This window comes from Carnobacterium gallinarum DSM 4847, from assembly GCF_000744375.1.
GTDB classification, from domain to species: Bacteria; Bacillota; Bacilli; order Lactobacillales; family Carnobacteriaceae; genus Carnobacterium; species Carnobacterium gallinarum.
Window position 1 is genome coordinate 1,038,085 of sequence record NZ_JQLU01000005.1, and the last position, 57,671, is coordinate 1,095,755.

The window sequence follows — 57,671 nt, forward strand, 5'->3', positions numbered from 1 at the left end:
CTTCATTTGATACAATCGTTTCTATGCTAGCGGTCTGAGTCGTTAAACCTAGCTTATTAGCAAAATTAATCCCACTTCGATATCCAATTATCTCGTTATTTTTATACAAATATTTTTCACTAATAATGTTAGAAATACTGACTACCGAACTCTTTAGAATACTTTTAGGATTGGGAAAATAAAACACACCCGGTGTTGCTCTTTTTAATACTCCATCATCGCATAATCGCTTTAATATTTGTCGCATCGTTCCCTTACGAATCTCAGGGAATTGTTCTAATAAATCATCAGTTAGAATCGGATCATCATACAGGTAAGAATGTTTTATATAATCATAAACTTTATTTTTCATAATACCCCTCTTTTTGTAGTGAACTCAGTTATAAAAAAACGTGTAACGCTTTTTCTGAATTGAAAAGAAATTCCGTTACATTTATTGTAACACTCTTTATAATTTAGTTACACTTTTACTTATATCAACCGGTTCCCAACTACCGTATCAACGCTATAAATAGCCCATTTGGATACTAATTCAATAAATTCCGTTAACTCCACAGGATTAAAATGACTCACAATAAAATAACATGATGGTCCAGAAACTTTGTAAAATTCATCGATTTGCTCCACTTCTTTAATTGCCCGTTCAATCTCACTAAAGGACAGGCTTGTCATCGAAAGACGAATAAACTGCTTATATCCGTAATCTATATTTACTGTATAATTTTGAATCGTCCCATTAGCAACTAAATGAGTGATTCGTTGCCCAACTGCTTGTCCTGTTAAATGGACTTTCTCACCAATTTCTCTATGAGTGAGTTTAGAATCGCTCTTTAATAATGCACTAATTTGTTGATCTACTTGATCCATCCTCAACTTCCTTTCATCGTGAAATCATTACAGCAATTTCTTTTTCAACAGATTATATACGCAATTAACTGTGTCAATTATAATGAATATATTAAATGAAAACAAGGAGTGAGTATCTATGAAACAAGCATTACTAGTAATTGACGTTCAAAATGATTATTTTACAGGCGGACGAATGGCATTGATTCAACCAGAAAAAGCATTAAAAAATATCAACAGGTTGGAACACAAATTCCAACAAGAAAACTGCCCGATTGTCTATATTCAGCATGTTAATCGTTCAGAGAGTGCGGCTTTTTTCCAAGCGAACACTGAAGGTGTAGAACTTCATTCAGATTTACTCATTAGAGAAGATTCACTCATTATTGAAAAGCAGTTTCCAAATAGTTTTTTCAAAACAAACTTAAAGTCTACTCTAGATAAATTGAACGTTGACCAGCTTGTTATTACTGGAATGATGACGCATATGTGTGTAGATTCTACAACTCGAGCTGCTAAAGAGTTAGGATTTCAACCAATCGTACTCACCGATGCCACAGCAACTTTAGATTTAGAATATAACGGACAATTTGTCAAAGCTGACGATGTTAAAACAGCATTTAGCGCCTCATTTAAATTTTTCGCTGAAGTGACTACTACTTTAGATTACGCCGATAGCAACATTAAGCTGGACAACTAAATAAATCATTTGTGCTACACTCTTTATAGTTCTGACCAAAGAATTATAAAGAGTGATGATCAATGACTTATACTCATCTACACTAAATGAACTCGTGACGATAGAAACTTATTCCAAAATGAAACAGCCTGTTCCAGTAGCATTTAAGTATCTGAAACATTCTAGGCAGACTATCTACAATTAATTTTTACAACTTTTTAAATCAGGAGAACCTACCAGTAAATTACCAACAATACAAATAAAACACGTTATAGTAAATGACGTATTGTTTTACCTACGAATCAGCATAACTACGTTCAAATCATGGGTTCCCAAATCTGGGTACCTGATGTCATTATTAGTTGAACTGCTTCCTCTATTCCACGCTCTGTTAGAACACTCTATCGCAAGTTTAAAGTCACGCAATTTGATGTCACAAAACTACCCATGAAAGGGAAAGAGGAACGAAAATCCAATGGATATAAAAAGTGTCATGGAAAACCAGCATTTAAATGCACTACTTCAGAACGAGTCACTGACTATCCTGAATTCTAGCAGGAATTTAGGCATTTAGAATACTACATAATTGTTGGCATTCATCATAAAAGTACCATCATTACGCTAGTTGAGCGCCTTTCAGAAGTTCTTATCCCGTTAAAACCAGCAGATTGGGAAACCACTGATATCGGAAAAAGTAACGACTGAATGGCTTCAAAATCGTTCTAAAAACTTGTTTAAATCAATTATCTTTGACTGTAGAAAGGCAACCCTTAAACGACCAAACGCCATTAGAAATATTTTTGAGTTACATAAATGGGAAATAATTGTCTAGCTTAATTTGACAAATTGCACTACATAAAAAATGAATTCCTCTCATAGTTTTACATACTTAATCCCCTCGTTTAATTATACAAGTAATTTTAATATAATAATAATTCCCTTTTTACGTTTCAGTTAATGAAAATAGATTTTTATTAGTCTTCCCATACATAATTCTCCATGTAAAAAATAAATTCCACTCAAAACACAAATAAAAAAACGTTGACAATTTTATTTATTTGTTATAAAAATATAAATATAGGAGATATTACATGAAAAAGAGCAGAATGCTATTGATAATTTTATTAATTTCTCCATTTTTTCTATTTATAGCACACAACAAACTTTTGCTGCTGAACGTCCATGGGTAACTTTTTTCGATGCTAAGAATAGGCTATCTAACGGTGTGGGAAATTATGGAAAAAACACTCAGTATTACTATGTTGACCCAAATGTAGCAAATGCTACCGGAACTATTGATAGAGCTATGAGCAAATGGGTCAATAGTAACGGAACAGGAATTTATACTCCAATATCTTATAGACGCACAGGTAATAAACCTAGTAGTTTAATGGATTTTGAGAAAGCTTTGACTAGTAGACCAAATACTTATGCTTGGGTAACTCATTGGAATAGCCGTACACAAGTAATACCCATAGGCTCTAGACATTGGGCTTGGGCAAAAGTAGAAATCACCCCTTTATATTTTGCAAGTAACGAAACCGTAAGAATGAGATCTATGGCTCATGAAATCGGACATGCATTTGGATTAGACCATAATCCCGACTCTGTTAGAAAATTAATGTTTGGAAAAAATCATCCATCAATGCCTACAGGGCCTGTAGCAAGTGAACTTCAAGGAATTAATTTCTTATACAAATAAAATAAAGAGGTGACCGAATGAAAAAAGCAATTGCTTTATTTTTACAGGTTGTAGCAATGCTAAATCGACAAAATCATCAAGCAGTATCTTGTCGAGTACAAATAGCCCAATTGCAGAAACTAACGTAGATAATAAAAGGACTAAAATGGACAAAGATGAGTATACATCTGCTTTAAATCAGGCAAAGAAAGAAAGAGAACTACAATCTAATGATTTATCCAACGTTGAAAAAGTTGAAATTTCTGCATTTACAGATAGTTTGGATGATATAAAAACGTTAGAACTAAACTCAACAATTGGTATCCAAGGTGTTGTTATTGAAAGTAATTCACGCATTGATATAGATGAAAAATTAGAACGAGCTGATGGTAACACAAGATTAGTAGTTTTAGTTAATGACGTTCTATATGGTGATCCTAGTTTAGTTGGACAACAAGTCGTTATTTATCAAGCTGGAGGTTACGTAACTAAAAGGCAACAAGGATTAAATGAAAAATTTCCAGATATGAGCGAGGTAGAATTAGATGAAGAGGTTTTCACAGAATTTAATCATACCCATCCTTCAGAAGTTGGAACAGAATTAGTCGGATATCTAGCTTTAATCTCAGATGAATATAGAAAATTGGACTATCCTTATTATGATTTTTTAGCAATAAGCTTATCTCGTTTTGAAAAAAATGAAGATACCGAATTTTATGAACAAGTCAATGAAACTCCGCTTGAAGAGCTACCCGTTGACTCCGATTTAGCTAAACAAGTTATAAGTATAAACGAAGAAATTAATGAAATCGTTGCAGAAGAGTAAATACTTATCATAAAAATATAAATATTCAGGCTATGTATTTAAAAAAATACATAGCCTGAATTTATTCTTTAAAACGTAAATTCCGGTTTAAATTCACCTTTATAAGGTTCATGTTCTACAAAAATTGTAATTTCTTTACCATCCTTATCTTTACCCATACGTTTATACGTAAATTTATCTTTGTTCAATTCAGTTAATTCCAAAGCTGCACCATATTTATTCGCGCCAATTGATACATGTGTTCTGATTTTATTGTTATTAATCACGTCAAAGTAACCAAAATCACCTCTAGTTTGACCTGTTGTTAAATCAAAGAATTCATAGCGATTATCGTCTTTATTGAATTTTGCTAGACTAATAAAACCTTTATTAAATTCCGTCACATCATTGCCTGCTTCATCAATAACTTTCGTTCCATTCCATAATGTTTTCCCTAGAATTACAGAACCTTCAATCGCCGTTTCAATTGGACCAGTTGTTGTATCTAAAACCGGAGCAGCATTTGTAAAGGCTAGTTCTTTTTCACTATAAGGAACGTGTTCCACAAAAACTTCAACTTCATTGCCTGCTTTATCTTTGCCCATACGTTTATAGGTGAATTTATCCTTAGTTAGTTCTGTGATGCCAACAACCGCTTGATAGTTATTTGATTGAGAGATTAAAATACGTTTCGTGCCATCATTTGTAACAAAGAAAATCCCTTCATCCCCTCTAGTTTCACCTGTTGCTTTATCAAAAAATTCATAACGTCCAGTTTCGCCATCATATTTAGCTAAACCAATGAATCCAGTATTTTCAGCAGTTAAGTCATTGCCGTCTTTATCTTGAACGACTGTCCCCTGCCAATTTGTCATTCCTAAAGTAGCGGTGAACTCTTCACCTTTAGTTTTAACTTCTTTCGTTGCTTCACTCGTTGAATCTGTATTTTTACCTTTGCTTTCACTTACTACACTTGCAGATTCTAGTTCTGCTGTCTCTGCTTTTGGTCCACACCCAACTAAAAGCGCACCCATACCTATCGTCATTGTCATTTTAACCATCAAGTTCTTATTCATACTATCTCTCCTTTTTATTAATTTTATTTATAATATAATTATAACAACCAAATATAAACATTCTATAAACTGGCTATTAAAACTTACTAAACAAATTCCTCGAAAAACAAAAAAAACCTTGAATATGGCAAATTATCCATCTTCAAGGTAAATTTTTCTATTCTTCTATCTTCATTTGTTTAGCTATTTTTTCATAAGTTGCATACGCAGGATGTCCCTTTAATTCCGGATCCTCAATTACCAATGATTGTTGTCCCACAATCTCACTCGTTAATTTATCTGCAAAAGTTACAAACTCATTATTTGTTGCTTGGTTGTAAGACAATGAATAATATTTTGATTGACGATAGTAAGGTTTCAAAGCTTCATCCGTCATTTTTTCAGGAGTATCAGCAAAATACTCATCATATGAAGCATCCGTTATTTTACCATCAGTCGTCACCACTTGCAAACGACCAATCAACCCGTTTTCTAACTCCTCTGCATATCCCATATATTCTGATTCATACGGTTTTCTAATCCAATCATCCATTGCCGCAGCAAGTGGCATGAACCCACGTCTTGCAGATGTAGATGAACCGTTAACAGTATCAAAATTACCTGTCACTCGATTTTCGTCTCTCATTTGTTTTTCTAAAAATGTTATTCCATTTACAACTGTTGCTAGCGTGTCATCTGTTCTTGGATTATCTGCTTGGAAAAACGGATAGTCTGACAGACGTTTATTAACTCCTGAATAACGAGATTCATAATAATGATCACTCGCAAATTCAGTAAACTCAACATTCAAAATTTTTGCATCATCTTTCGCTGTTACAATCTCTACAACCCCATTATTGCCTCCATCAAATAGCCCTTCATTTCGATAGTAGTAACCTTCTAATAAACCTAAAGGTGGCTGATTTGACCAAAACATTTTACTTAGTTTTTCCTCTTTAGAATATTTAGGTGCTGGGTTAGAGCCAAAGGTTGTTTGAGTTGCCCCAGTTACCACATCATAAGTATATTCATGCTGATCATAGGTCAATTCATTAGGCGTTACAACCGATTCAGATTCCCCACTACCTACTGATTCTGAAACTTCAGACGATTGAACCACTGGATCATTTTTAACCACGACTTTTTTCACTTCCACACTAGAACTCGAAGATGCCGTATCACCAGCATTTCCACATCCAACTAATACCAAACTCATTAATACAACTAAATAAGTACTCTTTTTCATAATTTCCTCCCTGATCTAAACATTAAAGCGATACCCACTACCCCAAATTGTTTCAATCGGTGAGTCCGATAAATGTCCGTTTTTAATTTTCTCTCTAATTTTTTTAATATGCACAACTACCGTAGAGACATCTGTATCATAAGCCTCAACTTCCCACACTTGTTGAAATAGTTGCTCTTTATTCCACACTCGATTAGGATGTTCCGCCAGAAAAAGCAGCAAATCAAATTCCTTTGTAGTAAAGAAAAATTCTTCATTCAAAATAAAAACTTTTCGCGCATCCTTATCAATCACAAGTCCTTTTCGCTCAATAAGAGTGTTCGCTTCATTCTGCGGCTTCGTTAACAATTGATACCGTTTAATATGGGATTGAACTCGAGCTACCATCTCATTGGGACTAAAAGGTTTCGTCATATAATCATCCGCCCCAATACCTAAACCACGAATCTTATCAATATCTTCATTTTTTGCAGAGATAATTAAGATGGGAATTTGTTTCTCTTTGCGAATCTCCTTACAAATGTCAAAACCATTCATACTCGGCAACATCACATCTACAACAATCAAATCAAACTCTTCACTCAAGGCTTTCGTCAAACCTTCCTTACCATCCACCACAATCTCTGCTTCAATACCACTAATCTCCAAATAGTCTTTTTGCAGACTAGCAATGCTGTGGTCGTCTTCAATAATCAAAACCTTAGTCATTTTTCTGCCACATCCTTTTTCACTGGCAACATTATTTTCACCGTTGTGCCACTGTATTTTTTACTATTAATAGATATATGTCCCTCATGTTGATCAATAATCTGCTTCACAATACTCAGACCCAAACCTGATCCTTTCACCATCGGCGTTCTAGATTTATCTTCCCGGTAAAAGCGATCAAACACATGCATCAACTGACTTTCTTCAATCCCAACACCATTGTCTTTAATAGATAACGTTAAATAATCTTGACTCTTTTCAATATCAATTGCGATTTCTAATCCCGTTTTATTGGTATCTTCAAATTTAATTCCATTCTCTATTAAATTAGAAATAACCCGGCTCATCTGAATTCGATCCATTAAAATAACTGATTCATCTTTCGGAAAATTCGTTGTTAACTGGATTTTTTCAGCCCATTGGTACTCCTCTAAGACATGCGTAATAAAGGGAATAAAAGAAACTTCTTCAAATTGAAATGAAATCCCATCCAAATCTAACGTTGAATATAAGAACAGCTCTTCAATCAATTCATTTAAATTAATCGCTTTTTTATGAATCATTTCTAAATAACGCTCACGTTTTTCCTCTGTATTGGCAACACCATCTTTTAATCCTTCAACATAACCAATAATAGAAGTAATCGGCGTTTTCAGATCATGAGAAATATTGCCAATCAACTCTTTGCGATTCTCTTCATATTTCTGTTGTTTTAAATAGGATGCCCTCAATTCCTCACCCATTTGCGTAAATCGTTCTTGCAATAGCTTAACTTCATGAATTGTATGGTCGTCCTTAAAACTTTCCAAATCCGATAATTCAAACTCACTTCGGCGAATCTTATCCGTAGCTTGCTCCAATTCTTCAAGTGGTCGGATAGTCGTTTTTGTTAACTGATAGCTGAAATACCATGTACTTAGCAAAGAGATCACAATAATTAATAAAATCACCCAAATACCCCAATTTGTTAAGAATTCAGTTAAATTATCTTCTCTTTTTAAAACGAAAAATGAACCTAAATCTCCATCTTCATAACGAAAATCAAACTTTATATATCTAAAAAGCTGACCTGCATTATCTAAAGTCCCAAATGTTTCTAGATTATTCAATTCAAATTCTGGCGCATGTGCAACCAATGATTTTTCTACTAAGTTTGAAGAATAATATGGAAATCCTGTATCTTTTCTGATGACGACTTCTAAATCCTTGCTTTCGATATAATCAATGGAATCTTTTAAATCTCCAGTTAAAGGAGCTGTTATTGATTCAGGTGAAGTCTTAATAATATCCTTTAATAACACAAAACTCTCTTCTTCCTCACTAGATAAAGAACGCTCTTTGGTCATTAATTTATAAATACTTGTAACATTCGGAACGCTTCCAGTAGTCACATAAAAAGCCAATGAGATAATCAATAGCATTGAAATAATCGCTACTAAAATACCTCCTATGTATGAAATGAAAAACCGTTTCTTAATCGTCATTCTGCAACCTCCATATGAACATGCTTTTTATCTGATATAGATACTATTATACCAAAGGAATATAAACATGCGATAAACTAATTCTTAAAAAAAAATGAACAAATTAAACTAAACAACTCAATCGACACAAACTTACTATATTTTTCATCAAAAAATTTCGAAGTAAAGCAAAAAAGAATTGTTTCAATTTCTTTTTAAGGAATCGAAATAATTCTTTTAACTAGAAAAATACTTAATTAAATACTCTTCTCTTTTTCTTCTAAAAGTTTGATTTTTTTTTCTAAAATATCTAACTCTTTTTTTTGACTACTTTGCATCATACCTGTAGACACCACCGCTACGCTTAACAGAAAAATAGCAATCATATCCCAATTATTAAGCATCAAAGAAAAGAAAGCTTTAAAAACATTCATTTAAGCATTCCTCCTTCTAATAATAAAAATATTCTATCTAAATTATAACAATAAATGAATAAAATTACTATTTTATCTGTTATACATGTAATCATCGAAACCGTTAGCTCCAGGAAAACCATATGCTGGAACTATTGACCAATAAATTTGTTTAGAATTTTTTTGTATTGAGCACGAGATAACCAACCTCTACTAACACACTGTTTTGCAGCATATCTTCCTGCGTCATACAGACCCCGACCGATAGCAATAGCAGATGCAAGTGCACCTATATTCATATTATTACTTAATGACACTATTATTCATAAACATCTTAGCCATTATTCTATTTTTCGTGCTTTTCATTTTAATGTAAAACCTTCTTTACCTTAATTTAGTAGTTACATTTTAAGCGTTTTAACCTGAATTATTCATAAAATAAGTTAAAGCTCTGTTTAACCCAATATATGATTAATTTTGTTAATTTTTTCAATTCACATCCAAAAGATGCAACTTAAAACTACTTGAAAAGACCTGTCTGCATTGAGGTCATAAGACTTTCAGAATTTCATCACGAACAATTAAGGTTAAATGAACTTTTATTAAGAACATAAATAATACATAATTTTATTTCTTTGAATCACTCTATATAAAAAATAATAGAAAAAATCAAAAAAAAATCCTATCCTTTCATGATAGCAATACACTAACACCTACGGATACGATTTTCTAACTATTCATAATCAAGATTTCTTTTTGCCTATCGCCATAAACCCACGTTTAATCACATCAAAGAAACTTAAAGACTGTACCATATGTGCTGGATCAACGTATTCTCGAACTGCTCGCAATACTTTTTTAGGTTCTTTCGAAGAGAACGTAAATGTCCCATTTTTCTTTGTTTTAATCGCATAACGTGGAATCCATTTACCTTTAAACATCACTGAAGCAATGACTTGATCGACTTCATCCCAAGGAATTTGAATGAATTTTTTTGAATCTCGAGAATTATAAAATTCAAAGCCTTTATCGCCAATCATAATTGTTCCATAATCTGTCAGCCCCGTAAATGCAGTAGCATCAATTGTTAAATCTACTTTTGTATTCAGTGATTGAACCATACTATCCACTCCATTTCCTTTATCTTATTGTCTTCATTATACGTTGAATTACCAATTAAGCCAATAAAAAAGGTGGCTGAGACAATCATCTCCAACCACCTTTATCACATTCTTATCTTTGCTTATAGAAGTCCGATTACGTGACCAAGCACGCCGACTACGAATAAACCAAGAATAATAACGATTGGGCTAACTTTTTTCTTAAGCAACCACATACAGAAGAATGTAAGCAGAAGCGCAGCCAAACCAGGAATTAATTGATCCAAGTTATTTTGCAAAGTTGTTACTTTAGTATCTGAAAGAGCCATCCCAGAATTTACTTGTTCAAAGGCTTTTTGGATACCTACTCCGCCGTTTGGAAGTTTATCCCATTCGATGAAGGCACCTTTGTCTAATTTAACTTCCGATACAACTGGTAGGAATTTAATCGATACCCACCGCTGTACTAACGCTGCCAGTACAAACATTCCGAGAATTGACGCACCTTTTGTGATATCTTGTAATAATCCACCTGAAAGATCTTCTGTGATTTTAGAACCGGCTTTGTAACCAAATTCTTGCGTATACCACATGAATCCCCAACGAATTAAGTTCCACGCTACGAAGAAAATAATTGGTCCAAGAATGTTACCACCCATTGCTAATGATGCTCCTAAAGCTCCTAACATTGGACGTACAGTAAACCAGAATACTGGATCACCAACACCAGCTAAAGGACCCATCATACCAACCTTAACCCCTTGAATAGCTACATCATCAACTGGTGCTCCATTAGCGCGTTCTTCCTCAAGCGCTAAAGTAACTCCAAGGATTGGTGAAGCGATATATGGGTGAGTATTAAAGAACTCTAAGTGACGTTTTAATGCTGCCGATTGATCTTCTTTACTTGTATATAATTTCTTAATTGCTGGAATCATTGAGAATGCCCAACCGCCATTTTGCATACGTTCATAGTTCCAAGAACCTTGGATAAACGTAGAGCGCCATGCTACAGCTAAACGATCTTTTTTAGTTAATTCAATTCTATCTTTTGTTAATCTAACTTCTTCTGCCATTTCTCTTTCTCCTCCTTCTGGATTAATAATCGTTTAAGATATCACCGAGTGGATCGCCAGAGCTTCCTCCACCGCCACTATTTGAAGAACCACCCATTTTAGAAAGGTTCAAGTAAATAAGAGCTAATGCGATACCTAACGCACCAAGTGCAATCAGTGTTAATTGAGAAATTGCAGCTACTACGAAACCGATAATGAAGAATGGCCATACTTCTTTTGTTGCCATCATATTGATAACTAACGCATAACCAACGGCAACAACCATACCACCACCGATTGCCATACCTTCAGTTAACCATGCAGGCATTGACTCTAAGAATGAACGTACTGTTTCTGCTGGAATAAATAAAAGTGCTCCTGCAGGAATTGCGATACGAATCCCTTGCATACATACTGCAAGAATGTGTAACATTTCGATTTTTCTGATATTGCCTTCTTCTGCTGCTTTATCCATCATGTGAACAATTGGAACAGCAAGAGTACGAACGATCATTGTTAAGAATAAACCTGCAACTGCAAGTGGTACTGCAATTGCGATTGCTGATGGAACACCTTTAACACCTTGTCCACCTAATACTAAAATAATTGCTGATGCAACCGATGCTAATGCAGCATCTGGTGCTACGGCTGCTCCAATATTTGCCCAACCAAGTGCAATCATTTGAAGTGTTCCGCCAAGAACGATACCCGCCGTTAAATTACCAGTTACTAAACCGATAAGCGTACACGCTACTAGTGGTTGATGGAATTGAAATTCATCTAAAATCCCTTCCATACCGGCTAGAAAAGCAATAAGAATTACTAAAATTATTGATATAATAGACATAATAGCCTCCTGTTTGATTTAATGTGTCTTTATTTTGCGTTAGCTAGTTCAGCCTTCGCTTTTTTAAGAATTTCGTCCATATTTGCGCTTGAATCATTCGGTACTTTACGAACATCAAACTTAACGCCTTTTTCTTCCATTTTTTCAAATGCAGCAACGTCATCTGCTCCCATAGAAAGAACCTTACTTACAACAACTTTTCCAACTGAGTGAGCCATTGAGCCAACATTAACTTCTTTAATTTCTACGCCACCTTCAATTACTTTAAGAACATCTTGTGGGTTTTCAAATAATAGCAATGCTTTTGTATTACCAAAACGAGGATCTTTTGCAATCTCAATCATTTTGCTAATTGGAATAACATTTGCCTTAACTCCTGGTGGTGAAGCTTGCTCGATTAATTTCTTACGCAATTCATCTTTAGCAACTGCATCTGAAACAACGATAATACGGTTTGGTAAAGTTGATTTTGTCCATGCTGTTGCAACTTGTCCATGTAATAGACGAGAATCCACACGCGTTAAGACTAATTTCAATTTGCCATCACCAACAACTGTTCCTGGAGCAAGTGATCCTTTTGGTTGACCATCTTCAACTGGTTTAGCTGCTGCTTCTTGAGGTTCTAACTCCTCAGGTTTAATACGAACGCCCTCTTTTGCTGTTTCAAGAATGTGTGCAGCAATTTCATGCGCAGACGTCATTGAAAAACGAGAAGCATAGGCTTCAATTACCATTGGTAAATTCATACCAGCAACAATTGCCCACTTATCTTTGTGCTCTTCAAACAATGTATTTGCTTGATTGAAAGGTGTTCCACCCCATAGATCGACTAAGAATAATACTTCGTCTTGATTATCAAAAGATGCAATTGCTTCTTGCATTTTTGCTTTTACATCATCTGGACCTTCACTCGGCATTAATGTAATTGCCTTAACATTTTCTTGTTCGCCAAAGATCATTGCGCCAGATTGCAAGATGCCTTCAGCAAATTCTCCGTGACTTGCTAGGATAATTCCTACCATCTCTCTACCTCCTAAATAAATTCTCTTTTCTTTTAAATAAATACACTCTATCAAAAGACTGTATCTATTTTTTAACAGTTTGCTCCATCTCTAGAACAACCGCCTCCTCTCAATTCTCCTTTTTATTTTTAAGCTATTGAAGTTTAGCTTTTTTCAACATTTCCATCAAACTTTGCTTACTATCCGTAATGACTTTACGAATCTCTAGCTCAATTCCTTGCCCATCTAAATAGTTAAAAGCCTCTAAATCAGTAGCATCCACAGCAATTGTATTGGATATCATTTTCTTACCGGTCGTGTATCCCATTGCACCAATATTAATTGATGGAAAATGAATTCCTGCCTTGACTATTTCTGAAACTTCTACTGGATTTGTAAATAGCAAGATCACTCGAACATCGTTGAATAAGTGGTTTGAATGGACTTCAATCATTTTAGCAACCGTAATGACATTGACCATAATTCCTGGTGGCGCTGCTTGTTGCAACAAAGTTTTGCGTAAATTATCTTTAGTTACAGCATCACTAACGACTATAATTCGTTGAATGTCTAATCGTTTTGCCCAAACAGTAGCGACTTGACCATGAATCAATCGATCATCAACTCTTACTAAACGAATATCAATTCCCAACAGAACCCCTTCTTTCTAATATATTCTGTTGTCCACATTATATATAAGCAATTTCCGTGCCAACTTTAGTGTATCGTTAATAAACACTGATAAAATAGCGATTTAAAAACAAAAAAATAGTGTATCCTTTGTAAAGGATACACTATTCTAACTACGCATCTAGTGTATTGTTTATAATCTGCACTAAATAATACACTTCTTCTTGAGGAATCTTAATTAATAACGCATCTTCCACTATTTCAACGATTTTTTCGACTTGTTTAAACTCTTTTGTTTGGTATATCTCGATCTGATCTTCAGGAACTGTTAAATAGTCTTGCCTTAAAACCCGCTCAACCATACCTCCCAAATGCATCATCATATTAATCGTAAATGCTTGATTCACTTCTTCAAGAAACACTGAAGTTACTTCCATTGTAAACTCCCAAAAAGGTTCCATCACTTTTTCTGAATTAATAAAAACAAAGTTATTTCGTAAATAATCTTCACAAATTTGCCAAGACTGTTTTTCGTCTAAAACAACGGGTTCAAATTGATTATCTGCATCCAATATCAATTCTTGTAAAATGTATTTTGCTTCACCTGAAAATAACAACTCCATTGGTATATATCGAACGCCAATCTGAGGATCGACAATGCCAGTTACTGCAATTAATTGATAATTCGTTTGTAATTCTTTTAGGACTGTATCCATCTCAACAATTGAAATAGGTAACACCTCTAACTCTTTTTCACCGGCCTCATCTAGATACTTCTCAATCACCTTTTTCATTCGCTGAGCTGTACCTTTTCCAGAGGCACAGATAGCAACAATCGCCTTCTTTAAGTGTTGTGTTGAAACAACTTTTTCTGGATTTTCATCTTGATCCACTGTATTACTGTACCCACGGAAACTCTTTAACGATTGAAAAAGAACATCTAAATCAGTATCTAACAACTCTGTCTTTCTGGCAACTTCTAAAACTAAAGCCGTTGTAACCATATCCACTGTTCGGACTTGAACCCCGGTTCGACGATGGATTTCTTCACTAAAAGTTCCTAGCGATCCCATATCTACTAATAAAATAACACCACTCCCACTATTAACAGCATCAACGGCATTAATAATTTCTTCTAGTGCAACTCGAGGTTTCATCTCTACAGGCATATCCACCGCCACCAAATTATCACTTCCAAACAGCTGCCTAACAACTTGAACCATACTAGTAGCCGTACTATTTCCATGAGCCGCAACAACTATTCCAATGCGCCCAGTAGCCTTTTCCTTCTTCAAAGAAACGAGTAATACTGTTAAATAATCAACTTCTTCAAGAGGAATTTCAATCTGGTAGCTTTCCAGAATTAAGCCCTTAATGTCTAAAGCGACTTCATACTCTGCCGGATATTTTTCAACCATTTTCTTAATACTATCGTTGCTGTTCAGCTCTCCTTGGTTATCTAGCTGATGACGTTTTAAGAAAGAACTAATATGCAAACTCATAGCGTAAATAAAATTCACTTGAAAGGTATCATTCAGCTTATTTTTGGCTACCTCATATATCCTTTTCGTTAAATCAATCACTTTTTGCTCTACAATCTCAGCCAATTTTTTCTCAATATCAAATGTTAATCGATGATCTTTATAGAAGGATTTTAAATGAACATTAATATCCGTCATAATAAATTGGTTGATAGAATCTTGATCGACACCGTCGTCCTTCAGCAATGCGGCTTTTTCATCAATGATTTCATATAAATTGTAAGGCAATTCATAGGAATCTACTAACGGACGCAGTAAATTTTGATCAGGGAAAACTTCCATAACCGGCTCTAAATCTTGAGCTAACTCAGCTAAAAATTGGCGATCATTCGCTAATTGACTTAAACCTATCTTGATTTCTTCAGTTAAATCCTCTAACGTAATCAGAATCTCTTCTTTATCCATATGGCTTAGAAAACTTCGGGCGCAAATCAACTGAATATTTGATTTTAATTGCCCAACATTGCCGTAAGTAACACTGCCAATTAAAGCTTTTACTACATCCTCTGTTAACAAAATTTTCCGTTGAATTCGTTCTGCTTCAATTCCTACCATTAACTTAACTAGATCAATCTTTTCTTTAGTTTGACGTTGATTAAAACCTGGAAGTTGAATGTTAATAGGAATCCTTCGTACAAATGTACTCAATAAATAAGAACTCGTATCTTCCGTTGTCGCACAAATAATGCGGACATCCGCCTGACGCTCCTTCGCCGTTTCACCTAAGCGATTGTAGCGACCATTATCCATAAAATAAAAAATCATCTCTTGACCCTCTGGTGGCAATCGATGAATCTCATCTAGAAAGAGCATCCCGCCATCTGCAAGAGCAATCAGTCCATCCTTTTCCTTCGTAGCTCCAGTAAATGCCCCAGCAGCATAACCGAATAGATGACTCATTAACAGTTCTGAATTATGGGCATAATCTGCACAATTAAAAACCACTAATTCCTGAGGACCCTTAATCAACCCTCTATCCCTCGCAAACTCAAACATAATATGAGCAAAATGAGTCTTTCCTGAACCTGTTGCGCCAGTTATCAAGCAATTCAAACCCTTAGGTGGATAGAGAATCGCTGCTTTTGCTTGTTCAATTGGAACTTTCATACTTCCATTTACCCCAATTACTTTTTGAAAAATATCTGTTGGTTCATTGGCTTTTTGAGTATTTCGTGGACTGAGCTTTATTAATTTAGGTGTTGATTTCGTGACAAGCCCACTCTCAATATAACGAACCGGTCGACCTTCGATTTTAGCCAATAAACCATCTTTCACAAGTTCATTTAAATCCTTACTGGCATTGGAACGTTGAATACCAAAAGATTCCGCTACCTCATTTGTTGTCACACCAGCAGAACCAGATGCTACTTCGTCCATATTTAACTCTTTTGATTTCTGGCTAACATATAGATAGATTTTCTCAATCCGCTTCACCTTTTCTCCACCCTCTTTTTAGATACCTTCTTGCCTATCCCTGACTTTATTCAATCTCACTCCTATCCTATCATAACTTTATAAATAGTTAAAATAATTTGTTGTAATACCATTTATTGGCTAAATATTATTATATAAATAACAAATTCATCTTAAATGAATTAACTAAAACTATATTCTACTCATCATAAAAATCCAGTCAAAGTCCATTTAACAATAGTACTTTGACTGGATTTTTAATTAAACAAATTTTATTTTTTCACTCTTAGCTTCATTGAATCAATAGTCTATCCGTACAAGACGAGATAAACTACAGCTAACCTATCATTTTTATATGCGAAACCTAAACTCAAGTCACTTAAACCAACTATTCAAAACGACCTCATTCAGCAAATAACATGACGATTCCAAATGAAAAAGAAATACAATTTTGACTCTATCTAAATTGTATCTCTTTTTGGCTCTACTTTATTGACATCTGTCCAATATACACCTTTTTACAAGTTTCTATTCTTTTCAATAGATATTCTATTAACTTTATTACTTTTTTCTTGTTGAAGACGTTGACTTTGCAGCGTAGCTTCATGATATTGGATCATATCAGTCACCATATCAACGTATGCAAATGTATCTCTTATTAATCCAGTCATTTGATGGTTAATCTCGTCTATTTGCTTCATTGCTCGCATGACTTCAAGTGGTTTGTCAGGATTCTCTTTCAGAATTTGTTGAGTTAATTGCGGTCTTATTCCTTTCCAATTTTTTTCAAGAATATCTGGAGGAACTCTTTTCTTTGTCATAATGCTTCATCCTTTCACTATTTCCCCTTGAACTAGTAACAGATTCAAGTGTTCTTATAGCTGGTCAAACTGTTTTGAGGATTCTTTAAATGCTTTTTTTACTTTTTTAACCCATTCGCCTTTTGCAGAAGTGCTGAAGCTTGATAAATAGCTTGTGCTGTTACTTTTCAATTCTTCACATTTTGTTTCTTTTATTTGTTCTAGCATTCGTTTTCTATTTTCAGAAGTCGCATAACTCTGACTTGCAATAAATGTACGGATCAAACTTTTTTCAAGATTTTTACGAATATCTAATAAAGATTCTTTCATAATGTCGATCATATCGCCAATCATTTAATCGTTTCCTTTCTTTTTAGCAACGTTAAGTCTTCCTCATAAAAATTCCGTCTTTTTTGATACTGGGCCGAAAGATCCTCTTGTTCATCTTCCAACTTTTGACGAGTGTTTTTCACAACCATAAATCCATCTTCTTGTGCATGTTCAAGCATCTGATAGGCTTGGCGTATGTCCAGTGAATCCCGGTATTCTTGCTTTTGAAACAGATAGCTTACATAATCTCCAAGCTCCTCTATCCCTCTTTGAAAGTGAGTTTTTTCTTGTAATGCTTCATCTATTGTTCCGTCTATCAGCTTTATTCCTTTTTTGTAGTCTGTTTCCAGTTCGTCTAATTTTTTAATCACTTTTATTTTTTCGTCCATTACGCACTTCCTAACTGGCTTGCTAACTCTTGGTCCATTTTTAATTGTGTAGCTATTGATTCGGTAATTTGTACAAGCAGCGTGTCATACTTTTCTTCAATTAAAGTCAATTTTTGTAGCGAATCATCATATTCTGTTATTGGTTTTCCAACAATAGTAGATACAGTCGCTCCACCGTTAGCTAAGGCCTCAATCATTTCTATCTCTGACAAATGCGCCCCTACCTCTCTGGCACTTTCCAAAGATTCTTTCCATAAGGTTCCAGCATTTTCGATACCTTTTACATAGATTTTTTTCAGCTCAGAAATGTCATGTTTGACGGTTTGTTTCATTCCTTCAATAATAGACAAGGCTTCAGCAGAATCTAAAAAAACTTCTTGGGAAGCAGATAATTTTCCACCACCAGTAGCCATAAACTTTTTTTTAAGCGCAAAAAGAGCCTCAAGCTCATGATTCACTTTAGCTTTTGCCAATTCAATTGCGCCTTTTTTATCGGTTAATACATTTCCATGCTTATCGTACTGATAGCCACCCCACATATGCTGATCAACAGCCCCTACTTTTTTTGACGATACATAAATAGAATGACCAACTGTTGGTTTTCCTGCACCATAACCAATAGGAACTAAGTCTTTTGGATCAACATAATTGTACAATTTATTTAATACTGTTAATCTATCAGCGGTGTTTTGCTGCTGTAGCGTTAAGGTCGAGTACAGATTAGGACCTTGATAAAAGTACCCTCCACCTACTCTAGAAAGAGAACTTTCAGGCAAATCTGCAAGTGAATATTGTGCATTCATTGATCCTAACGAGTGTCCATAAACATAAACTTGGGCATTTGGATATAATGCTAATGCATTTTTTAACGTTTCGGCAGATGACACTAATTGAGGCGTTGGCTTACCTTGAACAGTCCCCATAACTTGGCTAGTTAAACTAATATCATTTACCATCCAATCTTTATAGACATCTGAAAATTCTGTAGTGATTTTATCTGGAGACGTAGAACCTCGATAAAGAATTATTATTTCTTTTACTTGAGAACGTTCTTCCAATGAGAATGTCGTGGGAACATATGTATCTGTGATGACAAAAGATTGTTCACCTGTAGGTTTATCATTTATTTGAGAAACGTAGCCAACTATTTTTTTTCCATTATTTATTGTAACTTTTCCACCTAACTTTAAGTTTTCATATTCTTTTTTTGCTATTTTCATTTTTTCTTTATCGGTATAGATATTACTCATAGGACTCACCATCTATTTTTTTTGTAAGAACTCCAGATAAATTGATTCCGTCGCCTTCTATTTGTTCGTTTCTTTTTTCAAGATTATATTCTGCCGTTAAATTGTTGTCTTTATTGATAATTAGCGTGATATTTATCCCACCCATAGGATTGTGCTCAATGCTATCATAATCAATTTCGTAAGATTGAATCACACCTTCTGGGGTCAATGCCTTCTGATCTAAATTTTTCAAACCATTTTCAAAAACTTGCTTTGCTCCATCGCTTTTAACAACCGCTATCATTTCTTCCTGTATTTTTTTTGAATCCATAACTATCTTTCCTCCAATTCCTAGACAAATAATAACTATAATTCCAATAAGTAAAATCAGTTTGTTTTTCAATTACATCCTCCTTTTGCCTAGTTTAATTAAACCACACAAGTTATTCAAAAAGCAATCTAATCTACTAGTTTCTTAATAAAAAAATATCCAATTAACTTGTATGAAATTATTTTTTTATTATTTTAATTTCTCCCCGCTATACCCACACAGTAAAACAACAATCAAACTAACGAGTGTCCATAAACGTAAACTTGGGCATTTTTTAACGTTTCAGTAGATGACAAAAGATTGTTCACCTGTAGATTTATCATTTATTTGAGAAACGTAGCCAACAGAAGTCATATTATCAATTGCTACTTTATCTTTAATTTTCAAAGGGTCATATTCTTTTTTTGCAATCTGAACTTTTTGATCATCTGTATATAAATTACTCATTTTTAACCTCCTAACTTTTTGTCTAGTTCATAAGAATAACCAGAGATAATTGCTTTATTATACTCGTCATTATCTTTATCCAAATTGAAATAAATATATAGATTTTTATTGTTATTAACTATAATAATACCATTTATCCCACCCATAGGATTGTGCTCAATGCTATCATAATCAATTTCATAGGATTGAATCACACCTTCTGGAGTCAACGCCTTCTGATCTAAATTTTTCAAACCATTTTCAAAAACTTGCTTTGCTCCATCGCTTTTAACAACCGCTATCATTTCTTCCTGTATTTTTTTTGAATCCATAACTATCTTTCCTCCAATCCCTAGACAAACAATAACTATAATTCCAATAAGTAAAATCAGTTTGTTTTTCAATTACATCCTCCTTTTGCCTAGTTTAATTAAACCACGCAAGTTATGCAAAAAGCAATCTAATCTACTAATTTCTTAATAAAAAAATATCCAATTAACTTGTATACAATTATTTTTTTATTATTTCCATTTCTTCCCACTATACCCACACAGTAAAACAACAATCAAACTAACGAGTGTCCATAAACATAAACTTGGGCATTTTTTAACGTTTCAGTAGATGACAAAAGATTGTTCACCTGTAGATTTATCATTTATTTGAGAAACGTAGCCAACTATATCTTTTTCTTTTCCAATTTTAACTGGATCTGATTCTTTATAGGGCTTATACTCTTGCTTAGCAATATCTTCTCGTTGTTCATCCGTATAGCTCTTACCCATTAATTTTTATCCTCCAGTAGTTTTTCTAACTCTGAAGAATTTCCACCACCATCATCAACCAATATATTTTCATTATTTTTATTTAGTGTAAAAAATACATATAAATCATTTTTTTTATTAGCTAGTAGAGTAACATTTATCCCACCCATAGGATTGTGCTCAATGCTATCATAATCAATTTCGTAAGATTGAATCACACCTTCTGGGGTCAACGCCTTCTGATCTAAATTTTTCAAACCATTTTCAAAAACTTGCTTTGCTCCATCGCTTTTAACAACCGCTATCATTTCTTCCTGTATTTTTTTTGAATCCATAACTATCTTTCCTCCAATTCCTACACAAACAATAACTATAATTCCAATAAGTAAAATCAGTTTATTTTTCAATTACATCCTCCTTTTGCCTAGTTTAATTAAACCACACAAGTTATTCAAAAAACAATCTAATCTACTAGTTTCTTAATAAAAACGTAGCTAACCTGAATAATTCATACAGATAGTGGATTCGCAACACCTGAATTATATGAACTTTGTGGTATACACTCCGCTTAAAATCCAATAGTAAGCTGAGCAATTCATTACCATTAAGGATAATCACAAGTGAGCTAAGAAAAAAGTTCATTACTATAACACCACTTATCAAGCAAAGGCGTGGAAAAGAATCAGAAGGATTTGCATAAAATCAACCAGAGAAGCAGGTGCATTGCTTTTTAGACATGAATTCATCATTACCAATTCCTTAAAGGATGTCTTTCCAGAACTTGTTTTATCGGATTCTACAAAATATTCAGGTACTGCAGTGTTCATTGGGTAATTAAAAAAATCGGTAACCATTCCTAAGATGAGTGCGCCCAAAATGAGGTTTTCCTTGAATTTCATCCGTTAGCAAAAAGAAATTAGCTCATTTAGAAGAGTAGGATTGAGAAAAAGAACCATTGACTATAAAACGAAATAGAAGATTGGCAAAATTCAGCCCTTTATAAAAAGTATGAATTATTCAGGCTAAACTATATTCCAATCATCATAAAAATCCAGTAAAGTCCATTTTAAAATGGTACTTAGACTGGATTTTTAATTGACAACATTTATTTTTTCACTCTTAGCTTCATTGAATCAATAGTCTATCCGTACAAGACAAAAAGCCTACTTCAAGACGAGATAAACTACACCCAACACAATCACAATAGCTATTAAAATAAGAGTATCCTTCCATGTAGTCCGACTAGTCGGATCTCCACCGGGCATTCCCTCCACTGTTCTACGGGCACTTTCAATACCTGTAGAAATCCGATCTTCCTTTCGCCTTTTAGTCACTGACTCTCCTCCTCTTTTTCTCCCCTATATAAACCTCACACTAGTTGAATGCATTTTCTACTTAAACTATAGCACGTTAAATCAGTTCATCCAACTGTTTTCCTAATCATTTTCTAATCTTTTGTAGTTCTTGTCTGAAATTTCTGACAACTATTCTTCAAAACATTCATTCTAGATGACACAATCCACTTGTTGACACATTTATAGATAAATAGTCTAACTTTTAACAAATTCATCATAATTTTCTCAAATTTTTTTACTACTTTCAACATACTTTCTTCACATTTTCTGGATATACTTTCATTATACCAAAACAACAACCAAACTAACTTTTCATTTTTTCATTACAACTCCTCCAAAGTGTAATGAAGGCCATGATTCCAGAGTACTACTCAGAACCATGGCATCTCCTTTTTGCTACCTGACTCTCCATCAGGTAGCTTTTTTATTTAGCCTTTTTCCTTCACTTCTCGCAATAATTCTTCATACCACTTCAAGTTCACCAAATGGTGCGCTAAAGAATTTTCCAACATTTTAGCAAAACTAGGCAAGACCGTTCCCCGATGTTCCAACGTTTTTTCCAAATTAGTAATTTTTTCTTGCGTTTGCTCCATTTGAATTTGAATTAATTTTTCAAATTCCTTACTATTATAATGTTCTTCAAATAGCATCGGTGCATAAAAAGATAAATTCACATAGTCTGTTTGAGAACCATATTTGTACATCAACTTCTGAAATTCCTGATCACCCAACGTAGTAATGATATAATTATGTGTTTCTTTGGACTGCTTTACTTCATCGTCCACTCGTCGAATCAATCCTTTTTCTTCCATTTGCTGTAAATTATAGTAAAATGAACCCTTCGTAAAGTTAACCACATACTTATAGTTACGGTCTTTCATCAAAGATAACAACTCATATCCATATGTTCCCGGATGTTCTTTTAATAAACCTAAAATTAACAATGGAATCATGCTTCGGCACTCGCCTGAATCACTTGAAATTTAGCAATAAAATCCTCATAATCTATTTTTCCTAATGCAAAATCATAGCTAATCATATAGATTTTTTCATTTATTGTACGCTCCCGATTTTCATCAATCTTAGGCGCCCTCTCTTCATTCTCCAAAGGGATTAAAATATCCTGCATTTGATCAAATGCCGCAAAGTAACGCAGCCCAAATTTCCGTTGAGAAATCGCATTAATATGGATACCATCTGGATTGGCTGTTAGATTTTCAGCAGTAACAAAATAACAATTCTCTTCATTTAAAGCAAATCGTCTCAACACTTCATTGATTTCTTTGTACTCAGTACACATTGCTCCAAATCCACTCTGACCTAGATAATCTCCAAGCCCACCGATAATAATTGGCAGATTCGGTGCATTTAAATCCTTTCGTAGCTGAGTAAAAATAGTTAGAAGTTTTTGGTAATATTCTTGATATTTCCCACCAAAACTGTCACTTTCCCCTTGATGCCATAAAATACCAGCTAGTTCACTTGTTTCCATTGCAAATTGAGCTTCACGAATAGCATGTCGATACAAAATTCCGTCGATTGCCCATTCATCCATTGAACTTCCACCTTCAGCACAAGGAATTAAGCCAATTTCTTCTTGATGCTGATTCCACCATGCCGCTGCAAAAGAGCTTGCTAAACTCACACCTGAGACACTTCGATCATAATTAATTGGTTCATCTGCCATTTGCCATCTACCATTACGCAGCATTTTGATTTGTTCATTATATATTGGCGGAACATCCTGTACAAATCCACGACCTGCCATATTCGATTGTCCTATCATTAAAAAAGATTTCATTATTTTCACTCCATTCTAAAAACTCACATAGTCTAATTAGACCAACAAACCCATTATAGTCTAATTAGACTATTTGTCAATTCATTTTGCACATTCATTTATCAAACTTCTTTACCAATTTCGGCATACTTTCTTCATATTTTCTGGCTATACTTAACTCATACCAAAACAACAACCAAACTAACTTTTTTCATTTCATTTTTCATTACAACTCCTCCAAAGTGTAATGAACGTCATAGTTCTAAAGGATACTTTAGGGTTATGGCAACTCCTTTTTGCCACCTGACTCTCCATCAGGTGGCTTTTTTATTCAGTTTGAAGAATAATAAAGATATCTTTAATTTATAGAAATAAGGTTGTAGTAGCATTCCCTTCGTACTATACTTAACTAAATTCACCTACATTAAACTACAGAGGGGCTTAATCAATGAATGCTGAACTTTTTATTATTGAATTGCTATCTGCTAAGAAACAAATTATCCAGCACTATAAAAAAGGATATAAGCAGCTATTATTACTGCTCAGCTTTACTTTTTTAATTACAACAATTTTCTTTTTTGGTATTGCAACACTGACTTTTCGTCATTTTCAATTCTTAAATGGTAGAGTCAGTTATTTTTATCGACTTAATAATCTTTATCATTTTTCTATTTTTATTGGTGCCTTTATTAGCTTAATCTGTATCATTCTCTTTCTAACTATTTTAATAAAATCTTTTTTGATTTCAACGAACTTTACAAATTGGCTGGATAAGCATGTCATTAAAATTATGGATTTAACACCACTATGGCAAGATACTGATTATTATTATGTATCTTCTGCTAAATCAAGTAAAAAGCAAAAAAATATTCCCATTAAAAAAAAATCTTGCCATCTTTTAACAATGACTCTTGATGGGAAAAAAATCATGATTGGACAAACACCATTTATAGTCGGAACTTTTTTAACTAGGATTTTCATCTTAGACAATGATCCTATTCCTCTACCTAATGATACTAAAAAAAGAGGAAGTTGGACTAAAAACAGCCTAATTTTAACCAGTATTTGCCTTTGTATAGGAATAATAAGCGCTTATTATTATGGGACTCATACAATCACGATTAATGAATGGGATAATGCAACTAAAACCCAAGGGCAAACTCCTAATAAATTCAATCCAAATGAAATGAATACCACTAAACCCAACACCACTGAATCTGGTGACTTAACCGTTCAAATAGTTCAAGCTCCCATAAATAAAATCAGCGCTGTAAATAATTTATATTTTGACAAAAAAACAAATGAACTGTATATGACAACTGACTCTGGTACAAATTGGCAGTTCATTCCGATTAAAGCAGGCTGGCTACGAGGTGGTGATTACACACTAACAACTGGCGAAGTTTCTCTTGGTTATTGGATGGATAAAACTTATGAAGTCTCGCGCAATTTTTCATGGTTCCTATATTCACCTGATAATAAGGCTGTTTACCTGCTATCTTCAACTGACAATGGAAAAAATTGGCAGAAAAGTAGTATTGATGACAATCTTGGGAAAATTCGCTATCGAAAAGCGCTATTTTTTGCTAACGGTGCTGGTGTCGCTATTTTTTCTACTCCTGGTCCTGATGGCATGTCTTCTGAAAATATTACATTCTATACTACTGCCAATTACGGGGAAATTTGGAGCAAAAGCAACAGTACATCAATTAGCCAGCCGATTCAAAACGCTAGCTTTCTATCCCAATCTTTAGGATTTATAGCAACTCGAACAACTCTTTACTATACAAATAATTATGGACGAACGTTCAGCCAATCCTTGATTAACGTACCTGATGACTACTCAACAGAAGGGTTAGATATTTTCCAATCCCCTTACGAAGTAACAGCAACCAGCACCAGCACTCTTGAAGCTAAATTCAACTTAGTGAAAACCAAAAATATTGATATAGGAAAGATGTTTGCGTGTCTCTTTAGATCTGTTGATGGCGGCGAAACTTGGACATTTGTACAACCTATATCTCAAATTGAACATACAAATTAATACCAAACCTTCTAAATTATCCTTCATAATTTAGAAGGTTTTTTTCGAGTATGTATTTTCTTCTTTTTTATGATAAGATAAGAACACGCTACGAGGAGGAATATACATGGTTCGTCGTTTGAAAAAAATAAAAAATGTTGCTACGGGATTACGCTTCTAAGCCCAAAATACACTAAACTTAGAAGCGAGGACATTTATTTTATGAAGCATTTTAACAATTGGTCTGAAACCAAATATTTGAAAGACATCGTCACTAATCCACTTATTGAAGTTGGAGAATTCTCTTATTACTCTGGCTATTACGATAATCAAGATTTTGAAGACGGCTGTGTTCGTTATCTATGGGGCGACAAAAAAACCAAAGATTTATTTAATCCAATAAAAGATTTTAGCTGGGAAATGGATAAACTGATTATTGGTAATTATGTCTGCATTGCCAGTGGGGCAACGATATTAATGGGTGGCAATCACAATCATCACCCTGATTGGATTACGGTCTATCCTTTCGCAAATCATATTCAACAGTCCTATCTACCAAAGGGCAACACCGTTATTAAAAGTGATGCATGGATCGGAATGAATGCTATGATTATGCCTGGAATCACAATTGGTGAAGGGGCAATTATTGCTGCTGGATCGGTTGTGACAAAAAACGTTCCACCCTATACAATAGTAGGAGGAAATCCAGCGACTTCCATCAAAAAAAGATTTTCTAAAAAAGAAATTGAGTTATTATTAGAAATACGTTGGTTTGATTGGACCCTTCAGCAAATTACACAAGCTGAATCTATCTTAATGAGTGGCTCAATTGCAAAACTATATAACTACTATCAAGAAAATATAAACGGCTAAAAAAATAAAACGATGCTAGAATATTCAGATAATCTGACATTCTAGCATCGTTTATTTATATTACAAGGCTGTTCCTGACGAATCGGTCAATGTCACTTGACCCGCTGGTGTTACGCGATAAAATCCAACAGTCCCAGATCCACCTTGATTTTTAATTGATTGACTTGTGATCGAGAATAAATAATCACTCTCAACCATTTGAGAAAATTTAATGATAAACTCGTTTTCATCTTTATACGTAGGCTCAGCTTCTCTTATTCTTACAATAGCTTCGTCTTGATTAGTAATTGTTCCACTCGCCTCACTGCTTGATGAAGATGAAGGCGCTACACTACTTGCTACACTGCTTGATGAAGATGAAGACGCTACACTACTTGAATCTTGACTAACTTCAGATGATTGCACGCTAGCTTCAGAATTTTTACTAGATGATTCATTACTACTATTGCTAGAAGAAACTGAAGATGAACTCGATGAATTATTGCTATTGCTTGTATCAGAATTGCTAGCTCCATTTGAACAACCCACTAAAAGTCCTGCCGATGCTAAAATAACTAAAAATGTCCATTTTTTCATTAATTACTCCTCCTTTTTATAAGCTAATTATACCCCTCATTCATGTAGCTAAACAAGGCTCTAATACAATATTTAAAGAAACTTAAAAAATTCCATCATTTTATCAAACTTCTTTACCAATTTCGGCATACTTTCTTCATATTTTCTGGCTATACTTAACTCATACCAAAACAACAACCAAACTAACTTTTTTTATTTCATTTTCTTCATTACAACTCCTCCAAAGTTTAATGAAGGTCATAATTTTAAAGGATACTTTAGAACTATGGCAACTCCTTTTACCACCTGACTCTCCATCAGGTGGTTTTTTTGATTTTAATTAAAATTATCATGTACTCTTACTTCATAATCTTCCGTAAAATCAATGACAAAGTAAACCATAAAACGACACTAATCACAATCGTAATCAACCATCCCATGACATTGTGCTCTAACGGCAAAGGCATATTCATTCCAAAAAATCCGGTAATAATAGTTGGAACTGTCAGTAAAATAGATAACACCGTCAATATTTTCATGGTATCATTCAAGTTATTATTTAACACATTGTTATACGTCCCTGAAATCTGCTGCAGAATTTGAGAAGTTAATTGAGTCATTTCTACTAATTGTTTCGCTTCAATTGAAGCATCTTCAAGTTGTTCTTTTTCTGAGTCGTCTAGCTTCTTGTAAATCGCATGGGTTCTCACTTGCTCTAACAGCACGACATTTTGCTTAGATGCTGAAACTAAATAAACAATCCCGATCTCTAAATCCGATAGTTCTAGCAAATTTTGCTTAGTTGTTTTTTCTTTTAATTTATCATTAATTTTCTTGCGATCCTTATCCATCTCTTCCACTAAGGGAAAATAAGAATCGGAAATCATAAATAAACTGCTGAATAGAAATTTAAAAGTTGAAATAGTTGGATATTTGCTTAGATATTGCTTCATCATTTTGGCAACATAGGCATTTTTGTCATTACTCACAGTTATCAAGACATGATCCTTCACTAAAAAAGTCATTGGAATAGTTTCATAGTGATTCTCAATTTTTTCTTGATTTGGAACATTATAAATCAGCACAAATGTATTAGACGACTCATCATAATCAATATGGGCTCTTTCATTTTTATCTAAAGAATATGCTAAAACTTCACTATCAATACCATATCCTTCATATAGTTTAGATAATTCTTCGCTATTTGTCGTATTGATATCAATCCATTCACACTTATTTTCATTAAAAGTTGTTTTATTAATCATCCGCTCAGCTCCTGTTATTTATGAATTTTTTAGGCAAATAAAAAAACGATTTATGCTACAATTTTATCTACTATTAAGTAACCGCCAGTTTTATTGTATTCTTTAATCTATCATAATTCAACAAAAGACCAAGCACATCAAAAAACCGGAGACATCTGCCTCCGGCTAAAATTTATTTTTCTATTGGGAATCTCTTTCTTTTCCCAAACCAAGCAAACGATAAAAGAACACTTATTACGCCAACTAACCCTACATAATAGTTAACTTGTTCCCCCGTTTTAGGAAACTCCTCTTTTTCGTCAAATTTACTATTATCTGGTTTAGTTATATTTTCTTTTAGTATTTCTGTTTTTGGAATCTCTACTTTCGGTGTTTCTACTTCTGGTTTCTCACCAGGATCAGGAGTACTCGGATCTGGATCCACTGGTCGAATCTCTCTTTCAATGACCGTAATTGTGGCTACACTTGTTAACTGCTTACTATTTACTTGCAGAATTCGTGAAAATAATAATTTAGAATTAGCAATTATTTCAACTGTATAAGCTACTTTGTGTTCCCCTTTTTCTTGTGTATCTACCGTACCTTCAATAATCACTTGGTCAAAAGGAATTATCTGACCATCTCGGTCAGTTGCGGAGATAAAGTTATCCTTCGAGACCCATTTATCTCCAACAAATAATGTTGAATCTTTAACCACAACCGTTGATAAATCAGCCTTTACAGTGATTTTCGCAATCTGTGTTTGACTTCCATAACTATACGTCACATCATATATTCCAGCGGTAGTCGTGTCCACTGTTCCCAAAACTGTCACGTCAGCTACTGGAATGGATTTCCCATCCTTATCTGTGGCAGAAAGGAAATTATCCCCCGATTTCCATGAGTCTCCGACATAAATTGTTGAATCTTTCACTGCCAGCGTTTCTTGATTATCGACTACATGCACGATGGCTTTGGCTTCTTTACTTTGATTTTTGTACGTAATCTCATAATCGCCAACTTTAGATGTATTCACATTGCCTGAAACAACTAGTTGATCAAAGTTAACCATGTTTCCGTCTTTATCTGTCGCACTAACGAAATTATCTACGGCATTCCACGTAGTTCCGACATAGATTGTCGAATCTTTCGCTTCCACACTTGTTTGGTCAACAAGAGGCGTTAGCGGCACTTCGATTAGGTTGTTGCCTTTTGCTAACTTAATTACTTTTCCTGCAAGATATTCAGCATCAACTGAGTAATCTGCTGGCACTTTTGTCACGCGCAACGTATACTCACCCGTTAAAATCGAGTCAAAATTGTAGCTACCTGTGCTGTCCGTTACAAATTCATTTTTAGTATTAATGACATTATCTATCAATTCAAAATGAACACCAGAAACATTGATTGCTTTATCATTTTCTTGATACGTACGGAATTTCGCTTGTGCCATATAGACAATCCCTTCCGCATCTCCTTCAGAAAATTTCAAAACGGTTGCGGATGTTGTAGCTAATTTGCGACTACTTTCCATCTGATCTAATGATTCTGAACTAATTGTTGTTTCTGTATAGATTTGTCCCGCATTCGCTGATAGTGTATTATAAGCAATTTTTACATTTTTAGTTAATGTGTAATCTTTAAAATTAATTTTTATTCCTGTTGATGTTTTTTCAACAGTGTACGCTTCTCTGGGTACACCTTCAATCATGATAGAATTTAAATCCACTTGTGCATTAGTTGTTCCTTTTAATACAATTTCAAATGTAGGATTTTTAACTTTATATGTTTGATCGTCAATATTTTTTGTTGTTATGCTGTTCTGCGTAATATTTTTAATGGTTTGATTATCACTTTGTCCAACAGTTAAGATATCCAAACCCTCACTAGTAACCGTAGCTGATATTGATAATATTTGATTGCTATATAGTGGTTCTGCTGCCGTTCCTGTTATATATACGGGTGTACTACTATCAATCCAACCATTGGCACGTTTATATTCAATAATATAACGTTTGGATGTTTTACCAAAATCAAATTTATAGCTATTTTTCGCTTCATCAATCGTTATATTAGGATAATCTTTACTACCTGGATTAATCGGGTTTGAAAAATAAACACCACCACGATTCCAATATTGCGGATAAACATTTTCCACCATATCGTTGGAAATATCATAAATAGTAAACGCCACTTCTGCATTTGTCGGAACTTTTGTATTCACAATTAATGAATCAAAACTATCATTTCGAGCATTTACTAAAAATTGATTTTTACTTCCTTGAAATGTTCGCTCTGATCCTTGTTTACTACCTGTCCGAACTGAAGTATCTACTGTATCCTGACCATCTGCGCTCATCGTCACAGGTATGGTATCAATTGGAATAAAAACATCTTTGCCTAAACTATCTGGCACATAATTAAACCCTAGCGGAATATTGATTTTAAATTTAATTGGCGTTGTAAATTTGATGATTGAACCATCCGATGTTTCTGTTATAGTATAATCTTTGTCTATTTGATAATAAACAACACTTTTAGCAGGTCGTAATGACAGATATTTTGGATGTTTTACTTTAACTTCCAAATTCTCAATCGGATTAGTCGAACTTCCATCAACATGAATAGTCGTACGTCCCGTATATGCTCCATTTTGATCATAGTTTCCCCAAGCAGTTTCTACATTATTAGGATTTATAATCGAAATTGGTTCAACATATTGATCCGCAAGCAAAACAAACTCTTTATCTGGTCCAATAACTGGTGTCGATAAAGCTAGAGTTACATCTTTTTTCGCAAAAGGTATTTTTAATCCGTTTACACTAATACGTAACACGCTATCCTTCGTTGCGGTTAAAACTAATTTAGTTCCTTCATGACTAATATCAAAATAGTCTGTAATTGGCACACTACTAGATTCATTCCAAGCAGAAAATGTATAATCTTCTATCTCTTGACCATTCTGACTTTCAATGATAATTTTTTGTCCAATCGTTGTTTTTGCTGGATTGCCATAAATACCTACAGAATAGTCTCGATTACTTTGAAATCCTCCATTATAGAAAGAATTGGTAAATCTTTCCATAAGCACTTTTTGATTCAAACTCGTCTTGGCGCTAAATTCAAGGCCACCGTATTTCCCCGTAGTTCGCATCAAATTTAATGAACCAAGTTTAGTTGTTGGATAGTTCTGTGCTAAATAATATTCATAATTGGAGACACTTTCTACATAAAGATCACGAATGATTGAAAGAACATAGGCTTTTTGTGGGTTCATCGCCGCAACTATAAACGTTGTTTTAGCAACAGTATCTTCCCCAATTGTATAGTCTACACCTTTTACTAATTCTTGCTTTGTTTCAGTAAGAAGATTTCCTTTGATATCCACATCATACACATTCATTACGAGCTTTCTGTCATTTTTCCCAAGTTGAGTTCCCGGAAAATCTGCAGTTAACAGCTCTAGAGATTGATTGCCTGACAATGTACGATCTAAATTGTAGGCCACATCTCCTTCTATTCCATAGTTGTTGCGAGATTCTGTATAGCTAATTGGTTCTATGTTTTCATACAAATCAAATTTATAGGTATTTTTTGTTTGACCAGGTGTTTCAATTGTTACTAAAGGCATCTTTTCAGTGTACAAATAGCTTCTCAAATCTAATTTAAATTGAGCTTCTTTAATTCTTTGATTAAATCGAATAGTCAATGTCTTACTAGCTGCAACGACTGACCACTCTGCATCCACTCCACTTACAACTCCACTAATATCCGAATAACCTAAATAATCTGGTAAATTCATTGTATAAGTAGAACCTGGCGTGTACTCCTTATCTTCAATATTGAAATTCAAAGTCGCGACTACTGCAGTTCCATTTAGCACTCTATTCACAGACAGCTGATCATATTCTGTTCCATTTATATCTGCAATTGTCATACTCGATAGAATCTCGTCCGTTATATTAATTTGTGAACTTGAATCGGTAGCCTTTTGAATTACTGGTAAATTCAACTCAGAACTAGGTTGAATAGAATCAGGTTCTTCTTTTTCTTTACTTGAATCTTGAACTTCGTTTGGTATTTCACGTTCTACTATAGGTTTTTCGCTACTTTCTTCTTCACTCCCAGAATTGCCTAATAGATCTTCTCCATTCACTAGTTCACTCTCACTACTAGCCGTTACATCTCCATTATTCTCATTTGGAGCAACAGCGATAGCGCTAACAGTTGAACCAAATACTTGCATAATAAATACCCCAAGTACTAACAAGCTTATTCTTTTCTTTTTCATTCCAAATTATTCCTCCCCATCTTCCCCATATTTTTTATTTCTGTTCTTACATTATTTGTCCGTTTTATCTAACGATCCATTTTATATAAATAACAATAAAATAAATATTAAATAAACGAATAACTTTAACAAAGTTTACCATTCAACTTACAAAAGTCAAACTCATCTTTACAAAAAATAACGTAGTTATCAATAAAAAATAACCATGTATACATTTTCCTTATAAATTAAAATAAATTTATTTTATCATCGAATTCTAATGAATTTTCCTAACAAAATATTTTTTCCATTAATAATAAACAAACCTTATAATAGGAAAGAAAATTTTAAACTATGACCATAATTCATGAATTTCTTTGATTTACAGCTTTTTATTTTATTACTAAATAAAACACTTTTTACGCTTTTATTTTTATTTAGAATTCTTTTAAATATTTTTTTTTAATTTTTTTACATAACAAATTAAAATAAAAGGAATTTAAGATGGCAAATCAATAATTACATAATGAAAAGCAACTCATTTAAAGAGAAAAACCCTATGAAATCAACATTCTAAAAATGTGTTTCATAGGGTTTTTACTATTTAGACTGACTCATCTTAAAAAAACTATCAAAAGCGCTATAAATTATTCTGTTTTTCTAAACATCTATATTTATAACTCAACAAATAAAAGCTCCTCTTTAGACCCTTTTTTTAATTGACGTTATTTTCTATCAAAAATAGATTGCTAGTTAGCCTCTTGGTTTACGTTGAATCCGTTGTTGAGATCGAACTTCTTTGTGTTGTAATCGTTCCTCTTGCTGATGCAAACGGTCTTTTTGTTTCTCTAATTGTTCAATCTTTTGCTCTAAATTAGCTTTATCAGATTCATTGCTAGTCACTAATTGTTGCTTACATTCTGCAATTTCTTGATCAATTCGTCCTTGCCACTCACTTGTGATTTGCTTCCAACGATCAGGGTTCCTGTCATCTCCGTCACGTAAAGAATCCCGTAATAAATAAGAATAGCGTTTCATTGTATTTCCCCACAGATGATCCCGTTCTTGAAAGTATTGGGTCTGTTGTTCATTATCCAACGTATCCACAAAATTATCTTCTTCACGGTCTACAATGTTTTGCAAAAAGGCCATAATCGGTAAAATTAAATAGATAATCAATGCTACTTGACTGAAGAAAAATCCAAAGATCAGCAGCAAAATTCTGAATCCAATACTAAACATATCTTGTCGATTTAATTCATCAATCCGTCTTTTTTGTAACTTAAGGTCTGGAATCGTCTGCTTTGTCAATACAACAATTAAACGACGCATAATCAACGTCACAATCAATGTTAAAATCCCATAAATAAGAACCGTTTGTTGTGTAGTATCTTCAATTAATAAACGAGTTGCTGAGGGTACTAATGATAAAAAAAATAACAATAACATATAACTTACTAAACTTTTATTTTTTACTTGCTCAATCTGATTAAAAGCATACGCTGTCTGAAACCAAAGATTGGCTACAAAACAGAAACTAATAAAATAGATTCCCACCGCACTAAATATAGAAGGTACATTCACCGTACCATCTGTCGCATATTGAATTGGCAACTCTAACACCATAATTGTCAGGATAATTGCAATAATTGCATCTCCAAAAATAACTACTCGTTCCTTCGTAACGTCCACTCCTTCTATTATGGACTTATTATATCATGCTTCTGTATTTCATTATGTTCATTCAAGACAGTAATCAAATCTAACTCTCAAAACAATTAAGCCCTACTTCTTCCTTGTTTTATTTGATCTAACGTAAAAATGAACATTGGTAAATAATTAAAAAAGAAACTGATGCGTTGGAAAAAACCAATTTGATTCCAAGGTGAATAACCGTTAATTATTGGGATTCGAGCCACACCATAAATAAGAGCGAATACAAAACTGATTATTGTTAAAATAAAATACAGCCGAGCGTAACTAGCTCGTCCTTGCTTTCGGTAAAGAAAAAACACGAAGCATGGAAAAAGTAAAAAGCCCGTATAACCTAAAGCTGATCCAATATTATGAACCCATGTCGAAAAATTCCATGTCGCTTCTTCCGTGTTAATACTAAACAACCCCGTAAATAGACAATCGCCAATCCCGTAAAATCCAACCGCTAGTGTTACGAATATTGCTAGCTTAAGGGAAACAATTTTAATTGTTTGATACAACGCAGGCAATGCTAAAACAAAGAATAAACCTGACACCGTCGACCAAATGAGAAATGCCATACGAACAGGACTATCCACATCACCAAACACACTGATTACCATTTTCATTTGATTCATTTTCGGGAAAAACACACCGAGAACATACGGTGTCAAAAAATCACTGACAATACCTAACATAAAAAAATAAAAACCATATTTTTTCAGAAAACTCATTTTTTATCCTCCTAAATTAATCTTTATCCTAGACCCTAAACACCTTATAATCGGATAAAACCCTCTCTTCCCGACTATATTAAAATCAAGAATTTTCCTGTTCTTTCTTTGCGCCTAATCGAAATCGATTCTTTAAATTCTGGTAAGTTAAAAATTGTTGCCGAGCACGCTTGATATGTTTATATCGCTTCGGTTGCTTTTTATAAAACTCTTGATGATAATTTTCTGCTGGCCAAAAAATACTGGCTTCTTTAATTTCTGTTACAATCGGTTGCTTATACCTTCCAGAATCAATAAGTTTTTGTCTTGAATGCTCCGCAATTTTCCTTTGTTGCAAATTTTGCACAAAAATAATTGGGCTATACTGAGTACCTCGATCTTGAAATTGACCAAGTGCATCAGTTGGGTCTGTAATTTGCCAGTAGAGCTCTACTAATTCTTCATAGCTCACAATTCGTGTATCAAAAATAATTTCTACCGCTTCAACATGTCCCGTATACCCTCCACTCACTTGATCATAGCTAGGATTATCCATTTGCCCTCCTGTATATCCCGACAGAACAGAGGTGATGCCAGACTTCGTTTCAAAAGGTTCCACCATACACCAAAAACAGCCTCCAGCAAATAAACCACGCTCTTGATAATCAATATCCTCAATAACATGCCTAGACTTATCAAACTGGATTGCGCTTTCAGAATTATCTGTGATTTTCAAATAAAAATCAGCTACATCTGGCGTTAAATTATTTCTCAATGCCAATGGGCGTAATCTTGCTTCAAGCTTTTCAATTTGTTCCATAAAACGGGCTTCACTTTCTATAGCGTCTTTCGTTTCTATTAATAACAATCTTTCCCATTCACGAGTGCCTGAATTTAGAATAAGATTATAGATAGTGCCTATGATTTCTTCCTGTGCTAGCTTCATTTCGCTCACTCCCTTAGGATAATTCAAACTAATCATCACCCGAAATACACTTAAAATTTAACACACTTTTAAGGATTAATCTAATCACAGATTTGATAAAATAAAAACCAATAAAATAAGCTACCGATTTCCTGAGAAATCCAGAAAAATAAGTAGCTGTAAAACTATTTTCACTTAAAAAAACCGCATTAATGAAGTTCTGTTCTCCGTTCAATTTCCTCTTTTACTTGTTGAGAAATTCCTTCATCTGTTAAGATAATCAGAACATCTCCTACATGCATCACTGTATCTCCATGAGTTAAAAGCTCTGACTCACCTCGTCGGATGGATGTCAACAGCATGTCTTTCGGCCAAGTAAAATCACGTACCATCGTATCATCCAAAGAACTTTCCGCCATAATTGGAAATTCAATAATTGTTTTTTGACCACTAATATTGCTTTCATTTGGTGCAACCAGACGTTCTAATAACGTCTCATAAATCGGTTTTCCACCAAGACTATCTACGACAACATAACTAACCAATGCTACCACACCCAGAGACATCAAATGAGAGAAATTCCCCACCATCTCCGTCACTAAAATAATCGCAGTCAACGGCGCTTTCCCAATAGCCGTAAAGTAACCCGCCATCGCAAAAATCAAGAAATTCTTCACAAATATAGGATCCATGCCAATCGTATTCACCAAAACTACTCCAAAAAAGGTACCAATCACCGCTCCTAAAGTCAAAATCGGCAAGAAAATCCCGCCTGGCATATTAGAACCATAGGACACCATCGAGAAAATAAATCGTAATACAAATAACCCCACTAAAAACCAGAGTGTTGGTGATTGACGTCCTAACTCTAAGACAATCTGATTGCCTCCTCCTAGTAAATGCGGGAAAAAGAAACCAACTGGAATAACTAAAATAAAAGGAATAATTCCATAAAAACTAGGCGACAAGCCTTTGATTTTACCATATATCTGTGGCAGTGCTAATAATACTTTTTGATAAAGTAATCCCAAGACACCTAAAAGAATTCCTAATAAAACCAACGTCCAATAATACTGCAATGGCAAAGCTGTGATTTCACCGATATATAACACCGGTCGAAGACCAAAAAAGTATAATGAGATAAAGTTAGCCGTAATTGCCGCTGAAAAAGAAGTCAGCCAAACCAGAGGTGAAAAAGAATGATGAATTTCTTCTAATACGAATAATAATCCAGCAATCGGTGCATTAAATGCCGCCGCAAGACCTGCACTAGCACCACTAGATATTAGAATCTTCTCTTCTGACTTAGTACTTTTCAAAAACGTACTATACCCTTGCGCTACAACAGCTCCCAGTTGAATTGATGGACCTTCTCGCCCAAGAAATAAGCCTGAACTAATGGCTAATACTCCACCTAGAAACTTTTTCCATAACACCGAAAGCCAATTCATTTTAATCTGTCCACGCAACTGTCCCTCCACTTGAGGAATTCCGCTCCCTTTAATATTTGGATCGCTTCTCATTAAAAAACCAATAATAATTGCTGTTACAATCGAAACGAATACCCAAGGAATCAGCCACATAGGATGCTGCTGAAAATATAAATACAGTCCGACAACTCGTTCACTAATGTATTCAATCGCTAACCTAAACAGACTCACCAAAAGTCCAACTAAAATCCCCACTACAATTCCTTTCAAAATAAATTTAATCCGCGTCCCATCTAACCGTTTAATCTCATGTGTTTCTTTCTCCAAAATAAATCGCTCCTTCATTGCTATCTATAAATGTACAGCGGATGAAGGAAATTTACAAGGTAAGAATGTGATAAGAGGGAGGTTTTGGCATAGAGGCGCAACGAAAACGATTACATCCAATACCAACTTGATTTTATGACTGTTAGTGACTTAACCTGTTCTGCTAAATACTTAATTCATTTGAAAAAAGAAGAATTTCACCAATATATTGAGCTACAAGAAAGATAACAATTACAGCTATAACACAAGTTACCGTGACTTTTAATAAATCTAAAGAACTGTTAATTTTAACAAAATCTTTCATGTATATTCTCCTCCTGTATAGTAATTTCCAATGCGTTAAATTTGATTCTAGCTCAATATGTTTATTTCCTCAGTTTCTGATAAAAAATTGAAGAGATGAGAAATTAAACTTCCTCACCTACCCCATGATTTTAGTCAATTGATTCTTCACCAACACGATTTGACAAAGAGCCATTTTTGATGAATAAAAAGAACCAATCCTAAAACGATCTCAGTATTGATTCATAAGGATAATATATATTTGTGATTGTTCTTGTTTCATGAATAGACAATCTAAAAATTTTTATGATTTAAATAATGTCATAAAAATTTTATTAGCCAAGTAATTTTTCTTTCTCGATTTTTAAAAATTCATTGAACTTTTTCAACATATCATTTTCATTTGACGGGCTATCTTGAGGCATATAATTTATGAAAGGGATCATATCTTCTGGGTAGTTATGATTATCATGAAATTGAGCTATTCCATTTAGTAGCTCTTGGTTATCTTTACTTTCATTCTTTAAATTAGCCAGATAGACATATCTCAATTTTTCATTTTCAAATGACCATTCGAATTTGGTCTCATCAATTTCAGGGAGATAATTTATTTTAATATTCGACATAACTTCTGGTAATTTATCTTTAGATATACCCCATGCCATCTCATTAATAAAGTCACTATCCTCTCCTTTTTCCATAAGTTCAATTGCATAGTCTGTTAATACAGTCTCATCAAAGTAACCTTCTTCTATACCTACATATATTGTAGACCAATTATAACAAATATTTGTTGGTTTTACATTTTTTAATTTCATTCATACCTCTTATTTATTGTTTTTCATTAGCCAATCAAAAGCTTCTTTACTTTCTAAAATAATTGGATTATCAATTGATCCAATGTTAATAGATTCAATCATAGCTTTATCTATATTTTTCACATTAATTAGTTTGACATTTTTTAATATCGTTTGGTCAATATTAGCAAGTTTAAAATCTACGTTCTCTATTACAGAATTTGTAAAATCAGCTTCTCTTATATCAATTTCTGTAAAATTACACGCTTTAATTATTGTGTCAGAAAAATTAGATTCTGGAAAATCTGACTTAACAAAATCACTATTACTTATTTGGGAATTCATAAATGAAGCAAAGTCACCTTTTACTTTTGTAAAATTAGTTTCTTCAATAATTGTTTTTTCAAAATAGGAAGAATAGAGCTCCGCCCTAAAAAAATCGACTTTTTTGATGATTGCTTCACTAAAAATACACTCCGTAAGAGAACTTTCTGACAAATCAATCTCTTCTAATTTATTTTTGGAAAAGTTAACTTCATCTTTAATCAGCTTCTTTCCTTTTGCTCCTACACTACTAACATATAGCCCATGCAATTTTATATCATTTTCCAAATTTATTTGCATTATACCCCTCTTTTCTATGGATAAAATATAATTCTATCAATTATCCCTTGATTTTTAAGCTCATTAACTAACTCCATTCTATGTTCAGGAGTCAAGTCTGTCGTATTAATTATCAAATTATAATTTTTGTTGAGCTCTTTTTTAATATTTTTTATTGATCTATCAACTGTAAAAGCACCTTTTTTAGGAGAAGTATGACCATTAGGATAGGAAACAAAACTTTTCACATCATACTTCTTTCCAGTGACTGTATCTATAAACTCGGCACCACCATCTGCTGTCTTATCTCGAACAATATGCCCTAAATCGCCACGTTCTTCCAATGCAAGACCTATGTCTCTTTCTAGCTTAGAGTCGTCCGTTATTTTTCCTCCATGCGATGGATCTCTAGCTAAGTCATCTAATTCAATTTGTGTCCTGGATTTTATATTGCTTTTTTTAGAGGTATTAGCTTTATCAATTTTTTTACTCTTGGGTCCTTTAACCCCATCTCCTGAAAAATATTCTTTTCCAGCTTCGTATAACGGTGTTCTCATATTAGATAGCTCTGAATTCATTCCAAATGATTCCATCGCTACTGCACCACCAACAACCTCTGCCATATTCTTAAAGTTTTCCATATCTTTTTTCTGAACCTTTTTCACTTCTTCACCATGTTTTTTATGGTAGCTATCTAAGTTTTTTGACCAGCTTAGATTCATAAAATTAATCGGACTGTATCCTTGCTTGTCTCCGTTAAATGAGCGCTGCTTACCTAGTTCTTCTAAACCTAACAAGACTTGTTCTATCAGACCGTTTAGCTCTGAAAAATCACTATCATGTCGATGAATAAAGTCTCGGAAATCTTCCATTAATTGAACTTTTTTCTCGGCTTGTAAAACGCTATAGTCATCAAACAAATGACCTAACCCAGGTATTTTTGAAGCTTGTTCGGCTATTTGATGCAACCAATTGGTTTTCTCCCTTTGTAACTCATCACGCCTACGTTGTAAATCTTCTAGATGGTCTAAATCTAACTTTACCCCTGAAGCAGTAACTTCACTTTCAAAGGCACGGATAAAGTTTTCCAGTGTCGTAATAGCTGTATAGAATACATCACTTAATCCATCTAGCATCGGCGTATACCCTGCTGAAAAATAAGATTTAGTGGAAGACCAGGCAACACCTTTTAACTTTGTATCTCCTGAAAATTCTTCAATTGTTCCATTGGTTCCAGTAAAACTCAAGCCTAGTGTTAATTTTAACTCTTTCATTTGGCTAAGTAAATATTTGTACTCTCCAATATCCATTTTAGTCATTTAACACCCCTCCATTCTTCACAAAATGAAGGTCATCTTCTAATTGATTATAGGCTTTCTTTTCTCGGTAGTACTCTTCTTCAGTATCTTCAATCAACTGTTTAATCTTCTTTTGTGCGTATTGTGTTTCAACTTCAATTTCATCAATTATTTGGTCAATGATACTTGTATATTCAGTGCCTCTGAAAATTTGATGTTCCTCTTCTAGCAACTCTAGTTCTTTGGTTTTAATTCGTTGAATATCCTCATGTAATTGATCTAAGTCACTGGTTTTGCGGAGCAATTGACTGAGTTCATTTGAAGAATGATCTAGTTTTTTCTGTAACTGTTGCTTATCAGTCAAACCGCTTCTCATTTTCTTTATCTTTTTCAATAAACGTTTGGTTAATTTTCAAAATATTCTCCGCATCATTCTGAATCGAACTACTCACTTTACCTACTGCGCTTACAAACTTAGATAGCGTTGACCCTAAATCATTACATGAACGGCTTGATGAATAGCTAAATGAAGTTGCTTTTGTTAGATTCGTTCCTTTATTTTTCATTGTTTCCGAATGGTTTTTAAATCGAGTAGAAAAACTTTCTGCCGTTTCTGAGTGGGTTGTAATTTCTCCCAATGGTTTCACTCCTTTTGTATCTGTCTAGTTTAATTAAACCACAACAGTTATAATATGTAAAATAATTCATCAGATTATAATATAAAGAATTATTAAAAAAACAGTTCACAAAAATATCTTCTCCCTATTTACTTCTTATATTCATCAAACTTCTTTACCCTTTTTAGCATACTTTCTTACCTAGAGCTAAACAACAACCAAACTAACTTTTTATTTTCATTTTTTTATTACAACTCCTCCAAAGTGTAATGAAGCTTTCGGGCCAACTCCTTTTTGCCATCTGACTCTCCATCAGGTGGCTTTTGTATTCATATTTCTCGTGATGCTTTAATAGAATCAATCTAATAAAACTATTAAAAGAGGAACACAACTATGAGTCTTCTTAAATCAGCAATAAAATTCAAAGCCGCTAAAACCGTCACGAACAAAGCATTCGGCAATGGAATGATTTCTACATTAGCCGCAGCTAAAATGACACAGAAAAGTAATGCTCGTGGAAATGCACGTAGAGCAGGTAGAAAATAAATTCTTACTATATCACTTACAAGAAGTCAAAGAGTTTGTTCTAACTTCGATTTTTTCATGCACTAAAATTAAATTTCTGCCTTTACTAATCCGAAAGCCTACAAACCTACTTACACCAACTTAAAACTAAAATTTTTTCCAAAAAAAAAATAGAAAGCACATCACGTACTTTCCATTTCCTTCCTTAACCCCTATTTAACAACATTGCCCAATAAAAAACCTCACTACTTGTGATATGGTTCTCCCTTCATAATCCGGAATCCACGATAAATCTGTTCTACTAATACTAAACGCATCAACTGATGAGGTAATGTCATTTTTCCAAATGAAATCGGAGTATTGCTACGCTTCATTACTTGACTACTTAATCCTAATGATCCACCAATCACAAAAACCAGATTGCTTTTCCCACTAATTCCCAATTGTTCAATTTCTTTAGAAAATTCTTCTGACGTTCGTTGCTTTCCTTCAATTGCCAAAGCGAATACATACGCATTTTCTGGAATTTTAGCTAAAATACGTTCGCCTTCTTTTTCTTTGACTTGAATCATTTCAGCTTCACTTAATTTTTCTGGTGCTTTTTCATCTGGCACTTCAATTAATTCCATTTTGCAATATGCCCCTAAGCGTTTTGTATATTCTTCAATTCCCATTTTTAAATATTTTTCTTTTAACTTTCCAACAGTTATAATTTTGATATTCACAGTTATCCTCCATTAATCACAGGTTATCCACAGAAGTTATCCACATGTCCACAATTCAAAATCATGATTTGGTAGGCGTACACTTGTTCACCACAATATATATGGGTTGACTTTTGCAATAATCACATTTTATTATTTTGTTATCCACAGGTTCAAACTGTTCCATAACAGGTAACTCAAAACCTCCATAAACAGCGTCATCTAAAGCTTCTTCAATATGTTCTTGGCATGAATAAATCGGATTCATCCACAGCACCTCTTTCTTTTTGTGGATAAGTTATTCCAGTAAGAATCCACTTATTTACCATTTTACAGTACTTATCCCCAATGTTCATTACTTTTTTTTTAATATTATCCACATCTTAGTAAATCCACATGATTTTTTTCGCCAAATTCTTACTTGTGGAAAAGTTTTTCTGCACTCCACGCTTTATCTTTTGCGACTTAATTATGATACAATTTAATTATCCTAACGACATTTTTACGAAAAGGTGGTTTTTATTATGCTAAAAGAAGAACTACATTATCCATCAAATAGTGGACAAAATGAAATTTTTGCCACTTCTTGGCAACCAGAAACTGATCCCCTTGCGATTTTGCAAATTAGTCATGGAATGGCTGAATTTATTGAACGTTATCAGAATTTCGCTGAATTTTTAGCAAAGCAAGGATTCTTCGTTGTTGGAAATGATCATTTAGGCCATGGACGTTCTGCTGGACATCCCAATAATTATGGTTACTTTTCAGATGGAAACAGCAAGGAACACATTGTTGAGGATATCAAAGCGCTACATGATTTGGTAAAAGCTGATTATCCAACTCTGCCTTATTTTTTAATGGGTCATAGCATGGGTTCTTTTATTGTCCGTAATTATTTGCAGAAGTACGGAGATTCCGTTGACGGTGCAATTTTAATGGGAACTAGCGGACCAAAACCAGAATTAGAGTTCCTTTTACCACTTCTCAAAGTCCTAAATCGAGTAGCTCCTCATAAGCGAAACCCCTTAGTAGATCAGCTAGCATTTGGCAAATTCAAAACTTACTTTGTTGAAGGGGATTCTGACTTTAATTGGCTAAGCAAGAATCAAGAAAATGTAAAATGGTATGAGAATCATCATCAAACTGGCTTTATCTTTACAAATAATGGCTTTCTGACTTTATTTTCTTTACTAAATGCTGGTACAAAAGCCGGCTGGGCAAAAACTATTCCTAAGAAGTTGCCAATTTTAGTAATTTCTGGTGAAGATGATCCCGTTGGTGATATGGGTAAGGGAATTCGGAAAGTTTTCCACGAACTGGAAGAAATGCAGTTCAGCGATATTACTTTTTGCAGTTATCCTGAAATGCGACATGAGATTTTAATGGAAGAAAACGCATCATTAGTGTACGCAGATATTTTAGATTGGCTAAGTCGGCATTTGCCACAATAATTAGACAAAAAAATAGTAGTAAGCTGAATGTCTATCAGCTTACTACTATTTTTAAATATTAAAGACTATTTGCCGCAGTTAACGTTATCTTAGCTGTTGCAGCTTTTCCATCACGGTAGTATTTAATCTCTACTGTATCGCCAACCTTTTGATTATAGATCACTTTACGTAGTGAAATACTATCTTTAACTTTTTCGCCAGCAATTTCAACAATTGTATCATATTGTTTTAAATCTGCATTTGCAGCTGCAGAATTTTTTTCAACAGAAGTAACGACAACGCCTTCTGTCACATTATCTGGCAAATTAAGCACGCTCTTTTGTTGTTGTGCAGAAATTTGAGATAAATCTCTTAAGGCAACACCCAATACTGGGCGAACAATTTTACCTTTTGTTTGTAATTCATTGATAATTTTTACAACATCGTTACTTGGAATGGCAAATCCAATTCCTTCAACACTATCTTGTGCAATTTTCATTGAATTGATCCCGATTACTTGCCCAGCAAGATTGATTAGAGCTCCACCTGAGTTACCAGGGTTAATTGCTGCATCCGTTTGAATGGCAGTCATGTCCCAATCTTCTACACCGTCACCATTGATGTCCATTCCCACAGTTCTGTTTTTAGCTGAGATAATTCCTTGAGTTACAGAAGTTGCAAAGTTCGTACCTAAAGGTGAACCTATTGCAATAGCTGTTTCTCCAACTTTGATACTATCAGAGTTACCAAATGTTGCTATATTTTTTACCGCTTTAGAAGGAATTGATAAGACAGCTAAATCTGTCCATGCATCTGATCCAACTATTTTTGCTGCAACTTTTGTTCCATCTTTTAATAGGACTTCAACAGCATCTGATCCATCAATTACATGGTTATTCGTTACAACATAAGCTGTATCACCATCTTTTTTATAGATAACCCCACTACCTTCACTTTGGGTTTGTAGATTAGAATCCTTGGAGCCAGATGAAGAACCACCTGAGTTATCACCAGAATTTCCTTGTAAGATTCCATTTTGTGAGCTTGCCATATTAATAACTGAAACAACTGAATCTTCAACTTTAGCTACAGCCTCGGTTGTATCCGTTGTAACATTTGCAGAAACGTTTGTCGTCTTGACATTTTTTGTAGTGTTTACAGTGCCAGTATTGGTATTTCCAGTATTATCTTGAGTTTGAGTGTATCCATAGAAAGCACCACCACCCACTAGAAGCATCACTAATCCACCAACTAAACCGCCGACTAATCCGCTCTTAAAGCTGCTTTTTTTAGGTACTGGAGGTTGTGGATTCCCATTATCATTTCTAGGAGGTCTTCCATTTCCACCACCACCAACTGTTCCTGCTGGTTTTTGTGTTGTTTTTTTACGAGTTTCCATCTTTTCAGGTGTTACTGGCGCAACAGGCTCTGGTCTCAGATTTTCAGTTGGTGCTACCGTTGGCTCTACTGGTATGTTAGGTACTGCATTTTCAACTGCACGACTTGCTACAGGCATGATTGGTTCTTCTATGATACTCTCTTCATTTAATGCATCTGTTAACTCTTTTCTTTCTGCTACAATTTTTTCTTCCGGGTGATTCATTTCATTTTCGCTTGTATATTCATCAAAAGTTTCATTGGTCATGCCTGAACTTGCCAAATCTTCTGTTGAAAATTCTTGCTCAACTGCATGACTTTCTTCGTTTGAAATTAATTTTCCATTTTCATCATATCTCATTTTATCATTCACCTCGTTATTATTTTAGACTGCTTTTCTATACTTCTTAGTTTACTAGTTAAATTTGAATTTTTTATGAAAATATTGGGATAAAATCTTATCCTTTTCATAATCATTTTACCATAAATTTGAATTTTTTATGGGAATCAAGCGTTTAATTTAAAATAAAAAAACAAAGTAAACTAAATGATGCTTTGTTTACTTTGTTTTCATTTAATTTAAACAATAAATAGCGGTGCAGCTTTATCAGGATCTGTATCATAGATTTCAAATTGATCCTCAACACCAGTATTTTTTTCTCTTAAAATATTCACAGCTGTCATATGAGCCAACTCTTTCAAATTATTCTCACGACTTAAATGTCCTAAATAAATGCGTTTTGTTGCATTACCTAAAACTTCGGCCATTGCAATTGCTCCATCTTCATTGGAAAGATGCCCTTTATCGCCTAAAATACGTTGCTTTAATGACCACGGATACGCGCCCATTCGTAGCATCTCTAAATCATGATTGCTTTCAAAGAGATACGCATCTGCATTTTCAACAACGCCACGCATACGATCATTTACATAACCAGTATCCGTAATCATTGCAAAGCGCTTATTATTTTTATGGAAAGAATAAAATTGAGGAGCTATTGCATCATGAGAAACACCAAAACTTTCAATATCAATATCACCAATGGATAACGTAGTTCCCATCTCAAAGATATGCTTTTGCTCATTTTTTACTTCACCAATAATTGGAGACATTGCTTGCCAAGTCTTCTCATTAGCATAAACATCCATTTTATATTTGCGGGCTAAAACCCCTACACCATGAATATGATCACGATGTTCATGAGTGACTAAAATTCCATCAACATCTGCAATATCACGATTAATCTGCTTCAATAATTCAGTTACTTTTTTACCACTTAAACCACTATCTACTAGTAATTTTTTCTTCCCTGATTCTATATAGGTAACATTCCCCGAGCTTCCGCTAGCAAGAATGCTGACTTTTAACGCGTCTGTACTTTCTGTAATCATAATATAGTAGGGCCTCCTCTATCATCCATCCCATTTTACAACAAATAAGATGAGAATAAAAGCCCAGCTCCTTCAAATTTAATAAATAAAAATAGAGTATTGTGAAAAAATTACACTGCCAAGAATCTTTCAATCTGGCAATGTAATCTTTAAAAATCTTGCTATTCTAATTCAATAATATCCTCTTGTTTAGTTGAGCCATTCGTTTGTTCAGAATCCGTTTCACCCGTAGTTATTTTGGTATTGTTTTTAATAATCGAACCATCAATTGCATTCACTAAACGAATTTTTTCCTCGTTACCATTTTTGAAAACAACATACCACACTGGACCATAAATCCCAACTCCGTCTTTCGGTAAAGACAAGGTTTGATAATAGCCTAATTTTGGAGTTTCAGAGATAACACTCCCTTGCATCAGCTCATTATTTTGATACAAAGCTTCAATCGCATTTTTCTCAGAAATTAAATTCCGACTTTTTCCGGTAACTTCAATTTTCCCAGCGTAAGTTTGCTCATACGCTATTACGTTTCCACCATTTAGATGGAAAGTAATTCGACCAGTTCCATCAAGAATTCTAAAACCTTTTGCCTTCTGTGTATAAATAATTGAGTTTTGAGTCGCAGAATATTTAAAGAATGTATATTCATCGCCAAAGAAAATTCCTTGATTTAAAATATACGCATCTAATTTTTCTGCATAATTCTTAATATTTTTACTGTCAAACTTTTTATCATCTGGAAAAATCTCTAAAGGTTCGGATAAGGAACGATATAATGTACGCTTATCGTCTTCCATCTGGATGCCAGAATCTTTAGGCAATGAATCTACTTTTTGTTTTAACAAATTTTCATTTTTTGCCTTAACATATGGAACTAACAGCTTTTCATCTGAAAATTTCTTTTCATCAAATTTAATTCCGTCTTTTTTCATTTCTTCAAAAGGCACCGAATTGGCTGACTCTGCCGTTTCATAAGATAGCGTATCTGCTTTTCCAAAATAGGAATACAGTAAAAAGATATTTAGAGAAAGAAAGGTCAATAAAAAAATCAATTCAATTCGTTTAAAGTCCATTGTCGCGATTCCCCTCCTCATCTTTAGCAGAAAGTTCAGCTACGTTATACCAATTCCCTTTAATTAACATATACCAGCTAGGAACGAATTCAACAATTTTATCAGCATTGGCCCCGTTTTCAATAGCACCTGAATCAGATGCAGTTGTCCACGCATAACCTAATTGAATGTCTTCAATTTCATTAGCTTGATAGCCTAACGTTACTAGATAAGCTAATAACTCAGAACCACTTGCTAATTTTTTTTCTGTCATTTTTGAATAAATTGGTGTTTGTGCCACATTTAGCGGGATTTGTAAACGTGATAATGTACCATCTTTAGTAATGGTTAGATAGGTAGCTCCAAAGTCATGCTCCAGATTGCCATCACCAAAAATCGGCAACCCCTCAATATAGCGACGATAAATCACTTGCTGTTTACCTTCGTCATATTGGAAGAATCTAGTTCGACCTGGCCAAATATCAAAATCCTGTAACTCACTTAAGCTGTATTTTAAAACATCTTGCATATTCATTTTTACACTAGTACTACTGCGATTATATGTTAAAATATGTGTTTCTTTATTAATACTAACTTTACTAACATTATCGTAATACTGTTCAAAGTTTTTATCCTGAGAGGTAGAACTTGTAATCTCAGATAAATCGTCAAACAAACGATTACGAATATCAATACTCGGTTTTAATTCTGAAATATAGGTTAATTTGGATAAACCAACAGCCTCTTTCGGTAGATATACATATCTTTCAGCTAACTTTTGTAAATTAACTTCTACCAACGGGCGTTCGCTCGAATCCAACATATCCAATAAATCTTTCTTATTAAATCCTTCAATCTCACTACTATACATCGTAGCTGTTGTATCATTAAAGAAATAAACTTCCTTAGAATCATTTAAAGGAATTAAAATTCGTTGAAACTTTTGATTCTTGTAGTTACTAGCTAACTTTTGAAAGGAGTTTGTAATTGTCATAAATGGCCGTGCAACCGGATAAACCAGTTCCAACGTATTCGCTTCATTTAATTTAGCTGAATAACTATCTCCTAACACTCGATAATCTTGAATATTCGTAAAACGCCAAGAATCTAATTCTTTTTCAACTCGATTTAGTAAATCTGCATTCGTGGTACTTTTCGCTACCGCTTCATCGTGATAAACTAGTTGAAATGGAGAAAAAACATCATTTTCTCTCAAAGTAGTATTTGTTTCTGTTTTATTGCCATTTAGATTATTTCGATTTTCAACCTTATTAGGCAAAGTCCAAATAGCCCAAGTTAAACCTAGACTTGATATCATTAAAATCAGTAAAGAAGCTCGAATAAAATAAGCTAATTTCATATCCACTCATCCTCCTCATACGGAACATAAGGTAAGGAAATAAAGAAGGTTGACCCTTCATTTTCAATACTTTCCAGCCAAATTTTCCCACCATGTTTTTGGACAACTTCTTTAGAAATTGCTAAACCTAAACCTGTCCCACCCATTGAACGCGCACGAGCTTTATCTACTCGGAAAAAGCGATCAAAAACATGAGGAATATCCTTTTTAGGAACGCCTAAGCCTTGGTCAGTCACACTAATAACAATACTATTGTGTGTTTCCAGCAAACGACAAGTTATCGTTCCACCTGATGGAGAATATTTAATTGCATTATTCATAATATTGTCTAAAACTTGAATCATCTTATCTGCATCTACCTCTACCCATAAATCACGCTTTGTAAATTCACGCACAATATTAAAAGGTTTCACTGGTCGATCAGCATCCGCTGCTTGAAGCATCATATCAAAACGATTTAAGACATGACTAAATAACTCATTAATGTTCACATATTCAAGTTCAAATGTGTCCTTACCAGAATCCATCCGTGATAAGTTCAATAAATCAGTAATCATTCGGATCATACGATCGGTTTCTTCTTGAGTAACTGCTAAGAAGCGTGGTGCAATATCAGGATCTTTCCAAGCACCATCATTCAAAGCCTCTAAATAACTACGCATACTTGTTAAAGGCGTACGAAGTTCATGGGATACATTTGATACAAAGTCTCTACGTTCTCGTTCAATTTTTTCTTGCTCTGTAATATCATGTAAAACGCAGACTAGCCCACTAATAAAACCAGTTTCTCGCTGGATTAAAGAGAATTCACCACGTAAAGTCACCTCATTAGAATCAGTTGAAAAATCTAAAATTAACTCTTCTTGCGTTTCTAATAGTTGTCTTAATGTAAAATGGTCTTGAATTTTCAATATTTCTAAAATGGATTGCCCAACAGCTAAATCTTGACTAACATTCAATAAAACTGATGCTGTTTCATTAATAATCACTACTTTTCCACGTCTATCCGTCGCAATAACACCATCTGTCATATGAGCTAAAACACTATCTAAACGACGACGTTCTGCTTCAGTCGATTCTTGTGCTTCTTCAACTTTAGTAGATAAATCATTGATTGTTAAGGAAAGCTGACCAAGTTCATCCTGACCATAAATCTTTACTTGACCTGAATAATCTCCTTCAGCCATTTGAATTGCTTGTTTTTTCATTTCGGAAATAGGTTTAGTTATTGCCCGGGAAATAAATAACGCCAAAATAATCGTAACTGCGGCTGCAATCATAGAGGCTTTAAAAAATATCTCTGTAATACTACTAATCTGTTCATAAACAGACTCAATATTACTCTCCACGCTAATAAAACCCAGAATCTTCCCTTCATCTGAAACAATCGGAGTAACTACTTTCCACACACGATTATTATTATCATCTGGATAGGGTCGCTCCACTTGTTTGCCAATCACTAAAGCTTGTTTTATATCTGTATCTTTTGAAATACGACCAATTACATTAGGATTTGAGTTGGTTCCCACAATGTAATTGTCGATATCGATAATTTCGGTTTTAGAGATGTTTTTACGAGAAAAATCACTAACTAATCGATTAATATCATCATGATACGTTTTAGAATCTGGATTTTTTAAAATAGGCTGTAAATTTGTGCCTAAAAAGTTCACTCTTTCGGTAATATCATCTTTAAAAACACGCACCATTTTTGATTCTAATTGACCAACAAAATAAGCACCAATAATCTCTAGCACAACAATCAACAAGAAGACAAAAACAACAACGATTTTAAAATGAATCGATTGGTAAAATTTGATACGCTTAGTCATAAAAGCTTACTCCTGTTCAGGATTTCTCAAATAATACCCAACACCACGTCTAGTTACTAACCAACCTGGATGACTTGGGTTATCTTCAATTTTTTCACGAAGACGGCGGACAGTTACATCAACCGTTCGTACATCACCAAAATAATCATAGCCCCAAACCGTTTGCAGTAAGTGTTCTCTAGTCATCACTTGACCTAAATGTTTCGCTAAATAATGCAGCAATTCAAATTCACGATGTGTTAATTCAATCTTTTCACCACGTTTTGAGACAATATAAGCATCGGGATGAACCGTTAAAGCACCCACTTCGATTTCATTATTTTCGTCTTCTTCCACAACTGGTGCTGCTGCATTCCCATGACGTCTTAAATTAGCTTTCACTCGAGCAACTAATTCGCGATTAGAGAAAGGTTTCGTCACATAATCATCGGCACCTAATTCTAAACCTAAGACTTTATCAATCTCAGAATCCTTTGCCGTCACCATAATAATCGGCATATCATAATTTTTACGAACTTCACGACAAACTTCTAGCCCATCAATTTTTGGCAACATTAAATCTAATATAATTAAGTCAGGTTCAACTTCTGGAACCATCTGTAAAGCTTCTTCACCATCATAAGCGGTGCTTACTTCGTATCCTTCTTTAGTTAAGTTAAATTTCACAATATCCGAGATCGGTTTTTCATCATCTACTACTAATATTTTTTTCATATTGTAACCCTCCTTGGATTCAATAAAACATTTCTTTTCATATAAGGGGTAATAAACTGCATCTAACTTCCATTATAACCTAACGGATGCCCTAAGTGCAAAACTTTATGAGTTAAGGAAATGTTAGCCTTTGTTGACGTAACATATCCTGGCTCTTAACAAACAATATCAACCATTATTTAATTTTCATTATAACTCAACTATTTAAAGAAAAACATAAGCTTTCTTTGACTTAGTTTTTCTTTAAGTTTTATTTGTTACACTAATAGCTAGATTTGGAAAGGAGTGCCTTATGAAAGCTCAAAAATCAGCAATAAATATCTCTATTGGCATTCTCTCACAAATTGTGATTGTCCTATTAGGTTTCGCCACTCGCAAAATTTTCATTTCTTACTTAGGCAATGATGCTAATGGTTTAAATAGTTACTTCAGTAACCTAGTAGCTATGCTTAGCTTAGTAGAACTCGGTTTGGGAAGTAGCCTTTTGTTCAGCCTTTATAAACCTTTAGCTACTCATGACTACTCACAAATCAATCAACTCTTAAATAGTTATAAAAAAATATATTATTGGATTATTGGCGTTATTGGAATTTTGGGTAGTCTATTAGCATTCTTCATTCCTAGTTTAGTTGGAAGTACTTATGGATTTAGCAAAAGTTACATTCTAACAGTGTTTACTCTTTTTATTCTAAGCACCATGAGTTCTTACTTATTTACATACAAGAGACTCTTGCTTACAGCGGATCAAAACGGTTATTTCGCCACAATCGCAGATACCGTCTATACTGTGATTCGCGGATTACTGCAAATCATGATTATTATGAAAACACAAAATTTCATTCTTTTTTTAGCTGTTGATATTTTCTTACGTCTTATTGAGAACTTTTTCCTCTCAATATTTATTCAAAAAAAATATCCTTATTTAGAATCCTTAAAAAACAGTACACTCCAACCTGATGTAAAAGCTAACCTGCTTGAAAATACAAAAGCCCTAGCCTTTCATCGAATTGGCACTTTCATTATGGTTGGGTTAGATAACATTTTAATCAATGCATTTTATAATCTAGGCTGGGTCAGTATTTTCTCAAACTATACTTTAATTAGTACAACCTTATTAAACTTAATTACTCAATTTTCTAGTGGTATCAGTGCTAGTTTTGGACATTTATTAGCTGAAAAAAAGCTAACACGACTGTTTGAAACATATCGCATGGCAAATTTTATTAACTTTGTCATTGTAAACTTCGCTACTGTTACACTTTGGGCATTATTCAACCCCTTTATTACTATCTGGTTGGGAGAAAATTTTCTATTTAATAACTGGATCGTCCTAATAATTGTTTTAAATTTCTCAATTGCCAGTATCACGACTATTAACGGGGCTATTCGTGGTGCCGCCGGCTTGTTTAAGCCAGATCAATATTATTACATTTTATATGCTTTTTTAAAGATTGGATTAGCAGTTATTTTCAATCATTTCATAGGAATTATCGGCATATTTTTGGCAACAACCATTTGCTATTTACTAAAAGATTTGGTTATTTTACCTAGAATTATTTATCAAGGCATCTTTAACAAAAATGTACGTCTGTATTATCAGGAATTCTTTGGTTATGCTGCTGTTATGTTACTAAGCGCTTTACTTATTTATCTGGCAAAAGTCTTACTTTATATTTGGCTACCAGCAACTACGCTAACCTTTCTACTATTAGGGGTGGTTTGTCTCATTATTCCCAATAGCCTAGCTATTTTAGTTTATCGGAAATCGAAAAAATATCACGATTCTAAAGAACTAATTTTAGCCACTTTACTAAAAAAGAAAAAATAAACTATTTCCTGGGAAATAATCACCGCTTTTCCTACAGAAAAAAACCGCAACTATCTAAGGTTTAAAGACCTGAAATAGTTCGGTTTTATTGATTTCTCAAGCCACTTAAACGTTCAATATGAATCGTAATATAGCCTAATTCATCATCAGGCAAAATAACACTGAAGTCTTGCTTCATCATTGTTGCCACTTTTAATGCAATTTGATAACTACTATCATATTGCTTTTTTATAATAGCCAAAACTTGTTGATCCATTGTATGATATTTGTTTGTATAAAAACGTTCTAATACAAACCGCAAATGCGTAACTAAACGTGAATAAGATAAGCTCATATCCGCTTTATTAAAATCCAAATCCAGTTCTTCTCCAACTACTCGTGCCATTTCCGAAACCATTGTAATCTCACGGATACTATTTGAATTCCCATGTTTGTTTGTTCTCGCACCATGGATATGAATGGAAATGTATGCCGCTTCATCTAAAGTAAAGGTAACACTAAATTGTGAAGATAAGTATTCAATTGCCCATTCTGCAATTAAGAATTCTTCACTGTACAAAACCTCAATTTCTTTACGTAATTTATTTTGTACAATAATGCCATTTTTCAATCGATCCATTGCAAAAGCAATATGATCTGCTAAAGCCACATGAATATGTTCATTTAATTTTTCTTTTAATCCATGTTCTGCGTACTCAATAATTCGTTCCGAAGCAAAAAAGTAAGCTTCGTCTATTTGTGCTAGAAGTTGCTGAAAGTTTTCTTGTTCATTCTCCATCACAAACATCTGCTCAATATCTCGTTCAAAAACTAAATCATTTTTCTTTTTATTAAAGCCAATTCCTTTGCCGATAGCCACTTTTTCAAGTGGACCATCGACAATTAGAACAGCATTTTGATTAAATACTTTTTTTATTCTCAATTCGTTCATCTGCTCCTTAAATCACTCAAAGGGGACAAATAGATTACGCTTTAGAAACAACCATTGCTACTGTTTCTCCAGCTACAGAACTTCCTGCACCCTTAAAGTCATAGTTGTATGATTCAATATTTCCATTTGTTACGATTACTGGAATAATAATGCTTGGTGCATTCGCGATTAAATACTCACGATCAATTTTCACTAATGGATCACCTTTTTTGACAGTATCACCGATTTTGACTTTTGCTTCAAAGCCTTTTCCTTGTAGGTTTACTGTGTCTAATCCAACATGAACTAACACTTCTACACCACTATCTGATTGAATTCCATAAGCATGTAATGTATCTGCTACTTGAACTAATTTGCCACCAATTGGCGCAACAATAATATCAGATGTTGGATCAACTGCATAACCCTCACCCATCATTTTTTCAGCAAATACTGGATCAGGAACTTCTGAGATTGGTAAAATCTTACCATCTGCTACCGCCACTAATTCTTCATTTACACCTGCTTCTTGAACTACTGCTTCCTTACTCTTCTTATTAAAAAATAAACCCATTTTGAAAACTCCCTTCAATTTTAAAATCCTAAAAAAGCACGACAAAAGGAATCACTATCTTAGGTGAATTTTCGCCCACATAAATAGAGAATACTTTTATCATGCCTAATTTTATTTAGTCACATGAAAACAAATTAAACTATTCGTTTAATTTTGAATTATAGGCTCTATTTTATGCTTCACACGGGGAAAAATCAACTATATTTCTTATTTCTTAATAAAACATCATAAAGCCAAATAGAATATTAATTACTTGTTATATATTATTTAGCTAGTATAACACGTTGTTATCAAAAGACCTCCTAATTTGCTTGAATTGAGTTCTTAATTCAGAAGCCAAATTGTCGTTTCTTCTGAAGTTATTTGTTATGATAAAATCAACTAAAAGTAATGGAGGAATTCAAATGTATGCAATTGGCTTTAATCAATTTGGTGGACCTGATGTATTTGAAGAAATTCAAAAAGATACTCCTATCTATAAGAAAAACCAGCTGCTAGTTAAAACGATGATGGCTGGTGTCAATCCCTATGATGCTTTATTGCGTAGCGGTGCTATGAAAGACATTCGCCCAATAGACTTTCCAATAGTTCCAGGATCTGACCTTCTTGGTAAGGTTGTAGAAATGGGGTCAGACGTGACGGACTTCAAAATAGGTGAACTTGTCATCGCCACACCTTCTATTGGGGGTTATGCTGAATTTGTAGCTGTTTCTCATAAATTAGCTATTCCCAAACCTGAAACAATGAGTCTAGAAATGGCTGCTGGCTTTTCTTCTGCTAGCGTAACCGCCTTTTGGGCAATGACCGGGTTTGCTCCAATTCAAGCTGGCAATACATTGATTATTCAAGGTGCTTCTGGTGCTGTCGGAAGTATTGCTGTTCAGATTGCTAAAGATTATGGTTTCAACGTAATTGGAACAGGGAATAGTCGAAATCGTGAGTTTGTTCTCTCTCTTGGAGCAGATGAATTTGTGGCTTATGACGAAGAAAACATTCCAGAATATTTAGCAAATCAAGGTGATTTTGTCTTTGATGCTTCATTTGGTGGAAAAGGAGCTAAAGACGGGCTAAACCTTGTAAAAGATGGCGGTTATTATCTTTCATTAACGGCTATTCCTAAGTCAGTTCCCACTAAGAAAGTAACCATTGCTAGCCTTCAACGAACAAAAGAAATGACCACAAATAAAGCGTTGAATTATCTAACTGATCTTTATCAACGAAAAGGTCTAATTATGGAAACGGCTCTAGTATTTCCTTTAACTGCAACTGGAGTTGCAGCAGCCCACCAAGCTATTGACACTAAAACTATAGCGGGTAAAATCCTCTTAAAAGCTCGCTAATATTGATTTAAAGCTAAGTAAAACTTCACATGAAACTAGAGACTTTTATCAAAAATGTTTCATGTGAAGCAATTTGATTTTAACTACTTATAACCAAATCAAGCTTTGAAAATCGGCTTCATTCAAATTAAATTTTGTTAAATTATTCGCAATTTTTTGTTGTATATCTGGAATTTGAACACCATCACGCACTAAAATATCTATCCCAGCAGGAGTTAACGCGGAAGCTTTAAAGCGAATAACTAAAATATCGCCATCCATACCAGAAATACGCCATTGACTGCTTAATACTTTTAATATCCCATTTCCACGCCATTTAAATCCATCCTGATGCACTTTATCAATCCCTTTAATTGATTTTACAGTTCCACTGTTGCTTTGGTATTCAACTAAATCGGATAAGACTAGTGGATTAGTTTGGATTAATCCATAAGTAATAGATGGCTGCTGGCGCTTTCCCGATAACCACATAGGAAAGTTTGTCGCCTTAATGAGCCAACGTCCTGGTAATTCATTTGATAAATGATTCATAACTCTCACTCCTATCTATTTCCAATAGTACTTTAAAAAGAGCAGTCACAATAAAATATATGCATTAAAGGTCTAAAAATTTTAATTATTTTCAAATCGTTGACTTAATTTTTCTTTATGTGCAATTAAAATATCTTCTAAAGAAATATCATACTTATTGGCAATCACTAATAAGTTCCCTAAGACATCGCCTAGTTCTTCTTTTAGATTCTCCTTTAGCTCAGCCATATCTTGTTGCTTCTCATCTGGACGATCCCGCCCAATCTCAATCGCTCGAATTGCCCGTGCTACTTCGCCAGTTTCTTCTGATAAAAAACCAATCCTGACAAATATATTTAAATCACTCCATCCTCTCGCTAAGTAATAATCCCGCACCCATTCTTGAAATTCTGTAATTTCCATATTCTCTCTCCTTCTACACTTTTTTCTGATTTAATAAGTATAGCTCCATCGCCACTTTATGTAAATTCTGAAACGATTGGTTTGTACTTTTTCTGAAATACATAGTAAAATTAAGTGAACTAAAAAAATAAGGATGTGAAAAAAATGACAATTACTGATTTATT

61 protein-coding genes (2 of these 61 only partly in view) are annotated in these 57,671 nt (G+C 34.0%); 10 read left to right on the plus strand and 51 right to left on the minus strand.

Annotated elements, in window-relative coordinates; genetic code table 11:
• Together BR43_RS09655 and BR43_RS09660 are read right to left on the minus strand one after the other, a co-directional pair.
• A protein-coding gene (locus BR43_RS09655; RefSeq protein WP_051933904.1) for a hypothetical protein crosses the window boundary here: on the minus strand, nucleotides 1-352 show its 5' portion. The gene continues 293 nt to the left of window position 1, outside the view; only the first 352 of its 645 coding nucleotides appear in the window; it begins with the start codon at nucleotides 350-352; its stop codon lies off the left edge, out of view.
• Between the two features lie 119 nt (nucleotides 353-471).
• Nucleotides 472-867 carry an Lrp/AsnC family transcriptional regulator gene (locus BR43_RS09660; RefSeq protein WP_034561511.1) on the minus strand — a complete coding sequence of 132 codons (396 nt, stop codon included), beginning with the start codon at nucleotides 865-867 and terminating at the stop codon, nucleotides 472-474.
• A 118-nt stretch (nucleotides 868-985) separates the two neighbouring features.
• Between BR43_RS09660 and BR43_RS09665 the strand changes: the two genes are divergently transcribed.
• The 3 genes from BR43_RS09665 to BR43_RS09675 all read left to right on the plus strand — a co-directional run bounded on the left by BR43_RS09665 (nucleotide 986) and on the right by BR43_RS09675 (nucleotide 4,032).
• Nucleotides 986-1,546, plus strand: coding sequence for a cysteine hydrolase family protein (locus tag BR43_RS09665; protein ID WP_034561513.1), 561 nt, complete (start codon nucleotides 986-988; stop codon nucleotides 1,544-1,546).
• Between the two features lie 1,204 nt (nucleotides 1,547-2,750).
• Nucleotides 2,751-3,227 (plus strand): zinc metalloprotease, encoded by a 477-nt coding sequence (locus BR43_RS09670; RefSeq protein ID WP_034561514.1) that lies wholly within the window; start codon nucleotides 2,751-2,753, stop codon nucleotides 3,225-3,227.
• A gap of 145 nt (nucleotides 3,228-3,372) precedes the next feature.
• Nucleotides 3,373-4,032, plus strand: a complete 660-nt coding sequence (locus BR43_RS09675) for a hypothetical protein (RefSeq protein ID WP_034561516.1) — start codon at nucleotides 3,373-3,375, stop codon at nucleotides 4,030-4,032.
• A 68-nt stretch (nucleotides 4,033-4,100) separates the two neighbouring features.
• Here the strand turns inward: BR43_RS09675 and BR43_RS09680 are convergent, their stop codons facing one another.
• The 24 genes from BR43_RS09680 to BR43_RS09780 all read right to left on the minus strand — a co-directional run bounded on the left by BR43_RS09680 (nucleotide 4,101) and on the right by BR43_RS09780 (nucleotide 23,905).
• On the minus strand, nucleotides 4,101-5,087 hold the full coding sequence (locus tag BR43_RS09680; protein ID WP_034561519.1) for a DUF4822 domain-containing protein: 987 nt from the start codon (nucleotides 5,085-5,087) through the stop codon (nucleotides 4,101-4,103).
• A gap of 157 nt (nucleotides 5,088-5,244) precedes the next feature.
• Complete coding sequence (locus BR43_RS09685; RefSeq protein WP_034561521.1) at nucleotides 5,245-6,312, minus strand: hypothetical protein; 1,068 nt, start codon at nucleotides 6,310-6,312, stop codon at nucleotides 5,245-5,247.
• A gap of 15 nt (nucleotides 6,313-6,327) precedes the next feature.
• Nucleotides 6,328-7,020 carry a response regulator transcription factor gene (locus tag BR43_RS09690; RefSeq protein WP_034561523.1) on the minus strand — a complete coding sequence of 231 codons (693 nt, stop codon included), beginning with the start codon at nucleotides 7,018-7,020 and terminating at the stop codon, nucleotides 6,328-6,330.
• Entirely contained in the window at nucleotides 7,017-8,504 is a 1,488-nt protein-coding gene (locus BR43_RS09695; RefSeq protein WP_034561525.1) for a sensor histidine kinase, read from the minus strand. Before BR43_RS09695 ends, BR43_RS09690 begins: the two co-directional genes overlap by 4 nt.
• Nucleotides 8,505-8,740: 236 nt before the next feature.
• Nucleotides 8,741-8,917 carry a hypothetical protein gene (locus tag BR43_RS19900; protein WP_157463988.1) on the minus strand — a complete coding sequence of 59 codons (177 nt, stop codon included), beginning with the start codon at nucleotides 8,915-8,917 and terminating at the stop codon, nucleotides 8,741-8,743.
• 722 nt (nucleotides 8,918-9,639) lie between these two features.
• On the minus strand, nucleotides 9,640-10,017 hold the full coding sequence (locus BR43_RS09700) for a DUF956 family protein (RefSeq protein WP_034561527.1): 378 nt from the start codon (nucleotides 10,015-10,017) through the stop codon (nucleotides 9,640-9,642).
• 122 nt (nucleotides 10,018-10,139) lie between these two features.
• Complete coding sequence (locus BR43_RS09705; protein ID WP_034561529.1) at nucleotides 10,140-11,072, minus strand: PTS system mannose/fructose/sorbose family transporter subunit IID; 933 nt, start codon at nucleotides 11,070-11,072, stop codon at nucleotides 10,140-10,142.
• A 22-nt stretch (nucleotides 11,073-11,094) separates the two neighbouring features.
• Nucleotides 11,095-11,898, minus strand: coding sequence for a PTS mannose/fructose/sorbose transporter subunit IIC (locus BR43_RS09710; protein WP_034561530.1), 804 nt, complete (start codon nucleotides 11,896-11,898; stop codon nucleotides 11,095-11,097).
• 29 nt (nucleotides 11,899-11,927) lie between these two features.
• Nucleotides 11,928-12,920, minus strand: coding sequence for a mannose/fructose/sorbose PTS transporter subunit IIA (locus tag BR43_RS09715; protein ID WP_034561532.1), 993 nt, complete (start codon nucleotides 12,918-12,920; stop codon nucleotides 11,928-11,930).
• A gap of 133 nt (nucleotides 12,921-13,053) precedes the next feature.
• Nucleotides 13,054-13,551 (minus strand): PTS sugar transporter subunit IIB, encoded by a 498-nt coding sequence (locus BR43_RS09720; RefSeq protein ID WP_034561534.1) that lies wholly within the window; start codon nucleotides 13,549-13,551, stop codon nucleotides 13,054-13,056.
• A gap of 151 nt (nucleotides 13,552-13,702) precedes the next feature.
• Nucleotides 13,703-16,504: a sigma-54-dependent transcriptional regulator gene (locus tag BR43_RS09725; protein ID WP_034561535.1), complete on the minus strand. Its 2,802-nt coding sequence runs from the start codon at nucleotides 16,502-16,504 to the stop codon at nucleotides 13,703-13,705.
• A gap of 497 nt (nucleotides 16,505-17,001) precedes the next feature.
• Nucleotides 17,002-17,304, minus strand: a complete 303-nt coding sequence (locus BR43_RS09730; RefSeq protein ID WP_034561536.1) for a hypothetical protein — start codon at nucleotides 17,302-17,304, stop codon at nucleotides 17,002-17,004.
• A gap of 54 nt (nucleotides 17,305-17,358) precedes the next feature.
• Nucleotides 17,359-17,637, minus strand: coding sequence for a hypothetical protein (locus tag BR43_RS09735; protein ID WP_245617853.1), 279 nt, complete (start codon nucleotides 17,635-17,637; stop codon nucleotides 17,359-17,361).
• Complete coding sequence (locus tag BR43_RS09740) at nucleotides 17,634-18,002, minus strand: hypothetical protein (RefSeq protein WP_034561537.1); 369 nt, start codon at nucleotides 18,000-18,002, stop codon at nucleotides 17,634-17,636. The genes BR43_RS09735 and BR43_RS09740 overlap by 4 nt, the downstream gene beginning before the upstream one ends.
• Nucleotides 18,002-19,252, minus strand: coding sequence for a hypothetical protein (locus tag BR43_RS20450; RefSeq protein WP_034561539.1), 1,251 nt, complete (start codon nucleotides 19,250-19,252; stop codon nucleotides 18,002-18,004). The genes BR43_RS09740 and BR43_RS20450 overlap by 1 nt, the downstream gene beginning before the upstream one ends.
• Nucleotides 19,245-19,634 carry a DUF1310 family protein gene (locus tag BR43_RS09750; protein ID WP_034561541.1) on the minus strand — a complete coding sequence of 130 codons (390 nt, stop codon included), beginning with the start codon at nucleotides 19,632-19,634 and terminating at the stop codon, nucleotides 19,245-19,247. Before BR43_RS09750 ends, BR43_RS20450 begins: the two co-directional genes overlap by 8 nt.
• Before the next feature lie 210 nt (nucleotides 19,635-19,844).
• Nucleotides 19,845-20,009 carry a hypothetical protein gene (locus BR43_RS20185; protein WP_169741038.1) on the minus strand — a complete coding sequence of 55 codons (165 nt, stop codon included), beginning with the start codon at nucleotides 20,007-20,009 and terminating at the stop codon, nucleotides 19,845-19,847.
• A 2-nt stretch (nucleotides 20,010-20,011) separates the two neighbouring features.
• Nucleotides 20,012-20,392 carry a DUF1310 family protein gene (locus BR43_RS09755; RefSeq protein ID WP_034561543.1) on the minus strand — a complete coding sequence of 127 codons (381 nt, stop codon included), beginning with the start codon at nucleotides 20,390-20,392 and terminating at the stop codon, nucleotides 20,012-20,014.
• A 210-nt stretch (nucleotides 20,393-20,602) separates the two neighbouring features.
• Nucleotides 20,603-20,770, minus strand: a complete 168-nt coding sequence (locus tag BR43_RS20190) for a hypothetical protein (protein WP_169741039.1) — start codon at nucleotides 20,768-20,770, stop codon at nucleotides 20,603-20,605.
• Nucleotides 20,770-21,156, minus strand: coding sequence for a DUF1310 family protein (locus tag BR43_RS09760; protein ID WP_034561545.1), 387 nt, complete (start codon nucleotides 21,154-21,156; stop codon nucleotides 20,770-20,772). Before BR43_RS09760 ends, BR43_RS20190 begins: the two co-directional genes overlap by 1 nt.
• 252 nt (nucleotides 21,157-21,408) lie before the next feature.
• Nucleotides 21,409-21,648: a hypothetical protein gene (locus tag BR43_RS20455; RefSeq protein WP_245617854.1), complete on the minus strand. Its 240-nt coding sequence runs from the start codon at nucleotides 21,646-21,648 to the stop codon at nucleotides 21,409-21,411.
• Between the two features lie 264 nt (nucleotides 21,649-21,912).
• Nucleotides 21,913-22,083 (minus strand): hypothetical protein, encoded by a 171-nt coding sequence (locus BR43_RS19905; RefSeq protein WP_157463990.1) that lies wholly within the window; start codon nucleotides 22,081-22,083, stop codon nucleotides 21,913-21,915.
• Between the two features lie 449 nt (nucleotides 22,084-22,532).
• Entirely contained in the window at nucleotides 22,533-23,057 is a 525-nt protein-coding gene (locus BR43_RS09775; RefSeq protein ID WP_034561551.1) for a PadR family transcriptional regulator, read from the minus strand.
• On the minus strand, nucleotides 23,054-23,905 hold the full coding sequence (locus BR43_RS09780; protein ID WP_211252921.1) for a sialate O-acetylesterase: 852 nt from the start codon (nucleotides 23,903-23,905) through the stop codon (nucleotides 23,054-23,056). Before BR43_RS09780 ends, BR43_RS09775 begins: the two co-directional genes overlap by 4 nt.
• A 427-nt stretch (nucleotides 23,906-24,332) precedes the next feature.
• Between BR43_RS09780 and BR43_RS09785 the strand changes: the two genes are divergently transcribed.
• Together BR43_RS09785 and BR43_RS09790 are read left to right on the plus strand one after the other, a co-directional pair.
• Complete coding sequence (locus tag BR43_RS09785; protein WP_034561554.1) at nucleotides 24,333-25,928, plus strand: WD40/YVTN/BNR-like repeat-containing protein; 1,596 nt, start codon at nucleotides 24,333-24,335, stop codon at nucleotides 25,926-25,928.
• 201 nt (nucleotides 25,929-26,129) lie between these two features.
• Entirely contained in the window at nucleotides 26,130-26,780 is a 651-nt protein-coding gene (locus tag BR43_RS09790) for a CatB-related O-acetyltransferase (RefSeq protein WP_034561557.1), read from the plus strand.
• Nucleotides 26,781-26,840: 60 nt separating this feature from the next.
• Here BR43_RS09790 and BR43_RS09795 read toward each other — a convergent pair whose 3' ends face one another.
• The 13 genes from BR43_RS09795 to BR43_RS09850 all read right to left on the minus strand — a co-directional run bounded on the left by BR43_RS09795 (nucleotide 26,841) and on the right by BR43_RS09850 (nucleotide 41,557).
• A complete protein-coding gene (locus tag BR43_RS09795) occupies nucleotides 26,841-27,356 on the minus strand; it encodes a hypothetical protein (protein ID WP_034561558.1) in 516 nt (171 codons plus the stop codon).
• 338 nt (nucleotides 27,357-27,694) lie between these two features.
• Complete coding sequence (locus tag BR43_RS09800; protein WP_034561559.1) at nucleotides 27,695-28,600, minus strand: magnesium transporter CorA family protein; 906 nt, start codon at nucleotides 28,598-28,600, stop codon at nucleotides 27,695-27,697.
• Between the two features lie 172 nt (nucleotides 28,601-28,772).
• Nucleotides 28,773-32,870, minus strand: a complete 4,098-nt coding sequence (locus BR43_RS09805; protein ID WP_034561561.1) for a bacterial Ig-like domain-containing protein — start codon at nucleotides 32,868-32,870, stop codon at nucleotides 28,773-28,775.
• Between the two features lie 732 nt (nucleotides 32,871-33,602).
• Nucleotides 33,603-34,541 (minus strand): TMEM175 family protein, encoded by a 939-nt coding sequence (locus tag BR43_RS09810; protein WP_034561564.1) that lies wholly within the window; start codon nucleotides 34,539-34,541, stop codon nucleotides 33,603-33,605.
• An 86-nt stretch (nucleotides 34,542-34,627) separates the two neighbouring features.
• Nucleotides 34,628-35,278, minus strand: coding sequence for a DUF998 domain-containing protein (locus BR43_RS09815; RefSeq protein WP_034561567.1), 651 nt, complete (start codon nucleotides 35,276-35,278; stop codon nucleotides 34,628-34,630).
• 85 nt (nucleotides 35,279-35,363) lie between these two features.
• Nucleotides 35,364-36,203, minus strand: coding sequence for a peptide-methionine (S)-S-oxide reductase MsrA (gene msrA, locus BR43_RS09820; protein ID WP_034561570.1), 840 nt, complete (start codon nucleotides 36,201-36,203; stop codon nucleotides 35,364-35,366).
• A 188-nt stretch (nucleotides 36,204-36,391) separates the two neighbouring features.
• A complete protein-coding gene (locus BR43_RS09825) occupies nucleotides 36,392-37,939 on the minus strand; it encodes a ClC family H(+)/Cl(-) exchange transporter (protein ID WP_157463992.1) in 1,548 nt (515 codons plus the stop codon).
• Between the two features lie 163 nt (nucleotides 37,940-38,102).
• A complete protein-coding gene (locus tag BR43_RS19910; protein WP_157463994.1) occupies nucleotides 38,103-38,243 on the minus strand; it encodes a hypothetical protein in 141 nt (46 codons plus the stop codon).
• A 313-nt stretch (nucleotides 38,244-38,556) separates the two neighbouring features.
• Nucleotides 38,557-39,039 carry a DUF2247 family protein gene (locus tag BR43_RS09830; RefSeq protein ID WP_034561574.1) on the minus strand — a complete coding sequence of 161 codons (483 nt, stop codon included), beginning with the start codon at nucleotides 39,037-39,039 and terminating at the stop codon, nucleotides 38,557-38,559.
• 9 nt (nucleotides 39,040-39,048) lie between these two features.
• On the minus strand, nucleotides 39,049-39,642 hold the full coding sequence (locus BR43_RS09835) for a pentapeptide repeat-containing protein (protein ID WP_034561576.1): 594 nt from the start codon (nucleotides 39,640-39,642) through the stop codon (nucleotides 39,049-39,051).
• Between the two features lie 14 nt (nucleotides 39,643-39,656).
• A complete protein-coding gene (locus BR43_RS09840; RefSeq protein WP_034561578.1) occupies nucleotides 39,657-40,940 on the minus strand; it encodes an LXG domain-containing protein in 1,284 nt (427 codons plus the stop codon).
• Nucleotides 40,933-41,283: a DUF3958 family protein gene (locus tag BR43_RS09845; protein ID WP_034561579.1), complete on the minus strand. Its 351-nt coding sequence runs from the start codon at nucleotides 41,281-41,283 to the stop codon at nucleotides 40,933-40,935. The genes BR43_RS09840 and BR43_RS09845 overlap by 8 nt, the downstream gene beginning before the upstream one ends.
• A complete protein-coding gene (locus tag BR43_RS09850) occupies nucleotides 41,276-41,557 on the minus strand; it encodes a DUF3130 family protein (protein ID WP_034561582.1) in 282 nt (93 codons plus the stop codon). Before BR43_RS09850 ends, BR43_RS09845 begins: the two co-directional genes overlap by 8 nt.
• Nucleotides 41,558-41,929: 372 nt before the next feature.
• Between BR43_RS09850 and BR43_RS20195 the strand changes: the two genes are divergently transcribed.
• On the plus strand, nucleotides 41,930-42,082 hold the full coding sequence (locus tag BR43_RS20195; RefSeq protein WP_169741040.1) for a hypothetical protein: 153 nt from the start codon (nucleotides 41,930-41,932) through the stop codon (nucleotides 42,080-42,082).
• Between the two features lie 224 nt (nucleotides 42,083-42,306).
• On the opposite strand, the gene rlmH is transcribed toward BR43_RS20195, so the two are convergent.
• Entirely contained in the window at nucleotides 42,307-42,786 is a 480-nt protein-coding gene (gene rlmH, locus BR43_RS09855) for a 23S rRNA (pseudouridine(1915)-N(3))-methyltransferase RlmH (RefSeq protein ID WP_034561583.1), read from the minus strand.
• Between the two features lie 61 nt (nucleotides 42,787-42,847).
• Nucleotides 42,848-43,033 (minus strand): CxxH/CxxC protein, encoded by a 186-nt coding sequence (locus BR43_RS09860; RefSeq protein WP_034561588.1) that lies wholly within the window; start codon nucleotides 43,031-43,033, stop codon nucleotides 42,848-42,850.
• A gap of 256 nt (nucleotides 43,034-43,289) precedes the next feature.
• On the opposite strand from BR43_RS09860, the gene BR43_RS09865 reads away from it, so the two are divergent.
• The gene (locus tag BR43_RS09865; protein ID WP_084679890.1) at nucleotides 43,290-44,216 is read left to right on the plus strand and encodes an alpha/beta hydrolase; all 927 of its coding nucleotides are present in this window, start codon (nucleotides 43,290-43,292) and stop codon (nucleotides 44,214-44,216) included.
• A 58-nt stretch (nucleotides 44,217-44,274) separates the two neighbouring features.
• Here the strand turns inward: BR43_RS09865 and BR43_RS09870 are convergent, their stop codons facing one another.
• The 6 genes from BR43_RS09870 to yycF all read right to left on the minus strand — a co-directional run bounded on the left by BR43_RS09870 (nucleotide 44,275) and on the right by yycF (nucleotide 51,922).
• On the minus strand, nucleotides 44,275-45,432 hold the full coding sequence (locus BR43_RS09870; protein ID WP_425393650.1) for a S1C family serine protease: 1,158 nt from the start codon (nucleotides 45,430-45,432) through the stop codon (nucleotides 44,275-44,277).
• Nucleotides 45,433-46,151: 719 nt separating this feature from the next.
• Nucleotides 46,152-46,964 (minus strand): MBL fold metallo-hydrolase, encoded by an 813-nt coding sequence (locus tag BR43_RS09875; RefSeq protein ID WP_034561592.1) that lies wholly within the window; start codon nucleotides 46,962-46,964, stop codon nucleotides 46,152-46,154.
• A gap of 161 nt (nucleotides 46,965-47,125) precedes the next feature.
• Nucleotides 47,126-48,037, minus strand: a complete 912-nt coding sequence (locus BR43_RS09880) for a two-component system regulatory protein YycI (protein ID WP_034561595.1) — start codon at nucleotides 48,035-48,037, stop codon at nucleotides 47,126-47,128.
• Entirely contained in the window at nucleotides 48,027-49,376 is a 1,350-nt protein-coding gene (locus BR43_RS09885; protein ID WP_034561597.1) for a YycH family regulatory protein, read from the minus strand. Before BR43_RS09885 ends, BR43_RS09880 begins: the two co-directional genes overlap by 11 nt.
• Nucleotides 49,373-51,208 (minus strand): cell wall metabolism sensor histidine kinase WalK, encoded by a 1,836-nt coding sequence (gene walK / locus BR43_RS09890; protein WP_034561599.1) that lies wholly within the window; start codon nucleotides 51,206-51,208, stop codon nucleotides 49,373-49,375. Before walK ends, BR43_RS09885 begins: the two co-directional genes overlap by 4 nt.
• A 6-nt stretch (nucleotides 51,209-51,214) precedes the next feature.
• Nucleotides 51,215-51,922, minus strand: a complete 708-nt coding sequence (yycF, locus tag BR43_RS09895; protein ID WP_034561605.1) for a response regulator YycF — start codon at nucleotides 51,920-51,922, stop codon at nucleotides 51,215-51,217.
• 292 nt (nucleotides 51,923-52,214) lie between these two features.
• On the opposite strand from yycF, the gene BR43_RS09900 reads away from it, so the two are divergent.
• Nucleotides 52,215-53,750 carry a lipopolysaccharide biosynthesis protein gene (locus tag BR43_RS09900; RefSeq protein WP_034561608.1) on the plus strand — a complete coding sequence of 512 codons (1,536 nt, stop codon included), beginning with the start codon at nucleotides 52,215-52,217 and terminating at the stop codon, nucleotides 53,748-53,750.
• Between the two features lie 85 nt (nucleotides 53,751-53,835).
• Here BR43_RS09900 and BR43_RS09905 read toward each other — a convergent pair whose 3' ends face one another.
• Together BR43_RS09905 and BR43_RS09910 are read right to left on the minus strand one after the other, a co-directional pair.
• Nucleotides 53,836-54,672 (minus strand): PRD domain-containing protein, encoded by an 837-nt coding sequence (locus tag BR43_RS09905; RefSeq protein ID WP_034561609.1) that lies wholly within the window; start codon nucleotides 54,670-54,672, stop codon nucleotides 53,836-53,838.
• A gap of 43 nt (nucleotides 54,673-54,715) precedes the next feature.
• A complete protein-coding gene (locus BR43_RS09910; protein ID WP_034561610.1) occupies nucleotides 54,716-55,234 on the minus strand; it encodes a PTS sugar transporter subunit IIA in 519 nt (172 codons plus the stop codon).
• Nucleotides 55,235-55,638: 404 nt separating this feature from the next.
• Here BR43_RS09910 and BR43_RS09915 point away from each other — a divergent pair, with 404 nt between their 5' ends.
• Nucleotides 55,639-56,574: an NADP-dependent oxidoreductase gene (locus tag BR43_RS09915; protein ID WP_034561612.1), complete on the plus strand. Its 936-nt coding sequence runs from the start codon at nucleotides 55,639-55,641 to the stop codon at nucleotides 56,572-56,574.
• Between the two features lie 87 nt (nucleotides 56,575-56,661).
• Here the strand turns inward: BR43_RS09915 and BR43_RS09920 are convergent, their stop codons facing one another.
• Together BR43_RS09920 and BR43_RS09925 are read right to left on the minus strand one after the other, a co-directional pair.
• Nucleotides 56,662-57,105: a hypothetical protein gene (locus BR43_RS09920; RefSeq protein WP_034561613.1), complete on the minus strand. Its 444-nt coding sequence runs from the start codon at nucleotides 57,103-57,105 to the stop codon at nucleotides 56,662-56,664.
• Nucleotides 57,106-57,186: 81 nt separating this feature from the next.
• On the minus strand, nucleotides 57,187-57,507 hold the full coding sequence (locus BR43_RS09925; protein WP_034561615.1) for a MazG nucleotide pyrophosphohydrolase domain-containing protein: 321 nt from the start codon (nucleotides 57,505-57,507) through the stop codon (nucleotides 57,187-57,189).
• Nucleotides 57,508-57,651: 144 nt separating this feature from the next.
• Here BR43_RS09925 and BR43_RS09930 point away from each other — a divergent pair, with 144 nt between their 5' ends.
• Nucleotides 57,652-57,671, plus strand: the 5' end (the start) of a protein-coding gene (locus tag BR43_RS09930; RefSeq protein ID WP_034561621.1) for a DUF1622 domain-containing protein. It continues 316 nt past the right edge of the window; 20 of the gene's 336 nt are visible here — the first part of the coding sequence; its start codon is at nucleotides 57,652-57,654; its stop codon lies off the right edge, out of view.

What these genes read in the sequence shown, in the direction of transcription:
- BR43_RS09815 (WP_034561567.1), bottom strand. Translation starts at nt 35,278, where the DNA reads ATGAGTTTTCTGAAAAAATATGGTTTTTATTTTTTTATGTTAGGTATT.
- BR43_RS09830 (WP_034561574.1), bottom strand. Translation starts at nt 39,039, where the DNA reads ATGAAATTAAAAAATGTAAAACCAACAAATATTTGTTATAATTGGTCT.
- msrA (WP_034561570.1), bottom strand. Translation starts at nt 36,203, where the DNA reads ATGAAGCTAGCACAGGAAGAAATCATAGGCACTATCTATAATCTTATT.
- BR43_RS09685 (WP_034561521.1), bottom strand. Translation starts at nt 6,312, where the DNA reads ATGAAAAAGAGTACTTATTTAGTTGTATTAATGAGTTTGGTATTAGTT.
- BR43_RS09705 (WP_034561529.1), bottom strand. Translation starts at nt 11,072, where the DNA reads ATGGCAGAAGAAGTTAGATTAACAAAAGATAGAATTGAATTAACTAAA.
- BR43_RS09885 (WP_034561597.1), bottom strand. Translation starts at nt 49,376, where the DNA reads ATGAAATTAGCTTATTTTATTCGAGCTTCTTTACTGATTTTAATGATA.
- BR43_RS20450 (WP_034561539.1), bottom strand. Translation starts at nt 19,252, where the DNA reads ATGAGTAATATCTATACCGATAAAGAAAAAATGAAAATAGCAAAAAAA.
- BR43_RS19910 (WP_157463994.1), bottom strand. Translation starts at nt 38,243, where the DNA reads ATGAAAGATTTTGTTAAAATTAACAGTTCTTTAGATTTATTAAAAGTC.
- yycF (WP_034561605.1), bottom strand. Translation starts at nt 51,922, where the DNA reads ATGAAAAAAATATTAGTAGTAGATGATGAAAAACCGATCTCGGATATT.
- BR43_RS09780 (WP_211252921.1), bottom strand. Translation starts at nt 23,905, where the DNA reads ATGAAATCTTTTTTAATGATAGGACAATCGAATATGGCAGGTCGTGGA.
- BR43_RS09840 (WP_034561578.1), bottom strand. Translation starts at nt 40,940, where the DNA reads ATGACTAAAATGGATATTGGAGAGTACAAATATTTACTTAGCCAAATG.
- BR43_RS09800 (WP_034561559.1), bottom strand. Translation starts at nt 28,600, where the DNA reads ATGATTAATAAAACAACTTTTAATGAAAATAAGTGTGAATGGATTGAT.
- BR43_RS09790 (WP_034561557.1), top strand. Translation starts at nt 26,130, where the DNA reads ATGAAGCATTTTAACAATTGGTCTGAAACCAAATATTTGAAAGACATC.
- BR43_RS09805 (WP_034561561.1), bottom strand. Translation starts at nt 32,870, where the DNA reads ATGAAAAAGAAAAGAATAAGCTTGTTAGTACTTGGGGTATTTATTATG.
- BR43_RS09710 (WP_034561530.1), bottom strand. Translation starts at nt 11,898, where the DNA reads ATGTCTATTATATCAATAATTTTAGTAATTCTTATTGCTTTTCTAGCC.
- BR43_RS09900 (WP_034561608.1), top strand. Translation starts at nt 52,215, where the DNA reads ATGAAAGCTCAAAAATCAGCAATAAATATCTCTATTGGCATTCTCTCA.
- BR43_RS09660 (WP_034561511.1), bottom strand. Translation starts at nt 867, where the DNA reads ATGGATCAAGTAGATCAACAAATTAGTGCATTATTAAAGAGCGATTCT.
- BR43_RS09835 (WP_034561576.1), bottom strand. Translation starts at nt 39,642, where the DNA reads ATGCAAATAAATTTGGAAAATGATATAAAATTGCATGGGCTATATGTT.
- BR43_RS09925 (WP_034561615.1), bottom strand. Translation starts at nt 57,507, where the DNA reads ATGGAAATTACAGAATTTCAAGAATGGGTGCGGGATTATTACTTAGCG.
- walK (WP_034561599.1), bottom strand. Translation starts at nt 51,208, where the DNA reads ATGACTAAGCGTATCAAATTTTACCAATCGATTCATTTTAAAATCGTT.
- BR43_RS09870 (WP_425393650.1), bottom strand. Translation starts at nt 45,432, where the DNA reads ATGCTTCTAGTGGGTGGTGGTGCTTTCTATGGATACACTCAAACTCAA.
- BR43_RS09795 (WP_034561558.1), bottom strand. Translation starts at nt 27,356, where the DNA reads ATGAAAAAATGGACATTTTTAGTTATTTTAGCATCGGCAGGACTTTTA.
- BR43_RS09860 (WP_034561588.1), bottom strand. Translation starts at nt 43,033, where the DNA reads ATGAATCCGATTTATTCATGCCAAGAACATATTGAAGAAGCTTTAGAT.
- BR43_RS09730 (WP_034561536.1), bottom strand. Translation starts at nt 17,304, where the DNA reads ATGACAAAGAAAAGAGTTCCTCCAGATATTCTTGAAAAAAATTGGAAA.
- BR43_RS20195 (WP_169741040.1), top strand. Translation starts at nt 41,930, where the DNA reads ATGAGTCTTCTTAAATCAGCAATAAAATTCAAAGCCGCTAAAACCGTC.
- BR43_RS09675 (WP_034561516.1), top strand. Translation starts at nt 3,373, where the DNA reads ATGGACAAAGATGAGTATACATCTGCTTTAAATCAGGCAAAGAAAGAA.
- BR43_RS09865 (WP_084679890.1), top strand. Translation starts at nt 43,290, where the DNA reads ATGCTAAAAGAAGAACTACATTATCCATCAAATAGTGGACAAAATGAA.
- BR43_RS20190 (WP_169741039.1), bottom strand. Translation starts at nt 20,770, where the DNA reads ATGGGTAAGAGCTATACGGATGAACAACGAGAAGATATTGCTAAGCAA.
- BR43_RS09915 (WP_034561612.1), top strand. Translation starts at nt 55,639, where the DNA reads ATGTATGCAATTGGCTTTAATCAATTTGGTGGACCTGATGTATTTGAA.
- BR43_RS09775 (WP_034561551.1), bottom strand. Translation starts at nt 23,057, where the DNA reads ATGATTCCATTGTTAATTTTAGGTTTATTAAAAGAACATCCGGGAACA.
- BR43_RS09910 (WP_034561610.1), bottom strand. Translation starts at nt 55,234, where the DNA reads ATGGGTTTATTTTTTAATAAGAAGAGTAAGGAAGCAGTAGTTCAAGAA.
- BR43_RS19900 (WP_157463988.1), bottom strand. Translation starts at nt 8,917, where the DNA reads ATGAATGTTTTTAAAGCTTTCTTTTCTTTGATGCTTAATAATTGGGAT.
- BR43_RS09665 (WP_034561513.1), top strand. Translation starts at nt 986, where the DNA reads ATGAAACAAGCATTACTAGTAATTGACGTTCAAAATGATTATTTTACA.
- BR43_RS09680 (WP_034561519.1), bottom strand. Translation starts at nt 5,087, where the DNA reads ATGAATAAGAACTTGATGGTTAAAATGACAATGACGATAGGTATGGGT.
- BR43_RS09740 (WP_034561537.1), bottom strand. Translation starts at nt 18,002, where the DNA reads ATGGACGAAAAAATAAAAGTGATTAAAAAATTAGACGAACTGGAAACA.
- BR43_RS09875 (WP_034561592.1), bottom strand. Translation starts at nt 46,964, where the DNA reads ATGATTACAGAAAGTACAGACGCGTTAAAAGTCAGCATTCTTGCTAGC.
- BR43_RS09690 (WP_034561523.1), bottom strand. Translation starts at nt 7,020, where the DNA reads ATGACTAAGGTTTTGATTATTGAAGACGACCACAGCATTGCTAGTCTG.
- BR43_RS09700 (WP_034561527.1), bottom strand. Translation starts at nt 10,017, where the DNA reads ATGGTTCAATCACTGAATACAAAAGTAGATTTAACAATTGATGCTACT.
- BR43_RS09715 (WP_034561532.1), bottom strand. Translation starts at nt 12,920, where the DNA reads ATGGTAGGAATTATCCTAGCAAGTCACGGAGAATTTGCTGAAGGCATC.
- BR43_RS20185 (WP_169741038.1), bottom strand. Translation starts at nt 20,009, where the DNA reads ATGAGTAATTTATATACAGATGATCAAAAAGTTCAGATTGCAAAAAAA.
- BR43_RS09880 (WP_034561595.1), bottom strand. Translation starts at nt 48,037, where the DNA reads ATGGACTTTAAACGAATTGAATTGATTTTTTTATTGACCTTTCTTTCT.
- BR43_RS09920 (WP_034561613.1), bottom strand. Translation starts at nt 57,105, where the DNA reads ATGAATCATTTATCAAATGAATTACCAGGACGTTGGCTCATTAAGGCG.
- BR43_RS09735 (WP_245617853.1), bottom strand. Translation starts at nt 17,637, where the DNA reads ATGATTGGCGATATGATCGACATTATGAAAGAATCTTTATTAGATATT.
- BR43_RS09695 (WP_034561525.1), bottom strand. Translation starts at nt 8,504, where the DNA reads ATGACGATTAAGAAACGGTTTTTCATTTCATACATAGGAGGTATTTTA.
- BR43_RS20455 (WP_245617854.1), bottom strand. Translation starts at nt 21,648, where the DNA reads ATGAAATTCAAGGAAAACCTCATTTTGGGCGCACTCATCTTAGGAATG.
- BR43_RS09785 (WP_034561554.1), top strand. Translation starts at nt 24,333, where the DNA reads ATGAATGCTGAACTTTTTATTATTGAATTGCTATCTGCTAAGAAACAA.